General features: G+C 46.4%; 44 protein-coding genes, 5 tRNA genes and 2 pseudogenes. 31 read left to right on the top strand and 20 right to left on the bottom strand.

Going from position 1 to position 41,006, the window contains the following annotated elements; translation table 11 throughout:
* Positions 1-6: 6 nt before the first annotated feature.
* The 17 genes from DW657_RS08025 to DW657_RS08105 form a co-directional block, all read right to left on the bottom strand.
* Complete coding sequence (locus tag DW657_RS08025; RefSeq protein WP_118312104.1) at positions 7-879, bottom strand: nucleoside phosphorylase; 873 nt, start codon at positions 877-879, stop codon at positions 7-9.
* Positions 880-956: 77 nt separating this feature from the next.
* Positions 957-1,400 carry an RpiB/LacA/LacB family sugar-phosphate isomerase gene (locus DW657_RS08030; protein ID WP_118312105.1) on the bottom strand — a complete coding sequence of 148 codons (444 nt, stop codon included), beginning with the start codon at positions 1,398-1,400 and terminating at the stop codon, positions 957-959.
* A 157-nt stretch (positions 1,401-1,557) separates the two neighbouring features.
* Positions 1,558-3,579, bottom strand: a complete 2,022-nt coding sequence (locus DW657_RS08035; RefSeq protein ID WP_118312140.1) for a transketolase — start codon at positions 3,577-3,579, stop codon at positions 1,558-1,560.
* 113 nt (positions 3,580-3,692) lie between these two features.
* Positions 3,693-5,267, bottom strand: coding sequence for an alpha-N-arabinofuranosidase (locus DW657_RS08040; protein WP_118312106.1), 1,575 nt, complete (start codon positions 5,265-5,267; stop codon positions 3,693-3,695).
* A gap of 111 nt (positions 5,268-5,378) precedes the next feature.
* Positions 5,379-6,971 (bottom strand): xylulokinase, encoded by a 1,593-nt coding sequence (locus DW657_RS08045; protein WP_118312107.1) that lies wholly within the window; start codon positions 6,969-6,971, stop codon positions 5,379-5,381.
* A 22-nt stretch (positions 6,972-6,993) separates the two neighbouring features.
* Positions 6,994-8,535, bottom strand: a complete 1,542-nt coding sequence (araA, locus tag DW657_RS08050) for an L-arabinose isomerase (RefSeq protein WP_118312108.1) — start codon at positions 8,533-8,535, stop codon at positions 6,994-6,996.
* Between the two features lie 85 nt (positions 8,536-8,620).
* Complete coding sequence (locus tag DW657_RS08055) at positions 8,621-9,319, bottom strand: L-ribulose-5-phosphate 4-epimerase (RefSeq protein WP_118312109.1); 699 nt, start codon at positions 9,317-9,319, stop codon at positions 8,621-8,623.
* A 67-nt stretch (positions 9,320-9,386) separates the two neighbouring features.
* On the bottom strand, positions 9,387-10,067 hold the full coding sequence (locus tag DW657_RS08060; protein WP_117663351.1) for an NUDIX domain-containing protein: 681 nt from the start codon (positions 10,065-10,067) through the stop codon (positions 9,387-9,389).
* Between the two features lie 159 nt (positions 10,068-10,226).
* Positions 10,227-11,951 carry a sodium:solute symporter gene (locus DW657_RS08065; RefSeq protein WP_118312110.1) on the bottom strand — a complete coding sequence of 575 codons (1,725 nt, stop codon included), beginning with the start codon at positions 11,949-11,951 and terminating at the stop codon, positions 10,227-10,229.
* A gap of 151 nt (positions 11,952-12,102) precedes the next feature.
* Entirely contained in the window at positions 12,103-13,290 is a 1,188-nt protein-coding gene (locus DW657_RS08070; protein WP_118312111.1) for an aldose epimerase family protein, read from the bottom strand.
* Positions 13,291-13,700: 410 nt separating this feature from the next.
* Positions 13,701-14,861, bottom strand: a complete 1,161-nt coding sequence (galK, locus tag DW657_RS08075; RefSeq protein WP_118312112.1) for a galactokinase — start codon at positions 14,859-14,861, stop codon at positions 13,701-13,703.
* Between the two features lie 103 nt (positions 14,862-14,964).
* Positions 14,965-16,311: an MFS transporter gene (locus DW657_RS08080; RefSeq protein ID WP_118312113.1), complete on the bottom strand. Its 1,347-nt coding sequence runs from the start codon at positions 16,309-16,311 to the stop codon at positions 14,965-14,967.
* A gap of 134 nt (positions 16,312-16,445) precedes the next feature.
* Positions 16,446-17,531 carry an aldose epimerase family protein gene (locus DW657_RS08085; RefSeq protein ID WP_262924349.1) on the bottom strand — a complete coding sequence of 362 codons (1,086 nt, stop codon included), beginning with the start codon at positions 17,529-17,531 and terminating at the stop codon, positions 16,446-16,448.
* A gap of 121 nt (positions 17,532-17,652) precedes the next feature.
* Positions 17,653-18,906, bottom strand: a complete 1,254-nt coding sequence (locus DW657_RS08090; protein WP_118312115.1) for a folylpolyglutamate synthase/dihydrofolate synthase family protein — start codon at positions 18,904-18,906, stop codon at positions 17,653-17,655.
* A gap of 146 nt (positions 18,907-19,052) precedes the next feature.
* A complete protein-coding gene (dnaJ, locus tag DW657_RS08095; RefSeq protein ID WP_118312116.1) occupies positions 19,053-20,213 on the bottom strand; it encodes a molecular chaperone DnaJ in 1,161 nt (386 codons plus the stop codon).
* Positions 20,214-20,227: 14 nt separating this feature from the next.
* Complete coding sequence (locus tag DW657_RS08100) at positions 20,228-20,878, bottom strand: nucleotide exchange factor GrpE (RefSeq protein WP_118312117.1); 651 nt, start codon at positions 20,876-20,878, stop codon at positions 20,228-20,230.
* A gap of 123 nt (positions 20,879-21,001) precedes the next feature.
* Positions 21,002-22,621, bottom strand: a complete 1,620-nt coding sequence (locus DW657_RS08105; protein ID WP_089542626.1) for an ABC-F family ATP-binding cassette domain-containing protein — start codon at positions 22,619-22,621, stop codon at positions 21,002-21,004.
* Between the two features lie 248 nt (positions 22,622-22,869).
* Here DW657_RS08105 and DW657_RS08110 point away from each other — a divergent pair.
* Together DW657_RS08110 and DW657_RS08115 are read left to right on the top strand one after the other, a co-directional pair.
* A pseudogene (locus DW657_RS08110) lies at positions 22,870-23,805 on the top strand (RluA family pseudouridine synthase); the annotation flags it as partial.
* A gap of 79 nt (positions 23,806-23,884) precedes the next feature.
* A complete protein-coding gene (locus tag DW657_RS08115) occupies positions 23,885-24,040 on the top strand; it encodes a sulfate transporter (protein WP_117663342.1) in 156 nt (51 codons plus the stop codon).
* A 135-nt stretch (positions 24,041-24,175) separates the two neighbouring features.
* Here DW657_RS08115 and DW657_RS18595 read toward each other — a convergent pair whose 3' ends face one another.
* From DW657_RS18595 to DW657_RS08125, 3 genes are all read right to left on the bottom strand, one after another.
* Positions 24,176-24,307 (bottom strand): hypothetical protein, encoded by a 132-nt coding sequence (locus DW657_RS18595; protein WP_255415905.1) that lies wholly within the window; start codon positions 24,305-24,307, stop codon positions 24,176-24,178.
* 297 nt (positions 24,308-24,604) lie between these two features.
* On the bottom strand, positions 24,605-25,294 hold the full coding sequence (locus DW657_RS08120; protein WP_147381909.1) for a hypothetical protein: 690 nt from the start codon (positions 25,292-25,294) through the stop codon (positions 24,605-24,607).
* Positions 25,295-25,314: 20 nt separating this feature from the next.
* Complete coding sequence (locus tag DW657_RS08125; RefSeq protein WP_118312119.1) at positions 25,315-25,893, bottom strand: hypothetical protein; 579 nt, start codon at positions 25,891-25,893, stop codon at positions 25,315-25,317.
* A gap of 257 nt (positions 25,894-26,150) precedes the next feature.
* Here DW657_RS08125 and DW657_RS08130 point away from each other — a divergent pair, with 257 nt between their 5' ends.
* The 29 genes and pseudogenes from DW657_RS08130 to DW657_RS08255 all read left to right on the top strand — a co-directional run.
* Positions 26,151-26,372: a hypothetical protein gene (locus DW657_RS08130; protein ID WP_118078825.1), complete on the top strand. Its 222-nt coding sequence runs from the start codon at positions 26,151-26,153 to the stop codon at positions 26,370-26,372.
* A gap of 21 nt (positions 26,373-26,393) precedes the next feature.
* The gene (locus tag DW657_RS08135; RefSeq protein WP_118312120.1) at positions 26,394-27,149 is read left to right on the top strand and encodes a phage regulatory protein/antirepressor Ant; all 756 of its coding nucleotides are present in this window, start codon (positions 26,394-26,396) and stop codon (positions 27,147-27,149) included.
* Positions 27,150-27,152: 3 nt separating this feature from the next.
* Entirely contained in the window at positions 27,153-27,356 is a 204-nt protein-coding gene (locus tag DW657_RS08140) for a helix-turn-helix domain-containing protein (RefSeq protein WP_118312121.1), read from the top strand.
* A 154-nt stretch (positions 27,357-27,510) separates the two neighbouring features.
* A tRNA-Arg gene (locus DW657_RS08145) sits at positions 27,511-27,582 on the top strand.
* Positions 27,583-28,107: 525 nt separating this feature from the next.
* Positions 28,108-28,199, top strand: a tRNA-Arg gene (locus tag DW657_RS17730).
* 171 nt (positions 28,200-28,370) lie between these two features.
* A tRNA-Met gene (locus DW657_RS17735) sits at positions 28,371-28,443 on the top strand.
* A gap of 173 nt (positions 28,444-28,616) precedes the next feature.
* Positions 28,617-28,689: pseudogene (locus tag DW657_RS08150) on the top strand.
* 49 nt (positions 28,690-28,738) lie between these two features.
* Positions 28,739-28,810 (top strand) — tRNA-OTHER (locus DW657_RS08155).
* Between the two features lie 122 nt (positions 28,811-28,932).
* A tRNA-Val gene (locus DW657_RS08160) sits at positions 28,933-29,012 on the top strand.
* 102 nt (positions 29,013-29,114) lie between these two features.
* Positions 29,115-29,378: a hypothetical protein gene (locus tag DW657_RS08165; RefSeq protein WP_118312122.1), complete on the top strand. Its 264-nt coding sequence runs from the start codon at positions 29,115-29,117 to the stop codon at positions 29,376-29,378.
* Positions 29,366-29,830, top strand: coding sequence for a DUF1064 domain-containing protein (locus DW657_RS08170; protein ID WP_118312123.1), 465 nt, complete (start codon positions 29,366-29,368; stop codon positions 29,828-29,830). Before DW657_RS08165 ends, DW657_RS08170 begins: the two co-directional genes overlap by 13 nt.
* Before the next feature lie 144 nt (positions 29,831-29,974).
* On the top strand, positions 29,975-30,370 hold the full coding sequence (locus DW657_RS08175; RefSeq protein WP_118312124.1) for a hypothetical protein: 396 nt from the start codon (positions 29,975-29,977) through the stop codon (positions 30,368-30,370).
* A 220-nt stretch (positions 30,371-30,590) separates the two neighbouring features.
* On the top strand, positions 30,591-31,040 hold the full coding sequence (locus tag DW657_RS08185; RefSeq protein ID WP_118312126.1) for a hypothetical protein: 450 nt from the start codon (positions 30,591-30,593) through the stop codon (positions 31,038-31,040).
* Positions 31,041-31,095: 55 nt separating this feature from the next.
* Complete coding sequence (locus tag DW657_RS08190) at positions 31,096-31,827, top strand: hypothetical protein (protein ID WP_147381910.1); 732 nt, start codon at positions 31,096-31,098, stop codon at positions 31,825-31,827.
* Complete coding sequence (locus tag DW657_RS08195; protein ID WP_118312128.1) at positions 31,827-32,090, top strand: hypothetical protein; 264 nt, start codon at positions 31,827-31,829, stop codon at positions 32,088-32,090. The genes DW657_RS08190 and DW657_RS08195 overlap by 1 nt, the downstream gene beginning before the upstream one ends.
* Positions 32,091-32,155: 65 nt before the next feature.
* Positions 32,156-32,992 carry a recombinase RecT gene (locus tag DW657_RS08200; RefSeq protein WP_147381911.1) on the top strand — a complete coding sequence of 279 codons (837 nt, stop codon included), beginning with the start codon at positions 32,156-32,158 and terminating at the stop codon, positions 32,990-32,992.
* A gap of 11 nt (positions 32,993-33,003) precedes the next feature.
* A complete protein-coding gene (locus DW657_RS08205; RefSeq protein WP_118312130.1) occupies positions 33,004-34,473 on the top strand; it encodes a hypothetical protein in 1,470 nt (489 codons plus the stop codon).
* Position 34,474: 1 nt separating this feature from the next.
* Complete coding sequence (locus DW657_RS08210) at positions 34,475-35,155, top strand: PD-(D/E)XK nuclease-like domain-containing protein (RefSeq protein ID WP_118312131.1); 681 nt, start codon at positions 34,475-34,477, stop codon at positions 35,153-35,155.
* Between the two features lie 9 nt (positions 35,156-35,164).
* Positions 35,165-36,565, top strand: a complete 1,401-nt coding sequence (locus DW657_RS08215) for a DEAD/DEAH box helicase (protein ID WP_118312132.1) — start codon at positions 35,165-35,167, stop codon at positions 36,563-36,565.
* Positions 36,566-37,018, top strand: a complete 453-nt coding sequence (locus DW657_RS08220; protein WP_118312133.1) for a DUF3127 domain-containing protein — start codon at positions 36,566-36,568, stop codon at positions 37,016-37,018.
* A gap of 38 nt (positions 37,019-37,056) precedes the next feature.
* Positions 37,057-37,497 carry a recombination protein NinB gene (locus DW657_RS08225; RefSeq protein WP_118312134.1) on the top strand — a complete coding sequence of 147 codons (441 nt, stop codon included), beginning with the start codon at positions 37,057-37,059 and terminating at the stop codon, positions 37,495-37,497.
* 3 nt (positions 37,498-37,500) lie between these two features.
* Positions 37,501-37,926: a hypothetical protein gene (locus DW657_RS08230; protein ID WP_118312135.1), complete on the top strand. Its 426-nt coding sequence runs from the start codon at positions 37,501-37,503 to the stop codon at positions 37,924-37,926.
* Positions 37,927-37,972: 46 nt separating this feature from the next.
* Complete coding sequence (locus tag DW657_RS08235; protein ID WP_147381912.1) at positions 37,973-38,539, top strand: hypothetical protein; 567 nt, start codon at positions 37,973-37,975, stop codon at positions 38,537-38,539.
* Positions 38,523-38,645, top strand: coding sequence for a hypothetical protein (locus DW657_RS18600; RefSeq protein ID WP_255415907.1), 123 nt, complete (start codon positions 38,523-38,525; stop codon positions 38,643-38,645). Before DW657_RS08235 ends, DW657_RS18600 begins: the two co-directional genes overlap by 17 nt.
* Positions 38,646-38,655: 10 nt before the next feature.
* Positions 38,656-38,943 carry a hypothetical protein gene (locus DW657_RS08240; RefSeq protein WP_118312137.1) on the top strand — a complete coding sequence of 96 codons (288 nt, stop codon included), beginning with the start codon at positions 38,656-38,658 and terminating at the stop codon, positions 38,941-38,943.
* A gap of 2 nt (positions 38,944-38,945) precedes the next feature.
* Positions 38,946-39,104 carry a hypothetical protein gene (locus DW657_RS17740; protein WP_158577333.1) on the top strand — a complete coding sequence of 53 codons (159 nt, stop codon included), beginning with the start codon at positions 38,946-38,948 and terminating at the stop codon, positions 39,102-39,104.
* Between the two features lies 1 nt (position 39,105).
* Positions 39,106-40,083: a hypothetical protein gene (locus tag DW657_RS08245; protein ID WP_118312138.1), complete on the top strand. Its 978-nt coding sequence runs from the start codon at positions 39,106-39,108 to the stop codon at positions 40,081-40,083.
* A 2-nt stretch (positions 40,084-40,085) separates the two neighbouring features.
* Positions 40,086-40,271, top strand: a complete 186-nt coding sequence (locus DW657_RS08250; RefSeq protein WP_118312139.1) for a hypothetical protein — start codon at positions 40,086-40,088, stop codon at positions 40,269-40,271.
* A gap of 1 nt (position 40,272) precedes the next feature.
* Positions 40,273-41,006: hypothetical protein (locus tag DW657_RS08255; RefSeq protein WP_147381913.1), on the top strand; the 734-nt coding region annotated here is incomplete at its 3' end.

Raw genomic sequence — 41,006 nt, forward strand, 5'->3', positions numbered from 1 at the left:
AATGAACTAGATTCTATCTAATACAACCTTGATGAGGTTGTCGATGGTGCTCTTATAGCCTGTGTTGGCACTGAGGGCACGGCGATTGGCGATGACCATGCAGCAGGTGAGTGCCTTATGGCCTAAGAGGAGAGAAAGACCAGCTAGGGCTGAACTCTCCATCTCAAAGTTGTTGACACGCAAGCCTTTATACTCGAATGCTTCAATCTTTTGGTTAAGTTCCGGATCGGCAAGAGGGGCACGGAGCTCTCTGCCCTGCGGACCATAGAATCCGCCGCAGGCGATGGTGATTCCGCGAACCATGTCGTCTCCGGCAATCTGATCGAGCAGCTCCGGATCGTTGTTTACGCAGTATGGATTGCCAATCTGGTCGTTCCACTTCACCTGGCGCTTGAATTCTGCCTCTGTCTCGAGGTCGCAGATTTCGTTGCGGCGGGCATAGAAGTTGATGAGTCCATCGAAACCGATGCTCTTCTGTGAAGCGACGAAGGTTCCGGCAGGACAGTTGAGCTGCAGTCCGCCACAGGTTCCGATGCGCACGAGGGTGAGGGTGGTGTGCTCCGGTTTCTCGGTGCGAGTAGCGAAGTCGATGTTCTTCAGTGCATCCAGCTCGTTGACCACGATGTCAATATTATCGCATCCTATACCGGTGCTCTGCACGGTGATTCTCTTGCCTTTATATGTTCCGGTGATGGCGTGGAATTCGCGGCTTGCCACCTCGCACTCCTGGGTCTCGAAGTGAGATGCTACGAGGGCTACTCTGCCTGGGTCGCCCACAAGGATTACCTTGTCAGCCACCTGCTCCGGGCGCAGATGAAGGTGGAAGCAACTTCCATCTTCATTGATGATGAGTTCTGATTCTGCAAAATATTTGCTCATAATCTTTATGTTTTGATGGTTATAAATTATTATAGGGGAGTTAAGAGATTCCCTTAACTCCCCCTTAAACTCCTTCCTTACTTCTGGAGAGGAATCTTCTTGACGCGGCGCTCATGACGGCCACCCTCGAAGGTAGTAGCGAAGAACTCGTCGAGGATAGCCTCGGCGGTCTTGTTGTCAACGAAACGGCCAGGAAGTACCAATACATTGGCATCATTATGCTGGCGAACGAGATGAGCAATCTCCTTGCACCATGCCAAACCGGCACGTACACCCTGATGCTTGTTCAATGTCATGGCGATTCCCTCGCCACTGCCGCAAATGCCGATACCTGGATAAACCTCGCCGCTCTCAATGCCTTCGCCGAGCGCATGGCCGAAGTCAGGATAGTCAACACTCGCATCGCTGTATGTACCGTAATCCTTTACAGGATAACCCTTCTTCTCCAAATATTCCAATACGAACTGCTTCAATGGAAAACCTGCATGGTCGCATGCAATACCAACTGTCTTTACTTCCATAATACTTTAAGTTTTTAAGTGAAGAAACCGGGATAAACCCTTGTCCTTCATAAGGTTAATATTAAAAGAGTGAAAGGAGTCGGATGCCGGAAATGGAAATCTGCCATCCGGCAAAATCTCCAACTCCAGCTTCCAACTCCTGTTTAGTTTATGCTAATTAAGCCTCAGCCAAGAAAGCCTTGACCTGCTTGTAAACATTCTCACCTGTGTAGCCGAGCTTCTCATCGAGCACCTTGTAAGGAGCTGAGAAACCAAAGCTCTCCAAGCCCCAAACCTTACCGTTAGCGCCTACGAGACCCTCGAGAGTTACAGGAAGACCAGCAGTCATACCGAAGATCTTAGCGTTCTTTGGCAATACGCTCTCCTGATACTCCTTGCTCTGACCACGGAACAAGCCCTCTGATGGAGCACTTACCACGCGAACCTTGATGCCGTCGGCACGCAAAGCCTCGCAACCAGCCTCCAATGTAGAAACCTCAGAACCGCTTGCTACGAGGATAACGTCTGGATTCTCGTCGCTGCCTGCTACGATGTAAGCACCCTTGGCAGCCTGCTCGTAATCGTTACCCTCTGGCAAGTTGGCAATGCCCTGGCGAGAGAAGATGAGCGCTGTTGGAGTGTCAACGTTCTCCATAGCGAGCTTCCAGCAAACAGTAGTCTCTTCTACATCAGCTGGACGGAATACGCGAACGCTGTCCTTGCCTGCGTGATTCTTCAACTTCTCCATGAGACGGATCTGTGCCTCCTGCTCAACTGGCTCGTGAGTAGGTCCGTCCTCACCAACGCGGAATGCATCGTGAGTCCAGATGAACTTCACTGGAACCTGCATCAAGGCTGCCATACGGACAGCTGGCTTCATATAATCAGAGAATACGAAGAATGTACCCATTGCTGCAACCACACCACCGTGGAGCATCATACCGATACACATATCAGCCATAGTCAACTCAGCAACACCTGCCTGGAAGAAAGCACCTGAGAAGTCACCGCGAACGATGCTCTTGGTCTCCTTCAAGAAACCATCTGTCTTATCTGAGTTAGAAAGGTCAGCAGATGCACAGATCATGTTAGGAACCTGCTCTGCCAAAACACCGAGACAAGCAGCAGAAGCAGCACGAGTAGCTGAACCAGCCTTCTGCTCAACCTTGCTCCAATCTACCTTAGGAGCCTTGCCGCTGAACCACTCATCCATCTGAGCAGCCTTCTCTGGGTTAGCCTTGCGCCACTCAGCCTCTGCAGCCTTGCGCTCAGCAACAATCTTCTTCAACTCCTCAGCACGCTTAGCGTAGATCTCCTTTACATCGTCGAAGATAACGAATGCGTTCTCAGGATCACCACCGAGGTGCTTGATAGTGTTAACGTAAGCGTCGCCACCGAGAGGAGCACCGTGAGTATTGATGCAAGCCTCGTAGCTTGTGCCGTCTGCGCGGAGAGCACCCTTACCCATTACGGTCTTACCGATGATGAGGGTAGGGCGATCCTGCTCCTTCTGGGCAGCATCGAGAGCCTCACGAATCTGAGCTACGTCGTTACCATTGATCTTGATGACATTCCAGCCCCAAGCCTTGTACTTCATCTCTGTATCCTCGTTCATTACAACGCCGCACTCTGTAGAGAGCTGGATGTCGTTAGAATCGTAGAACATGATAAGATTGTTCAAACCGAGGTTGCCGGCGATACGACCTACACCCTGAGAGATTTCCTCCTCTACAGCACCATCAGAAATGTATGCGTAGATCTTGTGCTGCATCATGGTTGAACCCAGACGTGCCTCAAGGAACTTCTCAGCAACAGCTGCACCAGCTGCGAGTGCGTGACCCTGACCGAGAGGACCTGATGAGTTCTCGATACCACGCTGAAGATCGAGCTCTGGGTGACCTGGAGTTACTGAACCCCACTGGCGGAACTGCTTGAGGTCTTCGATAGAGAAGAAACCGCGCAAAGCCAAACCTGCATAGAGCATTGGGCTCATGTGACCTGGGTCGAGGAAGAAGCGGTCGCGACCTGTCCATGTTGGATCTGCTGGATCATAAACCAGGTACTCTGCGAAGAGCACGTTGATGAAGTCAGAACCACCCATAGCACCACCTGGGTGACCAGAGTTTGCCTTTTCTACCATTGAAGCAGCCAAGATACGGATATTATCTGCTGCATGATTCATTACTTTAATGTCGTTCATCATACAAATGTATTTAATGTTGTTGTTATTGTTTTTTCTGCTGAAACTGATTGCTCATCAGCCTCTTATCGTGAAGAGGACTGATGATATGAGCAATTTACCCTACAAAAGTACTATTTTATTTTCAAAACTACGATAGATTTTGCAGGAATTTTCACTTTCAAGGTGTTTTTCTTCAATTTTGCATCCTTGAATGTTGCTGGCTTCACTACATCCGGGTGCTCGAAATCGTTGAAATCGCTCACCTTCTTGCAGGTAAGAATCTCGCCTGCCACTGTCTTTGGAGCCTTCAGTCCATCGAGGCTGAACACTACCTCCTGAGCCTTGTCGAGGCTTACGTTGGCGAGTGAAACCACTACGGTGCCGTCTGCCTTCTTGGCTGCAGATGTAGAAACCACAGGAATCTTTCTGCCTTCCTTGGCGTGATCATCGCCACGGACATCCATAGAATCGCACTTCACGTCCATAGGGAGATAGGTTGCATCCTGGAAGTCCTTGTACATCTTGAACACGTGGTAGGTTGGAGTGAGAACCATATGACCGGTGCCCTTGGTGTCGGTGAGAATCATAGACTGGAGCACGTTCACTACCTGGGCGATGTTTGCCATCTTGATGCGGTCGGCGTGACGGTGGAACACGTTCAGAGAGAGAGCTGCGACGAAAGCATCGCGCATGCAGTTCTGCTGATAGAGGTGACCCTTGATGGTTCCTGGTTCCTCATCCCACCAGGTTCCCCATTCATCTACGAGCAGACCGATCTGCTTCTTTGGGTCAGCCTTGTCCATGATGGCTTCGTGCTTCTTGATCACGTCTTCAATGCCGAGGCATTTGCCCATGGTCCAGTAGTAGTCGTCGTTGCTGAACTTGGTAGCCGAACCCTTGCTTCCGCTCCATCCGGTTACTGTATAATAATGTAGGGAAATTCCGTTGGCACGATGACCTACACGGTCCATCAGCACCTTGGTCCAGTTGTAATCGTAGTCGCTGGCTCCTGATGCAATCTTGTAGAGTTCGTTGCCATCATAGTTGCGGCAATATACGGAGTAACGGCGGAAGAGGTCAGCGTAGTATTCTGGGCGCATGTTTCCACCGCATCCCCAGCTCTCGTTGCCCACTCCGAGGTATTTCACCTTCCATGCCTTGTCGCGTCCGTTCTGTCGGCGGAGCTTTGCCATCGGAGTATCGCCGTCGCTGGTCATGTATTCTACCCATTTAGCCAGTTCCTCTACCGTTCCCGAACCAACGTTGCCGCTGATGTAAGGCTCGCAGCCCAGCATCTCGCAGAGATTCAGGAACTCGTGGGTTCCGAAGGAGTTGTCCTCGATGGTTCCTCCCCAGTTGTTATTCTGCATCTTAGGGCGATTCTCACGCGGACCGATTCCGTCCATCCAGTGGTACTCGTCGGCGAAGCATCCTCCTGGCCATCTCAAGACTGGAACCTTGAGGTCCTTGAGGGCTTGGAGCACGTCGTTGCGGTAACCCTGGGTGTTAGGGATATTTGACTCCGGACCTACCCAGAGTCCACCATAGATGCAGCTTCCGAGATGCTCGGCAAACTGACCGTAGATTTCACGGTTGATTTTCTGAGTTCCCTGATTTGCATGGATGGTTCCTGTTACATCCTGAGCCTGAGCAGAGAATGCAACCGCTGAAGAGAGGAGGGCAGCAGCGAAAAGTTTATTCATCATGTTTGTAAGTTTTGTGTTGTTATAAGAATAGGGGTAAATTGAAGTTTAAATTTATTGATAGTACGTTTGTGAGGGTCAATTCCCCCCACAAACGTACTGAAAAAGATGGGATTATTTCTTGTTGGCTACAGCTGCCTGCTCGATGGCAAGACCAGCCTTGTAGGTTTCGATGTACTTGTCGAAACCTGCTACGTCTTCTGCTGTAGGAGCGATTTCTACACCTGTATTGCCGGCAAATACCTTCTGGTCGAGGTAATCAGCCAGGCTCAGCTTCTCAGCATTGTTGACGAGATAGCCTGCGAGCAGGGCAATGCCCCATGCACCACCTTCGCCTGCAGTCTCCATGACAGAGATAGGGGAGTTGATGGCTGCTGCGAGAATGCGCTGACCTACACCCTTGGTCTTGAACAAACCGCCATGACCGGTGATGCGGTCCACCTGTACCTTCTCGTCCTTGAACAATACATCGTTGCCAATCTTCAATACGGCTACTGAAGCGTAGAGGTTGGCGCGCATGAAATTGGCGAGGTTGAAGTGGTCGTTGGCAGAACGTACGAACATTGGGCGACCTTCTGCAAGACCTGTTACAGGCTCACCTGAGATGTAGTTGTAAGCAATCAGTCCGCCGCAGTCTGCATCGCCCTCGAGAGCGTGGTTGTAGAGCTTGCCGAATACCTCGTTCATATCTACAGGAACGCCGAGCAACTCCTGGTACTGCTTGAACAAGCCAACCCATGCATTGAGGTCGGAAGTACAGTTGTTGCAGTGAACCATGGCAACAGGACTGCCGTCTGGAGTTGTCACCATATCAATGACTTCGTAAGGTTGGCTCAAGGCTTTCTCCAACACAATCATAGAGAAAGAAGAAGTACCTGCACTTACATTACCGGTGCGCTGGCGAACGGCATTGGTAGCTACCATACCCGTACCTGCATCGCCCTCAGGAGGACAGAGAGGAGCACCAGCCTGGAGTGTGCCAGATGGGTCGAGCTTCTTGGCACCTTCCTCGGTCAGAACGCCAGCGTCTTCACCTGCGTTCAAAACCTCTGGGAGAATGTCGAGAATCTTCCAGCCCAGGTTCTTAGGCTCGATGAGCTTGTCGAACTTAGCTACCATCTCTGCATCGTAGTTGTTGGTGTTTGAATCGATAGGGAGCATACCTGATGCGTCGCCTATGCCCAGCACCTTCTTGCCTGTGAGCTGCCAGTGGATGTAACCGGCGAGCGTGGTGAGGAAGTCAATCTTATTGATGTGTTTCTCGCCGTTGAGGATAGCCTGATAAACGTGAGAGATGCTCCAACGCAATGGGATGTTGAAGTGGAAGAGCTCTGAAAGCTCGGCTGCTGCCTGTGCGGTGTTGGTGTTGCGCCAGGTGCGGAAAGGAACGAGGATGTTCTCATCCTTGCCGAAAGCCATGTAGCCGTGCATCATCGCAGAAATACCGATGGCTGCCAACTGCTTGATTTCGCAGTCGTACTCAGCCTTCACGTTCTTGCGGAGATCAGCGTAGCAATCCTGCAAACCTTTCCAGATGGTGTCGATGCTGTAAGTCCAGAGGCCATCAACCAGCTGGTTTTCCCACTCAAAGCTACCCTGTGCGATAGGGTTGTTGTCGGTGTCGATCAAGACAGCCTTGATTCGGGTAGAGCCAAACTCGATACCGAGGATGGCTTTACCTGATTCTATAATAGTTTTTGCGCTCATTTCTTATAATATTCAATAAAAATTATCTCAATGCCTTGTTGAGCATGTAGTAAATCTCATTGTTGCGGAGCTGCTGCTTGAAGCTGCTGATAGTTGTGTTCTTGTCGATGTTGACGAACTCAATACCCAGAATCTCGCAGAAGTCCTCCCAGTACTCAGCAGTGATGTCGTAAGAGAATGCACTGTGGTGAGTACCACCAGCGAGGATCCAAGCACCTGCACCAATCTCGAAGGTTGGCTGTGGAACCCAGAGTGCAGAAGCTACAGGGAGCTTAGGCATTGCCTTTGGCTCGATGCACTCTACCTCACTTGCGATGAGACGGAAACGGTTGCCGAGGTCAACTACAGTTGCCTTAACACCCTTACCTGTCTTAGATGTGAACACGAGGCGAGCTGTCTGCTGCTTACGGATACCGATGCCGAGGAAGTGAACCTCGAGCTTTGGCTTGTCTGTAGCGATCAATGGGCAAACCTCGAGCATGTGGCTCTGGAGGCTAGATGTGCGGTCCTCAGCGAAGTTGAGTGTGTAGTCCTCAAGGAATGAGCAACCCTTCTCCAAGCCCTGGTTCATTACCCAGAGTGTGCGGTAGAGGCAAGCTGTCTTCCAGTCACCCTCTGCACCGAAACCATAACCCTCTGCCATCAGGCGCTGTGAAGCCAAACCAGGAATCTGGTCGAAACCGCAGAAGTTAGGATCGTCGATGTCTGCATCGCCGAGGTCATCGAAGTTGGTTGTGAATGCTACTGCATTCTCATCCTTCAATACGCGACGGAGAGCAATCTCTGCCTTAGCTGCGTTCTTTACCTTCTCCCAGTAAACTTCCTCGCCAGACTCATCAATCTTGATAGTATATTCCTTCTTGTACTCCTCAACGAGAGCATCTGCCTCAGCATCTGTTACCTTCTTGAAGTACTCCATAAGTGAAGATACTGGGTAGTAATCTACGTGGTAACCCATGCGCTGCTCGAACTCTACGCGGTCGCCATCTGTTACGGCTACATTGTTCATGTTCATACCGAACATGAGGCAGCGTACGTTGTGAGCATCAGCAACACCTGCAGCTACGCGAGCCCATGTTGCAATCTGCTTCTGAGCCTCTTCGCTTTTCCAGTAACCTACAACTACCTTTCTAGGGATGCGCATACGGGTGCAGATGTGACCGAACTCGATGTCGCCGTGAGCAGACTGGTTGAGGTTCATGAAGTCCATGTCGATAGAATCCCAAGGGAGTTCTGCGTTATACTGAGTGTGGAAGTGGAGGAGAGGCTTCTCGAGAGCCTGCAAGCCCTTGATCCACATCTTAGCAGGAGAGAAGGTGTGCATCCATGTGATGATACCTACGCACTTAGCGTCGTTGTTGGCAGCCTTCATCACAGCCTCTACCTCTGCAGAAGAGTTAGCTGTGCCCTTGTAAACTACCTTGATTGGAATGATGCCACTGTTGTTCAGACCATCTACCATGTCCTTTGAGTGACCATCTACTATCTTAACTGTCTCGCCTCCGTAAAGAAGCTGTGCACCAGTTACAAACCATACCTCTAAATTCTCAAATGCTTTAATCATGATTGTTTGTTGTTTTATTGTTTTTAAATATTGTGTTATTGAAAATCTTTTTTATTCTTCTGTCAGCATCAATCTCATTCGGAGATTAGTGCTTCTTCTGTCCGTAGTAAGCGTTAGGACCGTGCTTGCGGTTGAAGTGCTTCTCTACGAGCAATGGGTTCATGGTGGTGTTTGGATTCACGCTGAAAGAGATGAACGCCATCTTTGCCACCTGCTCGGCTACCACTGCGTGATAGACAGCCTGGTCAGCATTCTTACCCCATGTGAAAGGACCGTGGTTCTTCACCAGTACACCTGGAGTGTGAACCGGGTTGATGTTGTCCTTCTTGAATCTGTCAACGATTACTACACCTGTATTGTGCTCATACTCGGCCATCATATCCTCTGTCATTGCATCGGTGCAAGGAATGCAGTCGTGGAAATAGTCTGCGTGAGTAGTACCGATGTTAGGGATGTCCAATCCAGCCTGAGCCCAGGCTGTAGCGTAGGTAGAGTGGGTGTGAACCACGCCGCCCAACTCTGGGAATGCACGGTAGAGAACCAGGTGGGTAGGAGTATCTGAAGAAGGATTCAGGTCGCCTTCTACTACCTTGCCGGTCTCCAGGTCAACTACCACCATGTCGCTCGCCTTCATGGTGTCATAGTCAACACCTGATGGCTTGATGACAACCAGACCCTTCTCGCGGTCGATTCCGCTTACATTTCCCCATGTAAAGAGCACGAGGTTGTGCTTCACCAGGTCAAGGTTTGCCTTGAACACTTTTTCTTTTAATTCTTCTAACATAATATATTTCGTTAAAGTTATTTATTTCTATATTGGGAGTTCCTTCAGCAAAGGAACTGTTTGTTTTCTATTTCAAGTTGAACGATGGGTCTTCCTCGTATGCTTTCTTGTTGAAGCGGTAGAGGGCAGCGCCTCGTTTCGAAGTAACCTTGTCGATGAGTTCTGTCTTCTCGATAAAGTCAATATCCTTCACGCGCTTGCGGAAGTTGCGCTTGTCAATCTCTTCTCCCATCACAGCCTCGAACACGTGCTGAAGCTGAGTCAGCGTAAAGAGGTCGGGGAGGAGCTTGAAGCTCAGTGGCTCATGATTGATGCGACGGCGAATCTGACAGATGGCGTCGTGAATCATGGTTCGGTGGTCGGAATAGAGTTCTGGAAGTTCATTCAGGCTTACCCATTCCAGGCCGTGCTCGATGCGGAGACTATCATCGTAATCTACCACATTGATGAGGGCGCAATAGGCGATGGAGATGACTCGCTCACCTGGGTCACGGTCGATTCGGCCGAACGCACCCACTTGTCTAATATAGAGGTTCTTCATTCCAGTAAGATCCAGGATGACTCTGTTTGCAGCGTCCTCTAGATTTTCGTTGGCTCCAACGAAACCACCATAGAGTGACCATTCGCCGCGTCCCGGGTCCATTTTTCGTTTGCCTATCAGAACTTGAAGGTTGTTGCCGTTAAATCCGAAGATAATGCAGTCCACGGAAACCAGAACTTTGGAGTATTCATTATAAAACTGCGTCATGGTCGTGTTGATTTTTGATGTTAAGATTCAATGAATTTGATTGATAGTTTTTTTTAGGGAAGTTGGGAGTCAGAAGGAGAAGAAAGGAACCTGCTAACTATTACACACTAAAGGAAAATTCCATCCTTTCAGCTTCTAACTCCTAACTTTTTCTATATTTTACCAGAAGTAAGCGTAGAATGCAGCGCAGAGGCCGATTACTACGAGTGTACCTATGATATCGAACGCACCCCAGCTCTCACGGATAGACTTCTTGAAGTCGGATGTGAAGGTGATTGCCTCTACCTGCTCCTTGCTTGGGGCTGGAGTGAAGCAGCTCACTACTACCATGAAGATGATGAGGAAGACGAGCAGCCAGCACTCGAACACGAGCCAGTTGGTCTGCCAGAACCATGCTGTGTAATCCCAGAACGCACCATCCATTGTTGCCTTACCTGTATCAGTAATGACGTTGGTAACGAGGCGGAGCATACCGATGAGGAAACCGGTAATCATGGTGTATTCACCTGCCTTTGGAGTAATCTTCTTGAAGAAAATACCCATCGCAAATACTGCTACCATGGCTGGAGCCAGAAGTGACTGGATTCCCTGGAGGTAGTTGTAAAGGGTGTCCATCTTCATCATGATTGGCAACCAGGCAAAACCGAGAACTACAACTACTACGGTAGCGATACGGCCAACGAGTACATAGTGAGCCTCTGACATTCCCTTCTTCAATGGCTTGTAGAAGTCCTCGGTGAAGAGGGTAGCACAGCTGTTGAAGAATGCTGCCAATGAAGCAACGAGTGCGCAGATGAAACCGATGGTTACGATTCCCTTGATACCTGCAGGAAGCACGGTCTTTACCATGATGGCGAAGGCTGCATCAGTCTCGTTCATCTGGATTGCGCCCTTCTGAGCCAGAGCTGCTGCAATCATACCTGGAATGAGGAACATGAAGCAAGGGAGAACCTTGAAGAAACCGGCAGCGATAGTACCGCGGCGAGCACGCTTCATTACCTCTACGTTGCTCTCGCCAGGAACCTGACCGAGTACACGCTGAACGATGTGCTGGTCAGTACACCAGTACCAGAAACCAATGATGGTTGCACCGATGAATACTACGAAGCCTGGATACTCCTGATACATTGAGTCACCAGCCTCCCAGTGGAACATGTGGGTTGTACCGTAGCCGTTGTTCAACTTGCCGCAGTAGTCCATCATATCTGCCCAACCTGCAGAGATGCTTCCACCGCCGAGGGTAGAGAGACCGAGGAAGAGCACGAGGAATGAACCGATGACGAGGATAGGAGTCTGGATGGTTGACAGAGTCATTACACCCTTCATACCGCCGAATACGGTGAAGATGGTGGTGAGAATGATCAAACCGATAGCACCTACCCAGAAGTTCAAGCCCCAGAGATACTCGAAGAAAATACCACCTGTAAGTGCAGTAACGCTCACCTTGGTGAGAATGTAAGCAACGAGTGTGATGATAGAGAGCCATGAACCTGTACGCTGAGTATAGCGGAACTTCAGAAAGTCAGGCATGGTGATGATCTTACCCATCTTGTTGATGAGCAACTGATAGAAAGGTACGAACAACCAACCGAGGATGAGGATCATCCAACCCTGCATCTCCCAGTGAGCCATACCTACACCGCTCTTGGCGCCAGTACCAGCAAGACCCACAAGGTGCTCTGAACCGATGTTGGCTGCGAAGATAGCCATACCGATTACATACCATGGCTCGCCCTTACCGAAGAGGTAAGCAGAAGAGTCTTCACCTTGCTGAGCCTTTCTGTCTTTCACAATCGCATGCCAGACTGCCCAGATAACGCCGATTACACCAATGGCGAGTACTGCCCAATCAAGCCATACGAATTCTGTTGAATTCCAATTCATAATTACTATAAGATCGTTTGTTTATTTATTATTGTTTATTCTTTCTTTTATTGGATGCTTAATCCTATGGAGTTCGGCGGATTTGCAATCCGCCGTTTTGCCTTCCTTACTTGGGTCTCGGCGGATTTGCAATCCGCCGCATAGCCATTCCTTACTTCTTGACGCTGAACTTGTAAGCGAGGTGAGAGTAGTACTTCTCTCCTGGCTTCAAGGTTGCATCTGTCCATCCCTTTACGCCCTGGGCTATCTTGGTAGGTGAATCTGGATACATCTGGCTCTCGAAGCAGACACTCACGTGCTTAGGATACTTGATTCCATGCTTGCAGGCAATACCTGTTCCCTGGAAGTTACCAGTATAAACTTGGATTCCTGGCTCATTGGTGAAAACCTCGAGGAGGATTCCGCTCTTTGGAGAGTAGAGGCTTGCGCAGATGGTCTTGTCGTCGCCCTTGCCATCCTTATAGGTGTTCAGACACCAGTTGTGGTCGTATCCTGTAGCGTTCTTGATCTGGTCGAAGCTGTAATCTACCTTCTTGCCAATCTCGGTAGGAGTGCGGAAGTCCATTGGAGTTCCTTCTACGTCCTTGATTTCACCTGTTGGAATATAGAGTGAATCTGCAGGTGTGAACTTATCTGCATTGATGTACATAACCTGATCGAAACCTTCCTTAGAAGGATCGCCATTCAAGTTGAAGTAACTGTGGTTGGTCATGTTAACCACGGTCTCCTTATCGGTTGTAGCACCAAACTCGATGTCGAGTGTATTGTTGCTCTTTACCGTATATTTTGCTGTTGCAGTAACATTGCCAGGGAAACCATTCTCGCCATCCTTTGCCTGGATAGTGAAGGTTACAGAAGAATCATTCTTCTCTGTAATATCGTAAACCTGGTTCAACCAACCGGTAGCACCTCCGCCGTGAAGACAGTTGCCATTGTCGTTTGGCTTCAGATTATATGTCTTGCCTGCAAGAGTCAACTTGGAGTCCTTGATACGGTTGGCGTAACGGCCTACTGATGATCCGTAATCAGAAGGAGAGTTGAGGGTGTCTGCATACTGGTGGATGTTGTCGTAGCCGAGAACTACATCTGTAGGCTTGCCATCCTTGTCAGGGACAGAGATGGAAACTACACGACCACCATAGTTGGTGAGGCAAACCTCCATGCCGTTGGCATTCTTGAGGGTAACTAACTCAGTCTTCTTGCCCAAAACAGTAGAATCGAAGTCTGCTGGATTCAAGCCAGACTGTGTTAAACTAGCATTGCTGCTTGAAGAACATGCTGAGAGGGTAGCGACTGCTGCGAAACCAACTCCCATAAAAAGGTTCTTTACGTTGTTCATTTCTAGGTTGCTTTTAATGTTGTTTACTAATTTTGGGTGTAAAATTACAATTTTATTTTGAAACCACAATACTTTTCCCTAACTTTTTTTCTTCTATAGTGTGTTTTTAACACTATTTGCATCAAAGCCCCCTCTTTTCTGTCGTTTTTCCCGTGTTTTTTGTCTTTAATCTGCTTTCTATGATAGGGGAGTGTCATTAAGGTCAGTGTCATTAAGTGTCATTAAGCTTTTCCGGTCATTAAGGTCACGGTCATTAAGGTCATTAAGCTTTTTCGGTCATTTCCGCCCGTAAGCTCCTCGCGCCCTGAAAAGGGCAAAATCTTTCAAGTCGTGACAATATCTTATAACGAAAAAACTGCAGCTGGCAAACACCAACTGCAGTTCCTTTATATTATAATAATGTGTATCTATTAGCAAACCTTGTGAGAACCCTCAGAGATAACTACTGGGTAAACCTCAGGTGCGTGACCATACTTAGCTGTGAACTTAGCTGTAACATCCTCAACGAACTTGTCGTAGATGTCGTCCTTAACCAAGTTGATGGTGCAGCCACCGAAGCCACCACCCATAATACGGCTACCAGTAACACCATTCTCCTTGGCAACCTCGTTCAAGAAGTCGAGCTCCTCGCAGCTTACCTCGTATTCCTTGCTCAAACCGTGGTGAGTCTCATACATCTTCTGACCTACAGTCTCGTAGTCACCCTTCTCAAGAGCATCGCAGACTGCCAATACGCGGTCCTTCTCGCCCAATACGAAGTGAGCGCGGCTGTAATCCTCTTCGCCTACCTCAGCGCGAACCTCTTCCAACTGCTCCCATGTGCAATCACGGAGAGTCTCGAACTTAGCCTCTGGGTGCTTGGCAGCGATGTGCTTAACCACGTTCTCGCAAGAGTTGCGGCGGTCGTTGTATGGAGAACCAGCCAACTCGTGCTTAACCTTAGAGTTAACCAGGCAGAGCTTGTAACCCTTAGGCTCGAATGGGAAGTACTCGAACTCACGGCTGTTGCAGTCGAGACGCATCAACTTGCCCTCCTTGCCGAATACAGAAGCAAACTGGTCCATAATACCGCAGTTTACACCTACGTACTTGTGCTCAGTAGCCTGACCAGCGAGAACGAGATCCCACTTAGAAACCTTGTTGTCACCGAAGAGATCGTTCAAAGCGAAAGCGAAGCAGCTCTCAAGAGCAGCAGAAGAAGACATACCTGCACCGAGAGGCACGTCGCCATAGAATGCAGCATTGAAGCCCTTTACATCAACACCCAGAGCCTTCATCTCCTGACAGATACCGTAGATGTAGCGTGCCCAAGATGCGCGAGGACCCTCAGGGTCGTTTACCTTGAACTCTACACGGTCCTTCAAGTCGATAGAGTAGAGCATCACTGTCTCTGTTCCGTTAGGACGGATCTCAGCCATAATACCCTTATCTACTGCACCTGGGAATACGAATCCACCATTATAATCTGTGTGCTCGCCAATCAGGTTAATACGACCTGGTGACATATAGATGTTACCTGTTTTGCCATCAAAGTGCTTGATGAAACGGCTTCTTACTTTTTCGATGTCCATAATAGTTGTTGTTTAAAAAGTTATTATTAAAGATTTGATTATAAGCTAGTTATTCCCGGATAAATCAAGTTTTGCTTCACCCGGGAATAGATTTTTCCGGAATTTACTCTACAGGGATGTCCTTGTTGACATTCTTGCAACCTGCGAGCGCATAGAAAAGAATGTATGCGATCATGGCGATGATAACCCAGTAAGATGCGATAGGGCCAGCAGCCTTAGCAACTGCATCCTGGATGAGAGGCATTACACCACCACCAACTACCATCATCATGAAGATACCTGATGCCTGAGCTGTGTATTTGCCAAGACCCTCAACAGCAAGGTTGAAGATTCCACCCCACATGATAGAAGTACACAAACCGCAGATGGCGATGAGCACACACTTGGTAGGGATTGTAAATGCTACAACGCCAGTACCGTGGTCGTCGAGCTTGAGAAGGCTTGCAATCTCTGAATCACCTGCCAAAGAGAAGTTCAATGTGTTTGCCTCTGGCAAGAAGATGGCTGTGAACAACAGGAGGATAGCTACTGTTGATACTACTGTCATCTGTGTCTTGGTAGAAACGGCACCGCTGATGAATGAGCTGAGGAATCGGCCGCACATCATAAGCAACCAGTAAACTGCTGCGAAAGCACCACCTACAGAAGCTGCACCTGTGAAGTCCATGCTACTGATGTAGAAGATAAGCTGAGCAGGAATACCAATCTCAACACCTACATAGAAGAAGATACCGATGACACCGAGTACGCAGTGACGGAAAGACCAAGGACTGTGGTCGTACTGTACATTCTCCTTCTTGATGTTTGGCTCAGGAATAGCTACGAACCAGATGATGAAGAAGGCTGCGATGAATACTGCCATACCGATGAAGAGGAGAGGAGCAACGTCGCTCATACTGGTGTTGGCTGTAACTGTACCTACGAGCACACCTGCCAACAATGGGGTAAGAGTACCACTCAATGAGTTCAATGTACCACCAATCTGAATGAGCTGGTTACCACGGTTACCGCCGCCACCGAGCAAGTTCAACATTGGGTTTACCACTGTGTTAAGCATACATACGCAGAAACCGCAGATGAATGCACCCAACAGATAAATGATGAGGTTGAGGCAAACTGCGCCAGAGCTGAGTGTGAATACTGGGATGTCGTCACCGAAGATGCTTGATAAGTACTGAATCATCAAACCGATTGTACCGACTGCAAGCGCGATGAGAGCTGTTTTCTTGTAACCCTTATTTTCGATCATCTTACCTGCAGGAATACCCATAAAGAGGTAAGCGGCGAAGTTCATGAAGTTACCCATCATGGCTGCCCAAGAGTACTTGAAGCCCCAGATGTTGCCAAAAGGCGCTCCCATGTTAGTTACGAACGAGATCATTGCAAAGATAAAACACATCGTGATGATTGCAATGACACGACCGTTGTTGTTTCCATTGTTTTGTTCCATTGTTTAAACTTGATAGTTGATATTGTTATTATTTAATGTTTATTCTAGTCAGAATTTTACCGCAAAAAGGAGTGGCTGCCTCGAAGTTCTCTTTCCAGAGGCAGCAACTCCTATCTGATTATTAGTGATTTATCCTATTTCTCTACACCAAACTTGTAGATGGTCTTCTGGGTGTAGGTCTCACCTGGACACAATTTGCAACTTGGGAAGTAAGGGTGGTTAGGTGTGTCTGGGAACTTCTGTGCCTCGAAGCATACTGCGCTGCGGCGTGGGAAGGTTGCACCATGCTGACCCTTGAAGTCTGCCAAGAAGTTACCTGTGTACATCTGCATACCTGGCTCTGTGGTGTAAACCTCCATGGTGCGGCAGCTTACAGGATCCTTGATGCGAGCAGCAAAGCTCAACTCGCCCTCTTCCTTCTTGTTCAATACATAGTTATGGTCGTAGCCAGAACCATTCTTAATCTGCTCATCATCTGCATCGATGTCCTGTCCGATTGGCTTTGGAGTGCGGAAATCGAATGGAGTACCCTCTACCTTCAAGATCTCACCTGTAGGGATAGATGTCTCATCTATAGGGAGATAGTAGTCTGCGTTAACCTGACAGATGATGTTGTCAACTGTTGGGGTAGGGTTAGCAATACCCTGGATTGAGAAGAACGCATGGTGAGTGAGGTTGCAGATGGTCATCTTGTTGGTGGTTGCCTGATACTTGATGACGAACTCATTGTCGTCGGTCAAGGTATAAGCCACCCAAACCGTCAATTCACCTGAGAAACCTTCCTCGCCGTATGGGCTGGTGTACTTCAGGACAACAGCATTGTCGCTCATACGAGTAGCATCCCAAACATGTGCGTGGAATCCAGTAGGACCTCCATGCAAGTGGTTCTTGCCATTGTTGCATGCTAACTGATACTCCTTGCCATGAAGAGTAAACTTACCCTCCTTAATACGGTTACCGTATCGACCGATGAGCGTGCTCAAGAAAGGCTCAGGAGAGTTAATGACGTCCTGGATGTTGTCGTGACCCTGAACGAGGTTGGCATAGTTGCCGTCCTTGTCTGGCATCATGATAGCTACAACAGCACCACCGTAGTTCGTCACAGCAACCTCGTTGCCCTGATTGTTTCTCAACACGAAGAGATCAGTCTTCTTTCCCTGTACTGTGGTCTGAAAATCTTCTCTTTTCAAACCACACTTGTTAACTGGTTCTGTATTCATAATATGTCATTTTTTAGTTACTCTACTTTATGTTCTAAAGTAATCTACTGCAAAGTAACTAAAAAAAAATGAATGTGACAAATTATTTAGCAATTATTTGATTTAAAAAAACTAAAAATTTTCAGGAGAGCAAATCTGCCACTACATAACTTGAACCGCCAACGAAGACAAAATCGCCCTTTTCTGCATTTTCTAGAGCTGCATTATATGCTTCTTTTACAGAATGATATAGACTTCCGTGTAAGCCAAGCTTTAATGCAAGTTCGCTCAGTTTCTCTACAGGGATGGCTCTTTTGGTAGAAGGCTGCGTCCAGTAGTATTTTACCCGGTTTTCCAGCATTTCCTTCAATAGTTGTAATACGTGCGCCACATCCTTGTCATCCACCATGCCGAAAACGATGTGCTTTGTCTCGGCTTTTACGGAGTTGATCTGCGGTGCAAGGTAGTTCCAGCCGGCGAGATTATGGCCCGTATCGCAGATGGTGAGGGGAGCATCATTGAGCTTTTCCCATCTTCCGCGCAGACCAGTCAGTTCGCATACGTGGGCGAATCCTTCACGGATGGCTTCATCACTGACGGCGAGTTTCTGGCGCAGTATATGAAGTGCAGTCAGGATTGTCTTCTTGTTGCGCTCCTGATAGGAACCCTTGAGTTCCATATCCACATCGCTGGGTTCGCTGTTTTCCAGACGGGTTACGTCAAAGTCCTGGGCGAAAAGAATCGGTGCATTCTCAGCCTTCGCCTTGTTCTCGAATACAGGTCGGGTCTCCGGGAGGTATTCTCCAATGACTACCGGAACGCCAGGCTTGATGATTCCTGCCTTTTCACCGGCAATCTCGGCAAGGGTGTTGCCCAGGAACTGGGTGTGGTCGAAGCTGATGTTGGTGATGATGGAAAGAATAGGGGTGATGATGTTGGTGCAGTCGAGTCTTCCGCCCAGTCCCACTTCGATGACTGCATAATCCACCTTCTGCTCTGCGAAGTATTTCAGTGCCATGGCAGTGGTGAGTTCGAAGAAGGATGGATGAAGTGGTTCGAAGAAAGCACGGTTCTCTTCAACGAAGTCAATGACATACTGCTCCGGAACGCATTCTCCGTTCACTCGGATACGTTCTCTGAAATCTACCAGATGGGGAGAGGTGTAGAGTCCTACCTTGTAACCCTGGCTCTGAAGAATGGCAGCAAGGGTATGGGAGCAGGAGCCTTTGCCGTTGGTTCCGGCTATATGGATGGTCTTGTATTTCTGATGAGGATGACCGAAGTGATCATCCAGGGCGAATGTGGTCTGCAAACCTGGCTTGTAAGCCTTCGCTCCGATTTTCTCAAAGACAGGAGTACTGTTGAAGAGATATTCTGTTGTTTCTTGATAATTCATTTCCTATATATATAATAATGTGTATAAACAAAAAGAGGCAATCCCAACACCGGCGTCAGCCAATGATTGCGATTGCCAGTAATCTTTTGTTTGTCTAGAAAGATATTGTTCTCTAGAAATCACTTTCTCCTCATGATGGGAGAGAGTTATTTATTGAAGAGATTCTTGATGCTGTCGAAGAGAGACTTCTTGGTAGCCTTGTCGGCCTGGAAGTTCTCGCACTCCTTGAACTTCTTCACCAGTTCCTTCTCCTCCTTGTTCAGCGTCTTAGGAATATAGACAGTGATGTTCACGATGATGTCTCCTCTTCCATAACCGTATCCCTGGATGGCTGGCATTCCCTTGCCACGAAGGCGAACCTGTTTGCCCGGCTGGGTGCCCGGTTCAATCTTGATGGTGGTCTTTCCCTCCAATGTAGGGATTTCTACCTCACCACCGAGAACGGCTGTAGAGAAGTCGAGTACGAGATTGTAGTAGAGATCCTTGTCCTTACGCTCAAAGTTCTCACTCTTTTCTACACGTACAATCACCTGAAGATCGCCGTTTACGCCATTGTGCTTACCAGCGCCTCCCTTTCCTGGAACTGTTACAACCATTCCATCATCAACGCCAGCTGGGATGTTGATTTCTACAACCTCCTCGCCAGTTACGATTCCGTCGCCGCCGCAAGCCTTACACTTGTTCTTGATAATGTGACCTTCGCCGCCGCAAGTAGGGCAGGCAGCCTGGGTCTGCATCGTACCGAACATAGAGCGGACAGTGCGAACGGTGTAACCTGTTCCGTGACAAGTAGGGCAGGTCTCTGGCAGAGAACCACTCTCGCATCCTGTACCATGGCAAGAAGAACATGGAACGTCCTTGCGAATCTTGAACTTCTTGGTGCAACCTGCGTAAGCCTCTTCCAAAGTAAGCTTAGCCTGTACGCGCAAGTCTCTACCCTGGTATTGCTGTGGCTGGGCATTTCCGCCAAATCCGCCGAAACCGCCACCGAATCCACCGTGACCGCCGAAGATGTCGCCAAACATCGAGAAGATGTCGTTCATGTCCATACCTGCGCCACCGCCGAAACCGCCAAATCCTCCCTGAGGACCGTTGAATCCAAACTGATCGTACTGCTGGCGCTTCTGAGGGTCGTGAAGAACCTCGTATGCTTCGGCAGCTTCCTTGAATTTTTCCTCTGCCTCCTTGTTGCCAGGGTTGCGGTCTGGATGATATTTGATGGCTATCTTGCGGTAAGCTTTCTTAATTTCGTCTTCTGATGCCTGCTTATCTACGCCCAGCACCTCGTAATAGTCTCTCTTTGCCATTTTTCTCTATATTTTTATTGACCTACTGCTACTTTAGCGTGACGAATCACCTTGTCGTTGAGGGTGTAACCAGTCTGTACGCAGTCGATTACCTTTCCCTTCTTGTCATCGCCCATTCCTGGTACCATAGCGATTGCCTCGTGGAAATCTACATCGAAATCCTTGTCTGTAGTCTCAATCTTCTTCACGCCAAGACCTTCGAGTGTCTTGATGAACTTGTTGAAAATCATCTGTACACCTTCCTTGATAGCCTTAGGATCTTCGCTCTTGTCGGCGAGTGCGCGCTCAAAGTCGTCGAGGACAGGAAGGATGGCAGAGATGGTCTTCTCGCCACCATTGAGAATCAGTTCAGTCTTCTCCTTCATGGTGCGCTTGCGGTAGTTCTCAAACTCGGCAGTCTTGTAAAGCAAAGCCTTCTTGAGCTCTTCTACTTCCTGCTGAGCCTTCTTCAGAGGGTCAACTTCTGCCTTGTCTGCCTCATTGTCAGTATTCTCTGTCTGATTGTCAGCATCTGCCGACTTTGTGTCAGCCTTTTCCGCATTCTGCTCATCAGCCTTATTCTCTACGTTATCGTTATTCTGGGTAGCGTTCTGTTCTGCATTCTCATTGAGAACCTGCTCCTTTGCGTTACCGTCCTCTATATTTATTTTCTTTTCTTTTGACATAGCCTTAAATTTTTTAAACATGATTATTCTTTTATTGGTTGTTTTGACAAAAAGTGTGCCAACTCGATTCTCATCGAATTGGCACTTGTATAAAACTAAATGAATTAATATGGTTTTCTATTATTATTGTACTCCGTACATTTTAGCCTTCTGCTCCTTGATAGCCTCATCGTAGATGTACTCATCATAAGACATCAGCTTGTCGATGGTTCCAGAAGGAGTGAGCTCAATGATACGGTTTGCCACGGTGTTGATGAACTCGTGGTCGTGGCTGGCAAAGAGTACATTACCCTTGAATGCTACCAGGTTGTTGTTGAATGCCTGGATACTCTCCAAGTCCAAGTGGTTGGTTGGAGTATCGAGAATCAGACAGTTAGCGTTCTGCAACTGCATGCGGGCAATCATACATCTCATCTTCTCACCTCCTGAGAGCACGTTCACCTTCTTCAGTACTTCCTCACCGCTGAAGAGCATTCTACCTAAGTAACCCTTCATAGCCACCTCGTTGCCTGGACCATACTGGCTCAACCAATCTACGAGGTTCATGTCGCTCTGGAAGAACTCTGTATTGTCGAGTGGGAGATAGGCTGTTGTGATGGTAATACCCCACTTATATTCACCTGCGTCAGCCTTGCGGTTGCCGTTGATAATCTCGAAGAGGGCAGTCATCGCCTTAGGGTTGTGAGAGAGAAATACTACCTTCTCACCCTTCTCGATATTGAAGTTTACGTTGTCGAAGAGTACTGTTCCGTCCTCATCGCAAGCCTTCAAGCCTTCAACCTCCAGAATCTGGTTGCCTGGTTCACGGTCCATCTGGAAGATGATGCCTGGGTACTTACGGCTAGATGGGCGGATTTCCTCAACATTCAGCTTCTCCAACATCTTCTTGCGGGATGTGGTCTGCTTACTCTTAGCCACATTGGCAGAGAATCGGCGGATGAACTCCTCCAACTGCTTCTTCTTCTCCTCGGCCTTCATCTTCTGGTTCTGAGCCTGACGGAGAGCCAACTGAGAACTCTCGTACCAGAAAGAGTAGTTGCCGGCAAACATAGTTACCTTACCGAAGTCAATATCCACGGTCTGTGTGCTGACTGCATCGAGGAAGTGACGGTCGTGAGAAACCACGAGAACAGTCTGCTCGATGTTGCTGAGGTATTCCTCCAGCCACTCTACAGTGTCGAGGTCGAGGTCGTTGGTAGGCTCATCGAGGAGGAGGTTGTCTGGGTTACCGAAGAGAGCCTTCGCCAACATCACGCGCACCTTCTCTGTGTTGGAAAGCTCACCTACGAGCTTGTCGTGGCGATCTTCTTTTACGCCAAGGTTCTGAAGCAACTGGGCAGCATTGCTCTCAGCCTCCCAACCGTTCATCTCGGCAAACTTAAGCTCCAATTCTGCTGCGAGGTTACCATCCTCTTCAGTCATCTCTGGCTTAGAGTAGAGGCGCTCGCGCTCCTTCATGTTTTCCCACAAAGGCTGATGACCCATCAGAACGGTGTCCATCACGCGGAACTCGTCATACTTGAAGTGGTCCTGCTCCAAAACGGAAAGGCGCTCGCCTGGTCCCATCTCCACAGTTCCCTTGTTTGGCTCCAGATCGCCGCTGATGGCGCGGAGAAGAGTTGACTTGCCGGCACCGTTGGCACCGATTACGCCGTAAATATTACCATGTGTGAACTTGAGGTTTACATCTTTGTAAAGCACTCGCTTACCGAATTGAATTGCAAGATTTGTTACTGTAATCATTCCTTATTTCTAAATATCTTTTTATCTGATTTTATCTTTATTTGGGTGCAAAGGTACGAAAAATTATTTGTATATCAATGTTTTATTGGCAAAAGTTACTAATTTTTAGTTAAAAACTGGTCTCCTCTTTGTTATTTTGCAGAAAAGTCTTACTTTTGTAGGCTGAATTGGCGCCAATAGGGGCTGATTCTTCGGTTTGAGTGTTAAGAACAAAAGATGAATCCAAAACACGAAATTGGTTTTAGAACATGAGACAACAAAATAGAAAAGGAAATTTTAGTAAGCACACCAACAATGCTTATGGCTACGGAAATCCCAATGAATACGACCACTACAAGGTGGAAAAGCCTGCTCAGTTGTTGGAATGGCTGATGGAAAACGTGAAAGGTCCTAGCAAGACCAAGGTGAAGCAGACTCTGCAGGGCAGGGGAATCAAGGTAGATGGAAAAACCATCACCCAGTTTGACTATACCCTGAAACCTGGCATGAAGGTGAGCGTAAGCAAGACCAAGAAGAACCAGGATGTCTTCAAGAGCCGTTATCTTAAGATTGTCTATGAGGATCGTTATCTCATCGTCATTGAAAAGAACGTAGGCATTCTCAGTATGGCTGCCGGTCATTCTACCCTGAATGTAAAGAGCGTATTGGATGATTACTTCCACAAGACCCGTCAGAACTGTCAGGCTCACGTAGTGCACCGCCTTGACAGAGATACTTCGGGCTTGATGATTTACGCCAAGGACAAGCAGACTGAACTTGCCCTGGAAGACGACTGGCACCATAATGTATATGACCGCCGATACGTGGCGCTGGTTTCTGGAGAGATGGAGGAAGATGAAGGTACGGTTGCCAACTGGTTGAAGGACAACAAGGCGTACATTACCTTTGCCAGCGATACTGACAATGGGGGCAAGTATGCTGTTACCCATTTCCATACCCTGCAACGAACCACAGCGCATTCTCTGGTAGAGTATAAGTTGGAGACAGGCCGCAAGAACCAGATTCGTGTTCATACAGCCGATATGGGTCATCCTGTATGTGGAGACATCAAGTATGGTAATGGTGATGATCCATGCGGTCGCCTTTGCCTGCACGCCTATGTTCTCTGCTTCTATCATCCGGTAACCCATCAGCCAATGGAATTCGAAACTCCGATTCCAAATGAATTCGTCAGAGCGATGAAGGAAGACAACAGACCTTTCGATGAAAGAGGCAGAAATCCTAAGGAGGCAAACCGCAAGCCATTCAGAAAGGAGGGACGAAATGGATAATAATTTCCTTTATTATGCTTTTGCCCTGGTGGCGCTGGTTGTTGGTCTCTTTACCCTGAAGAAGGTTGCAACCTGTTTGGTCAAGACGGTGGTGGGAGTTATTCTCGTAGCTGTTCTTGCAGCCATCTATTGGCTTTATTTATCTTAAGCTATTGGCTTTAATTTTTCTTAAGCATCAGACCATTTCATAAAAAAAATAGTCCGGTAAGAATCAAGCTTTCGCTTGCCTTACCGGACTTTACGTTATCTTTTTACCTTCTAATAATACCTATTTGTATTGTCTTTACAATTGGTATTGCCAGATGTAGTCGAAGCCGAGTACGCCCTCTGCTACCTTCTGGGTGTCTCCAGTAGCCCAAAGCTCTTTCATGATCTGTTTATATTGTTTGTTATTTGTTTTATTCGTTAGTTCCATAATAGAATATCATCTATTTCTTTCTCGATACCTAAATCTTTCTGAAAAGGAATTCGTACCTAATTAAAAAGGGACCCGTACCTGTTAGAAAAGAAATTCTTATCTTTCTGAAATCTGATGCAAAGGTATAAAAAATATCGGTATCTTATATCGAAGATGGAGCGAGATACGGGAGTCGAACCCGCCTCACAGGCTTGGGAAGACTCTCGCATGTATTGGTAAATCTCTAACGCTCTGATGCTTAGGTTCATCGAATAATACTGCACTCACATATTACTCACAAAAATGCTGTTTTTGCTATTTTAATGGCGTATATAACGCTGCCGTTATTCCTTCATAACCAGATATTGTGTTTGAAACGAATACCTGCTTACTTGCTGCGTCAACAGACTTGGCGTTTATGTAAACGTACCCCTGACTTGCGATGCCACCTAGATACCTTTCGCTCATGAAACGATTCATCATCTGTAATGCCTGGGAAGAGTTTCCGTGCATTGTCATCGCAACGAAGGCACTCTCCAGTTTGTCTTTCTTGAAAGAGTATACTACGACATCGATATCCTCGTTCATCGCTGGATAGTAGAAAAGCATTGTCCTGTCGCTTCTCTTTGTATCAAGGCTTCTGGTCTCGTACCTCATTACATCCTCAGGTGTTGCATTCATCTTGCATAATGGCTCTCTGAAATAATTATATAGGCCTCTCACTGTAACGTTACATTGGCTCTTGGATCCTCCGGATATTGCGTATATGGCGGTCTCACCGACGTGATTGGCTGTGACCTCTCCGTCGTTCACGGATGCGACAAAGGTGTCTTCAGAAGACCAGGAAGCCTTACCTGTATGGGTGATAGTGTACTTATCTCCCTTTTGTAAGGTGATGGCTCTCTCGTTCATTGAGAATGGTTCGTCATCGCTACTGCTACTACTGCAAGAGAAAAATGACACTCCTGCCAAAGCAAATACTGCTGCTAATAATACCTTCTTCATAATCCTTATATATAATAATGTTATACCTCGATTCCGTTATCTGCAAGAATCTTCCTGAGAAGACGAATCTCGCTGTCCTTAGACTTGATAGTCTCGTTCTGTGCGTTGATGATCTGAATGAGCTGTGCATTCTTGTCTATTAAAGACTGCTCTTCTCGCTCTTTTGCTCGTTCTGTGCCAGTTTCGATATTCTGGTTGTTATGGTGGCCAAACATACTTGCTATTACTGACGTTGATGGACTCGAGCAGTCTTTTGCATGCTGAGCTGCTCGTTCTATTTCCTCTTTTATCAAGTCTCCAGCAATGTGTAGATGAGGATAGCTGCCGGACATTCTGTTTAGCTCTTTTGTCTTCTCCTCTAGCTTCTCAGGCAAGTACATCGGACCAACGCCGGTTTCAAGCCATTGGTCATTAACCAGCAATGAATGTTTCATTTTACTTATGTCCATCTTGGTGATAGCAACCTTGCCGTCGAGCTTCCTGCCGATATTACTTATATCGGTCACATTCATGAACTGTTGCTTGTTAAGCTGTTCGCACTTCATTACTTCCTTCAGTCTTTCTTGTAGTCCTGCTACACGATTTTCTGTTACTGCCATACATTTTTAGTTTTATATACGTAACTAAAACCGTCTAAAGTGCTAATAAAGGTTAACGGTACAAGAAAAACGTGTAAATTACTTGGTGATTACACGAAATTCATGTACCTTTGCACTCGTTGACGGTCGAGTAACCAACAAAGCCGTTACAAACGGAGGCTTGTGCGACCGAAAGTACGTACTTTACATTGACACTGCAAATATACGACTTTTTTCGCACAACGCCAAATTTTTAATGGTTTATTTAAGTAACAAAGATGAAAAAGGTCGCAAGAATAACAAAACAGGACATATTGGGCATCAAGCCAGGAAAATTTGAAGTCTTCCTGCTTGAATCCGCAAGAGCAGTTCGGTCGGCAGTAACATACGCCTATCAGCTTGCTCAATACGAAGATTTGCCGAAGGGTGTACTCAAATACTCAACTTCGGCAGACTATAAGAACCATACAGCGATTATCACCGCTGTTCCGGTTGAGTAGTAAACTTTAAAAGATTAAAGTATGGAGGAAATTATAAAACTCGGAAGAACCGATACAATGACATCTCTCGAAATTGCAGAGATAACCGGGAAAAAGCATGCTCATGTGATGCGTGACATTCGTTCATTGATAGAGCAGGGAGTTAACGGATCCAACTTTGGATTGGTTAATTATAAAGATAAAAAAGGAGAGGTGAGGCCAATGTTTGAGCTAACACCAAAGGGTTGCTTGATTTTAGCGAGCGGCTATGACGCTTTGCTCCGTGAGAAAATAATAAATAAGCTTGAAGAACTTGAGAAGAAGAATCACCTGGAGCAGTATCAAGTACCTAAGTCTTTCTCCGAGGCCCTTATGCTTGCAGCAAAGCAGCAGGAGAAGATAGAGCAACAACAGCTTGCTCTAGAATCGAAGAACAAAGAGATTGTACAGCTCTCGGCTACAATCACCGAGATGCAGCCAAAGGTTAGTTATGTTGATACAATCCTTTCGAGCAAGGAGACCGTTACAACGACACAGATTGCTCAAGACTACGGTCAATCAGCAAAAGCGTTCAATATCTTGCTGAGAAACTTCGGCGTTCAACGTAAAGTTGGTGGTCAGTGGATTCTCTACGCAAAGTATCTCCCTTGTGGTTACGTTCAGTCAGAAACAGTTTCTATCACTCATCGTGATGGTAGTGCAGGTTCTGTAATGCACACAAAGTGGACTCAGAAAGGAAGACTATTCTTGTATGATGAGTTAAAGAAACATGATATCCTTCCATTAATTGAGAAATAGCCTATGCCTCGCAAGAAAGTATCAGTAGAGCCTGTCGAAAAGATATGGCTCTCCACAAAAGAGTTCGCCAAATATATTGGTATGAGCACAGGATACATACACGACTTGAGAAGGAGCGGCCAGATTCATCATTATATGATAGGTAACACCGCATTCTTCAAAAAGTCTGATGTTGATGAGCTGATTGAAGGACACAAGGTATGTTGATGTCCAAGGATAGAATACTTTAACATATTTCACATATATTTGAATTTGCCCGTGAGGGTTCTGGAAACAACTCATTGTTAGTTGGGTATTGTTAGCTTAGTTCACAGCGGTGAATGATGGAGCGGATTTTTAATTGGTTAGTCCGCTCCAAAATGGACCAGTAGCTCAGCGGAAGAGCAATCCCCTCCTAAGGGATAGGCCACGAGTCCGAATCTCGTCTGGTTCACACTATCTTACTAATTCCGTTTCGTGTGTATCTCAAACGGTGCAAAGATAAGCCCACGACCTTATAAAGTAGGTAGTTCGGGCAGCTACAATCTTGCATCGGGAGAGGTTCGGAAAGGATTGGAGAAGTAGTTCTTTGACATATTGGACATATAGCGCATTATAGCGTTAGTGTACGTGTAAGATAGTACGGGTAGAGCGGATTTAATTATCTCAGGTCGGGAACCTATAGCGAAGATGCCCAGAAGGAACGCACGTAGCACGGAAGACCAGTTAGACATGATTTACTCTTTCATAAATTTCCCATCCGCCGAACTGCCACGGAACGAAGAATTGTCGTGGTAAGCGGAGGATCAATGAGAAGAAGATGTAAATCTCTGGCCGAAGGTGCCTGGACCTATAACCCCGGCACCGGAGAGTCAAAGAACCCTATGGCCATGCAAGTCCACCATCGAGAATGGTTGGCGTTGGCAAGCCTCTTATATTATATATAAGGTGTAGAATACACAGACTTGAGGTTCTAAAGAGATGATTGGTGTAATGGAAGCACGGCGACAACTAGATGATACCGATTTCTTATCGTCGTTGGTGGGGGTTCGAGTCCCTCTTCATCTCCCATAGATTATACTTTTGGATTTAGTTGGAGGCATAATGTGCCTCTACGCTGTTTTTATTCAGTGTGTTGCTTGTCTGTGAAGACAGGCTCATATCTTGTTTCTAGATTACATTTTATTAATAATGTTTTGCATAACAAGTGCAGCCCGTCTGTGAAGATAGACTGCACAATACGGATCTGTAGCTCAACGGTAGAGCGCCGGGGACATCATCCGGAGACAGGAACGTCCGACTCGTCCCAGATCCACGAAGAATGAAAATTGTGAGTATAATTTTAGTTTAAAATGCGTTCTGGTTAACTATCCTGGCGAGGAGGTGATCGTATTTTTATTATTTAGATTTATTTTTAGTTTCGTGCGCTCTGTACGTGAGTATCGGGCGCCTTAAAATAGCCTATTGTGCGTAGTTGATATATATTCAGGTGGCGTAGCTCAGTAGCAGAGCGCCAGGGGAAGGCCCTTGGAGGTCGATGGTGCGAGTCCATCCGCCACTCCAAAAGATACTTTTCATTTTTCCTAAATTTTAATTAAAACGTTGAAACTAGCCCAGTAGCTCAACTGGATAGAGCCGTGGAATCAGCCGCGAGGTTGGGAGTTCGAGTCTCCCCTGGGTTTACTATAAGTTTGTTCATGGAAGGTTTATTTGTTTTATATTATCTTAGGGTCTGAAGGCGTTCAGCAATAAATGATTCAATTATTCCATAAATACTCCTCCCGCTTGTGAAAGTAGGAGGATTGCTTCGTTAGCTCAGCTGGTTAGAGCTGTAGTCACCATATTGGACTGCGTAAGTCGCAGGTTCGAGTCCTGCACGAGGCACGGCAATGTATATGTCATAAGTTTTTTAGTTTTTAAGTTTTTAATGGAGGGAGTGAGGTCGTCAATTCGGCCTCCTCCCGATTGTTTTGAGTTGGAAACAATATGAAGGTAAAAAAGACAATAAGAATCCGCAAGGAGAATATCAGGGAGCTCAAGAAGCTAGAATGCGTCGAGAGTATTGAACAGAATGGAAGGGACATTCTCGTCCGTTTGAAGCCCGAGCACACAGAAGGAAAGCAGGAGGCCTTCAAGGACGAGTATCTCGTGCAGTGGAATAACGGTAAGTGGCAGCGCTTCGGCGAGGCAGCGTTCAATCATCTCTACAAGAATCCCGCAAAGGAGGCGGGTGCGGCATGGGACGAGTAGGGTCAAAGAAGTATTACGCTCCCGATGGGAACGAATACGATTCCAGGGAAGAGTACCTGTACTTGCAGTACATCCTCGATGATCCTGGCATAAGCTGCATCCACAGGCAGGTAACCATCACTGCAATCAATCCGGTATGGATGCTGAAACCAAAGCAGCTTAAGACTAAGGTCAAGTACGAGAGAAGGTCACTGCTTTACGGGCATAACTATACTGCCGACTTCGTTTACCGGGAAGGCGATAAGATTGTGATATGCGATGTCAAGAGCCTCTACACATCAAAGCTAAGAGAGTTCTCTATAACTACAAAGGCTGTCGTGGCAAGACTTATCGCCCACAACAGGAAACGTCACAACGGCGAATCCGTCGTGATATTCCGCAAGGCTATCAAGGTGAAGAAGGATGAGTGGAAAATCGTTGATTACCCTCCTTCTGACTGTACTATATTATAATAAGGTGTAAAATCTAAAAGATATGGTTATCATTTTCAATAGTTTTCTGCTGACGGTACTAATGTTCGCAGCAGGTGCGTTTATCACAAAATCCCTTGGTTGGGATAAGGAAGACTAGTAGTTTAATTATAAATATTTTAAATTATGGACAAAGACAAGATTATCGTCAGTGTAGTAATTGACAAGCAGGCTCTTATTGACAGAGCATTCGACATCTCGAAGAATCCTTCTGAGTTCAATGAGCTTAAGAAGGTTATCGACGGCAAGAACCAGTTTACTCGTGATATCGACGAGATTGATGATGAAGGCAAGAAGGAGAATAACACGAACCTTTTCGCCGGCATCGCATTGGACATCATTCTCTGTGACAACCAGGAACTGGCAATCACCAAGCGCCTCAATTCGCTTGAGGACAAGAAGAACTCTTTCCTCGCTAAGATGAAGAAGCTCGATGAACTCCAGGAGAAAGTAAAAAGCGGAGAGATGCCAGGCGTTGAAGGTCTCCGTGAGTTATTGAAAGTAATAGAGGAGGGCGAGTAATGGGCGTAGTATCAAAGTACGGAAACCTGTATGATGTCAAGAAGAACATCATCTGTCACGCTCCTGTCACTTCTTCACATTTCGAAAGTATTTTGAAGAAGGGCAATGTGCTTCCGTTGATGAATGGCGTAACAACACCAGAATTGTTCGGAATTCACGCGGACAAGAAATTTAAGCGTGGACGCTGGCGTCGAGTATTAACACATTAATTCATATAACAATGGCAAAAGAAAAAGCAACTATTGCTGCAACCCTCGGTCACGAGTACGAGGACCTGGAGGAGCGTGAGGACTTCCTCGCCAACAACGCGGACTCTGTTGAGAAGATGGAGTTCGTCAAGCGATTCAACTCTGATGAGCTGATGAAGAAGAAGGATCTGTTCGCTCTTCAGTCTGCACGTGCATCTGACATCGAGGAGGAAATCAAGGATTTCCGCGAGCAGAAAAAGGCAGAGCTGAAGCCTATCAAGGAAGAGATTTCTTCTCTCCTTAAGGAAATCAAGCAGAAGGGTAGTATGGTTAACGAGAAGGTTTACAAGTTCGTTGACCGTGAAGCAAAGATGACTGCCTTCTATGACAAGGAGGGCAATCTTGTTTCTTCCCGTCCGGCAACACGTGACGAACTCCCTAAGAATATGTATTCAATTATCCGTGACAAGCAGGCTATGTAGTCTGCTTTCACTTTGTTTTAACTTTTAGACATTTTATAAAATGGACAATGAAAAAATGCAAGTAAATTTTGCTCCGGGACAGACTTCTGCGGAGCTTGTTATCCGTGAGGTTGGTAATGAGAACCCTTATAAGCTTCCTGTCAAGGAACCGCTGAATCTTAGTGTGCATGGTGTTATTACTTGTATCTATGCTTTCCTTGAAAAGCGTTGGGGTACAGAACAGATTGACAAGGAGCATACACATATCCAGGTCAATCGAGAGGAACTTACCGTTACCCTTGTAACAAACGAGAACGATATGCGCAAGATGCAGACTATCGTTGGCTCCATTCAGCTGTCTCGCCAGTTTAAGGAATTCCATATCAACGATGAAAAGTTGTGGAAGCCGGTACAGCTTGGTGACTTCTTCCGTCTCAACCGTTCTTACTTCGAGACGAAGGAGAAGAACATGGAGCTCGTCAATCTCCTCAAGAGCTTTTCAGCAAAGGTTCAGACAACAATCAAGAAGGAATTCAGCGATAATGGATCTGTAACTGACAACTATGAGAAGGCTGTAGACTCTAACCTTCCTCCATCGTTCGTTATCAACGTTCCAATCTTCAAGGGCGCCGAGCCTGAGAAGCTTTCAATCGAGACTATCGCTCACGTTGAAGGCAATATGGCATTGCTGACGCTTATCTCTACTGATGCAGAATGTATCATCGAAGAATCCCGCGACAAGATCATCAATACGGAGCTTGACAAGATTCGCAAACTCTGTCCTGAGATTCCTATTATGGAGGTATAATGAGTAGAATCAACGAAATCATCGCATCTATGCCGCCGGGTGAAGCTGCTGCCGTGATCCATCTGAGAGAGGTTCATTCCTGTCTGATGGAACTCGACACGAAGAAAGCTAGAGCTCTGGCGGCTAGAGCTGTCTTCCTAGACTATATAGAGGGTACGGGAAGAAAGCTCGGTAAGACTCCACGTTATTACGAAAGAGTTAACTCTAAAGGCGAAAAGATTAACGTGGAAACTTACTTCAGTTATATCAATAGAGTACATTAATTTTTAATTCTATACAAATGGATATAGAGCAGTTAAACAAAACGCCTCATAATCAGATTTGCGATTTGGCAAGAGACAGATTTATCGAGGTGTACAATCAGAAGTTCGGAGAGGGCGGAGACGTATTTTTTGAAGAACAGAAGGCGTTCTTCAACGAAGAACTTCTCAATGGTCCGTTCAAAGGCTATCTTGAAAAGGCTCCGTCATTGAATATTCACGATGCCTTCATGAACTTGGCAATTAACGGATTGTCTCTCGAAAAGGGAACTACGACACTCTGCTACCTCATGGGCTACAGTAACTACGACAAGAATACCAGACAAACGAATTATACGGCCAAGATTACCTATACTGGATATGGCGAGATTCTTCTTCGCCAACGAGCCGGTCAGATTGTTCGTTGTGACAATCCTGTCGTAGTTTACAATTGTGACGATTTTCGTTTCGGTGAACGAGACGGTCATAAGTACGTTGATTACGCAAAGACTTATCCTCGACCTGAAAATTCATACATCGTTGCTTGTTACGTGAAGATTATTCTTCCGAATAATGCCTACGATTACTTCGTTCTTGACCGCGAAGGTATCGACCGCTTGCGTGAGTATTCGGCTAAATTCGGCGGAAAAGACCGCAAGGCTAATGCTCTTTACGGCGGAAGCTATGTCGGCAGCGATGGAAGAACGTACTTCAAGGATATTGATACAGGCTTCCTTATCTCGAAGACATGCAAGCATGCGTTCAAGGGCTATCCTAAGCTGAAGGTTGGTCTTGGTGCTCTGTTGCAGGCCGACATCGATATGCAGACTCAGCAGAAACCGACTCAGGAAGCCTTTGGTACTGGTGATGCCGCACCGGAAGATAAAGGTGTAAAGGTAAATGTTGATAGTGATTCACCATTTTAAAATTGTTATACATGGCAGAAAATACAGAATTGCAGTTGGTACAACAACAAGCCAACAATATTACAAGACAGATTGCAACGCTAAAATCTGATACGGAAAATGCGGTGCAAGCCAACAGGAAATCTTATGAGGCATGCGTGAATGCAGGTGAGTCTCTGTTGTTTGATATTGGCGTTTCCGGAATGAACGATGCTCTTGACGAGAGAGCCGCTGAGTTTATCAAGAAAGCTAAACTGACAGAGAAAGCAATGACGGAGAAACGTAAGGGTGTTACCCAAGTGTTCGATATTGTCCGTAAGGGTTTTACTATGATGGAGAACCTTATCTCTATCAAGAACACCGATTCTGTTGTCTATAAGATTCAGGAGAAACGCAACGAGTATGCGGCATACAAGCTTGAACAGCAGCGTAAGGCTGAGCAGGAACGCCTGCGCCAGGAGCGCATCAAGGAGGCCAAGATTAAGTTGAAGACTGATACGATTGATATCTTGAACAATCTCCTTACAGAGCATTCTTCTGCTGCTATCAACTCACTTAATAATACGTTCTCTCTTCTCACCCTTGATAACAAGGATGAAGTTAAGAAACGTATTACAGAGTGTTCTGATGTTCTTGACCTCGGACATCTTTTCGTTAATAACAAGCCTTCATACTCTTCCGAAATTGATGAGAATGATGCCAAGGATATTATGAATGGAGCCTACAAGGAGGTTTCCGCTTCTCTTCTTGCATCTTATAAGCAGACCGTAAATGCTACGCGTGATGAGCTTCTTATGAAGTTTGATTCTAAGATTGCTGAACTTCTTGAAATCAAGAAGGCTGAGGAAGAGCGCAAGCGTAAGGAAGAGGAAGCTCGCAAGGCTGAAGAGGAGCGTAAGCGCAAAGAGGAGGAAGCACGTAAGGCTGCCGAGGAAGAGCGCAAGAAGCAGGAGGAGATTCAGCGTATCAAGGACGAGGAGGAGCGCAAGCGCAAGGAGTCAGAGCGGAAAGCTGCCGAGGCTGAACGCAAGGCAAAGGAAGCCGAACTGAAGGCTGCTGAGGAAGAGTGCAAACGTAAGGAAGCAGAAGCTGCCGCTGCTGAGGCTGAACGCAAGGCTAAGGAAGAGGCTATCCGTAAGGCTGATGAAGCCGCCAAGGAAGAGCAGCAGAGAAAGCTTGCGGCTGAGCAGGAGAAGCGTGATGCAGAGAATGCAGCCCAGCACGCTACTGCACAGGCTCAGTCGCTCTTTGCCCAGACTTCCGTTGGAGAAACCGGTAAGCAGAAAATCAAGGTAACAAAACGCCTTGTTGTTACCGATAAGAATGCCTGGCTCGACATCATCCAGCAGTGGTGGACGATTGAAGGCTCAAAGATGTCTCCAGACAAGCTTGCTTCCAGATTGGAGTTCATGCGCAAGGCGTGTGAGAAACACGCAAACAGCGAAGAAGAGTATATCGTTTCTCCTTATATTAGATATGAGGATGAGGTAACGGCTAAGTAATATGTCGGAACAACCGTTTGACCCTTATTATTCTCGTGGTGAGGTCTCCAATTCGGACCTCACTGCGTTGAAGTTTGCCCTGAACCCGCAGCTCAACTTCGTAAAGGAAGAGGACAAGAGAAAGGCTTTCCATCTCGGAACTCTCGTTGACGCTCTCGTTACCGAACCAGAAAAGTGCAATCATTACGCCATGACGGTTGATGACGAGAAATATACGGAGAAGGATTGGAAATGGGGTCTAGACCGGCTTGCTGTCCTGAAGGAACAGGCAACGAAGGATAGGTTCCTTGATTTCGTCCTGAAGAATGCGGTCGGTCAGAAAACATTCATCAATCCGCACATGAAGATGGAATACCAGGGCTTCGAGTTCGAGCTTCCGGTACGCTGCAAGTTCGACTGGTGGCTCGGCGAGTTCGGCGGTGATTTGAAGACCACCGCAGCTACATCACAGGAGCAATTTGAGGCTCAGATCGATTTCGTCGATTGGGATAGAAGCCGTGCATGGTACATGGACCTTACGCACAGCATAGACCCAAGATACGGAAACCAGGACTTTATCTTTGCGGTCTCCAAGACCAAGAAGAAAGTATTCTATAAGAAGATTGAACGTGGTGACGAGTTGTATATGCGTGGTAGGGAGAAGGCTCTTGAATGGGCTTTCCGCATGTGGTGTTTATTATAATTTATTATTATGTCAGATAAACCGAAATTATACGATTATCAAGAAGAAGGTGTGCGCATGGAGCTTGCCATGAAGCGCTGTATCAATGGCGATGACATGGGAACCGGCAAGACGGTTCAGTCTATCGTCGCCATTGAACGTGCAAAGGCAACCCCCTGCCTTGTTGTTTGCCCTGCCGCACTTAAGGTTAATTGGGAACGAGAGATAAAGAAGTTTACGAACCTCCGACCTCTCATTCTTACCGATTCCGTCAATGCGACATACGGATATCATCTTACTAAGATGAACCTGTATGATGTAGTGATATGCAATTACGAGTCGCTTGCAAAATACTTCGTCGTAAGCCTCGGTCCGAAACCGTTACGGCTGAAAAACTTCCTGTTTCGTGATGAACTGAAGATTATCAAGTCTGTGATTATCGACGAGTCTGCAAGAGTCAAGGATCCATCAACAAGGCAGTCTAAAATTATCATGGGATTGTGCCAGGGTAAGGAGTATATCTATGAGCTTACAGGTACGCCCGTTGTCAATCACGCAACAGACCTGGCCTGCCAGCTTGCTATCCTCGGTCGTCTGAACGACGAGTTCGGAGGGTTTGGCGAGTTTTGTAACAGGTACGGTGAGAACGAGAATCTTGAAGAGCTTAATCGGAAGATACACGAAACGTGCTATTTCCGCAGGGAAAAGAAAGATGTTCTCAAGGATTTGCCGGATCTGACCAGAACGACCATCAGCGTTGCCCTCGACCCGGAAACGCAGGAAGAGTACGATACCTGTCAGAAAGACCTGCTCACGTTCCTTCTCGAATACAAGAGCTGCTCCGAGGAAGAGGCTAGGAAAAAGCTTAGAATGAAGGCTCTTGTCAGGTTTATGAACCTTCGCTCGATATCCGGACGAGGAAAAATGAAGGCGACTATAGAGTTTCTCCATGACACCGAAGAACAGATAATCGTATTTGCCGAGCATCGTGATGTCGTTAGTGTAATCAAGAAAGAGTTCCCTGATGAGGTTTGCACCGTAACCGGCTCTGATAGTCAGCAGCAGAAACAATGGGCTATTGATTCTTTTCAGGCTAAGAAAAAGAGAATCATCATCTGCTCCATCAAGGCGGCCGGCGTAGGTCTTACGCTTACGGCTTCTTCCAACGTGGTGTTCGTCGAACTCCCGTGGACGATGGCGGACTTGTCGCAGTGCGAATGCCGCGCCTATCGTAACGGCCAGAAGAATGCGGTTACATCGTGGATTCTTATGGGCGCAAATACCATCGACGGCTATCTTTATAGCTTGATTATGCAGAAAGGCTCAATAGCATCAAAGGTTACGGGCGAACAGGACTCCGCTATCAAGGATGCAGCTTATTTTGACGAGCTGGCCGATTTGGTTTTAAAAAATTCTTTAAACAAAAAATAAATGGAAATTCAAGGAAAAGTAACAAACATCTTACCGATGCGCTCTGGCGTATCTGCAAGAGGAGAATGGAAATCGCAGGAATTCGTGATTACCACAGAGGAACAATATCCGAAAATGGTTTGCTTTCAGGTCTTTGGAGAGGATAGAATCAACAGCTTTGCTCTCCAGATCGGAGAGGCCGTAAAGGTTAGTTTCGATATCTCTGCACACGAATATCAGGGGTGCTTTTTTAATTCTATCAACGCATGGAAAGTCGAGAAGCTCATGCCGATTGCGCAGAATCCTCCTCTTAACCCTCAACAGAACGTCAATGCTCCGGCAGGCGGATATGTTCCACCACAGGCAGGCGGCAATGCAATGTTTGGCGGTGGAACACCTCCAGGTAATTCTCCGAATCCCATCCAGGCCGGACAGCAGGCGCAACAACAGGGTGGCGGGGGCCTTCCCTTTTAATAGGGGAGTCGAGCTAATCAAACAAACATTCAACGCTTATGTGGTTTAACCTGAAAAATGTGTTTGAACTTGAAACGTTTAGGACAAAAGTAGCCGAGTTGGAGAACAAAGGCGCGATGGTAGAGCTGAAAGAGAAACGTGGACGTTCTTTGAGGCAGAATGCCTATCTTCATTTGCTCCTATCTGCATTCGGCCTCCAATACGGCTACACTCTAGACGAAGTTAAGACGCATTTCTATAAGCTGGTAGTGAACAAAGATATATTCCTCAGAGAAGGGATTGATAAATTTACAGGAGAATGCTATAAGTATCTCCGCTCTTCTGCTGACCTTACGAAAGACGAAATGAGTAAATCAATTTCTGATTTCAAATCGTGGGCAAAAGAGGAAGCTGGATTTGATTTTCCTGATTCTGATGAATATATCGCACTACTGCATATTCAGCATGATATAGAAAGACAACAAAATTACATACAATAGCTTATGATGTTACCAACTAATATACGCCAGAAGTCTAGCGAGTTGTTTCCTAATGACGCAGAGAAACAGAAAGTCTTTTGTATGGGTGCTGCGTTCTCGTTAGGCAAAGATTTATCCGACTTTGAAGAAGAAGAAGGGCAACAGGAAGAAGTGCAGCATGAGGAGATTTACCCTTGCAAAGAGGCTCTTGATATGTGGCTTGCATACAAGAAAGAGAAACGTCAGAAGTATCAACCTCGTGGTCTTGCGGCTCTTAAAAAGAAGCTTTTAAAGATGTCGAACGGAAATCCAGAATACGCAAAGGTTATCGTTGAGCATTCTATGGGAAACAACTATTCCGGGTTGTACGCTCCGAAAAATAACAGCATAAATAGTTATGAACAGCAGCAACGAACTTTCAACAAGATCAACTCAATCCTTGCCGGATGAGTACAAAAAGGCAATCGGGGAATTTGGCGCGCAATACGCTTTGTTCTTGAATAAATACCCGACTCTTCAAAAGAGAATCAGCAGCGTTCCTACGGTGTATGACTCTGTAAAGAACGGCGGACTTTCGTTCGTGGAAATCGACAAGTATTTCAAGGAAGGAGCAAGCGAATGGTGGATCAAAACAATGGTTATTGACCTGTTTATGGTTATAGGTGCATTCGATGCTACTACTCCTTATCAGTTCAAGGCGATTGCACAGCGTATCAGGCAGGAATATTACCATGTATCTCCAGGAGAGCTTACACGATTCTTCTATGAATTTTCCATGGGTGAGTACGGTGAGATTTATGTAGGCAGGACTGTAAATCCACAGAAGTTATTCATCGCTCTCGAAAGGTACATGTGTAAGGTGTACGAGAAGAGAGCCGAGATTGAGAGTCAAAAGAATGTATTACTTCAGAAGAAAGCGGACGAAGAAGCTAGGAGAAACGCCGTGTCTTATGAAGAGTACTGCCGACTGAAAGGTATTGATATTAAGAAATCTCCTCTTGAGGTTTTAAACAGAAAGCTTGAAAGAGAATCAAAACGTGACAAAGATGGCGGACGTAAGTAAGCAGACAGAGGAATGGCTTAACGAGCACCCTGATGCGACAAAGAAAGAAATATGGATGGCTGGTTATTGGAAATCTACCGATAACTGGTGCAACCGAACCAAGTAAATTTAGAATTATGACACAGAAAGAACGTATTGAGAACGCAACCACAAAGCAGGCGGTCGTGTTCATCTGGATCTACTCCTGGGTTATTGTGAGAAACCTAGGAAGAGCAATCAACAAGGCAGTTCACAAGCTGCCATGGTTGTTCATCGTGATAACGGTAGTAATCTCATTCATCGTTAGCTTCGTTTTCATCTCTGAGGCAAGGGCAGAACGAGATAGCTACAACAAGAAATTGGTACACGCAACACAGCAGCTTGATAGCTTCTATGCTGCATACGGAAATATTAAATCAAAGTAAATATGAAGAGATACAAACATACAATAGTAATGATCCTGCTCGTTATCGCAGCATTCATAGTAGGTTACGGATTCATCTGCTTCATGGTTGAATATATTTTCCTTTCGCTCCTGATGGTCTTCTGTATCAGTTGCGCATTGGCAGTAGAGAGGGAGGTGTAGCATGCAGACAGGATGGAACCCGAATTTCTCTAGACCGGTGTTAGCTAGAATTCCGGTCAAAGTACCAACCGAAGAGCAGGTGAATCGCTTCTATATGCTCTTCTATTCTATGGTCGGCGGTTTCGCCTCAATCGTTCAGACACAAATCACCGACACATACAACCTCATCAAGGAGAACAAGAAAATCTTCCGCTTTGAGACTAAGAAGAGAATTACAGAGACAAAGGGGTGCTCTGATGAACTCATCGATGCCTTCATGCACTATATGAAGGAATGCGGTATGTCCCAACTCTGGATGGATATGACTGATAACATCGAGGATGACTTGAAGCTTGATGTCCAGAAATGCTTTTATGCCATCGATAACCAGTTCCTCAAGCATCACGTAAAAGAGCATAAGATGTACACAATGCTCCTGATGTCGGAACTGATGAGCAGTATGCTTGTAAGCTCAGTAGAACGCTTTGCTGAGATGATGGATAAGTACAACGGAATCCACGCTGTCAACATCGCAGAACGCTTCACGAATCCTATCCGAGGAGTTTATGCTCGTATGCGCAATGCTATGGAGATTCTCTACCCGGTCAAGGTTGACAAGGAAGTCTTCTCTGAATGCCCGGATAAGTTCAACCTCGGCTTCGAGATTATCGGACAGAAGGTACTCGACTGGAAACGAGCCGAGAACGCCCTAGCAAATGCCTGTATCCTCAACGGCTTCAACCTTAATGCTGATGGTGAGTTCCTGGAGAATGAACAGGATAATACCGGTACACCTTGGAACGAGACTCAGACGAGGGCTTTGACTGTCGCTTATTCGAACACCTCGAATAAACAGATTGCCAGGATCATCGGCAGAAGCGTTTACGAGGTTACAAAGCAAGCTAAGAAACTCGGATTGAAGAAATCTGAGGAATATATTAGAGAGACTAGAATAGCTAATTTAAAACGTAAGAAAAATAAATACAACGAGGAGGTGTAACTATGGAAGATTTACCTGTAGGCTCAGAAATCGTCTTGAAGGTGGTTGAGACCGAGAAGGAAGAATGCAATGGCTGTTTTTTCGATGAGATAAGTAGTAACATTTATGAAAATGTTTGCGGTGATTTTGTCTGTAGCGCAAGCACAAGAAAAGACGGAAAGAATGTTCAATTCAAAAGAGTAAAGTGATATGGAAGAAAAGATAAACATAGCGAAACTCCTAAAGGATAAGCCTGAGAAGACAATCTTGTATGACACAATGCGTGATATTAATGTATCTCTTTATGTTGTCGAAAAACGAAATGGGGAGACCAATATCTTCTGTGATGGTATGGAAAAGTTTAAAGGATGTAGTTTTGTGTATTCTGATACAGGAGCAGATTCTATATTCCGCAAAGGAATGCAACTTCTTAAACCATCCAAGGAAATGCAAGACTGGGAAAAGTTCTCGTGGAAGAGGGGTGATGTACTTATCAGTGATTGTGGATTTGTGTGCATCTTCAAAGAATGGGCATCTGATGACTATACTAAATTCAACGGATGTTATTTTGATGGTATGCCAAATGCAGAAACGGCTAAGTATAGCAAGTTAGATAACAATACTGCCTATGGTTATATCAGAGAGATTGAGAATAGATGTGGCGGTAAGTTAAACCTTGAAACTTTGGAGATTGAAAAACAGAATGAGTTCAAGGATGGGGATATAGTAACACAAGGTGTTCTCAAAGGTGTTAATGTTTGTATTATAAAAAATTGTATAGATAAATTTGATAATAAATATAATTATTATGCAAGATATAATACCCAAGATAAAGAGATAAACTATGATGACTGGTCTCATTTCTCTCCTTTTGCTAAATTTGCAACAGACTCAGAGAAGCAGCAACTCTTTGACGCTCTAGCAAAGGAAGGAAAACACTGGGA

It is taken from the genome of Prevotella sp. AM23-5 (assembly GCF_003473645.1).
GTDB classification, from domain to species: Bacteria; Bacteroidota; Bacteroidia; order Bacteroidales; family Bacteroidaceae; genus Prevotella; species Prevotella copri_A.

Excerpts from the sequence above, each read along its gene's own strand:
- DW657_RS08195 (WP_118312128.1), top strand. The coding sequence starts at position 31,827 with ATGAGTAGAATCAACGAAATCATCGCATCTATGCCGCCGGGTGAAGCT.
- DW657_RS18595 (WP_255415905.1), bottom strand. The coding sequence starts at position 24,307 with ATGGAACTAACGAATAAAACAAATAACAAACAATATAAACAGATCATG.
- DW657_RS08045 (WP_118312107.1), bottom strand. The coding sequence starts at position 6,971 with ATGAGCGCAAAAACTATTATAGAATCAGGTAAAGCCATCCTCGGTATC.
- DW657_RS08085 (WP_262924349.1), bottom strand. The coding sequence starts at position 17,531 with ATGAATACAGAACCAGTTAACAAGTGTGGTTTGAAAAGAGAAGATTTT.
- DW657_RS08245 (WP_118312138.1), top strand. The coding sequence starts at position 39,106 with ATGCAGACAGGATGGAACCCGAATTTCTCTAGACCGGTGTTAGCTAGA.
- DW657_RS08250 (WP_118312139.1), top strand. The coding sequence starts at position 40,086 with ATGGAAGATTTACCTGTAGGCTCAGAAATCGTCTTGAAGGTGGTTGAG.
- DW657_RS08220 (WP_118312133.1), top strand. The coding sequence starts at position 36,566 with ATGGAAATTCAAGGAAAAGTAACAAACATCTTACCGATGCGCTCTGGC.
- DW657_RS08210 (WP_118312131.1), top strand. The coding sequence starts at position 34,475 with ATGTCGGAACAACCGTTTGACCCTTATTATTCTCGTGGTGAGGTCTCC.
- DW657_RS08060 (WP_117663351.1), bottom strand. The coding sequence starts at position 10,067 with ATGACGCAGTTTTATAATGAATACTCCAAAGTTCTGGTTTCCGTGGAC.
- araA (WP_118312108.1), bottom strand. The coding sequence starts at position 8,535 with ATGATTAAAGCATTTGAGAATTTAGAGGTATGGTTTGTAACTGGTGCA.
- DW657_RS08100 (WP_118312117.1), bottom strand. The coding sequence starts at position 20,878 with ATGTCAAAAGAAAAGAAAATAAATATAGAGGACGGTAACGCAAAGGAG.
- galK (WP_118312112.1), bottom strand. The coding sequence starts at position 14,861 with ATGGACATCGAAAAAGTAAGAAGCCGTTTCATCAAGCACTTTGATGGC.
- DW657_RS18600 (WP_255415907.1), top strand. The coding sequence starts at position 38,523 with ATGGCGGACGTAAGTAAGCAGACAGAGGAATGGCTTAACGAGCACCCT.
- DW657_RS08055 (WP_118312109.1), bottom strand. The coding sequence starts at position 9,319 with ATGTTAGAAGAATTAAAAGAAAAAGTGTTCAAGGCAAACCTTGACCTG.
- DW657_RS08080 (WP_118312113.1), bottom strand. The coding sequence starts at position 16,311 with ATGGAACAAAACAATGGAAACAACAACGGTCGTGTCATTGCAATCATC.
- DW657_RS08125 (WP_118312119.1), bottom strand. The coding sequence starts at position 25,893 with ATGGCAGTAACAGAAAATCGTGTAGCAGGACTACAAGAAAGACTGAAG.
- DW657_RS08215 (WP_118312132.1), top strand. The coding sequence starts at position 35,165 with ATGTCAGATAAACCGAAATTATACGATTATCAAGAAGAAGGTGTGCGC.
- DW657_RS08035 (WP_118312140.1), bottom strand. The coding sequence starts at position 3,579 with ATGAACGACATTAAAGTAATGAATCATGCAGCAGATAATATCCGTATC.
- DW657_RS08135 (WP_118312120.1), top strand. The coding sequence starts at position 26,394 with ATGGAGGAAATTATAAAACTCGGAAGAACCGATACAATGACATCTCTC.
- DW657_RS08140 (WP_118312121.1), top strand. The coding sequence starts at position 27,153 with ATGCCTCGCAAGAAAGTATCAGTAGAGCCTGTCGAAAAGATATGGCTC.
- DW657_RS08115 (WP_117663342.1), top strand. The coding sequence starts at position 23,885 with ATGGATAATAATTTCCTTTATTATGCTTTTGCCCTGGTGGCGCTGGTT.
- dnaJ (WP_118312116.1), bottom strand. The coding sequence starts at position 20,213 with ATGGCAAAGAGAGACTATTACGAGGTGCTGGGCGTAGATAAGCAGGCA.
- DW657_RS08175 (WP_118312124.1), top strand. The coding sequence starts at position 29,975 with ATGGACAAAGACAAGATTATCGTCAGTGTAGTAATTGACAAGCAGGCT.
- DW657_RS08185 (WP_118312126.1), top strand. The coding sequence starts at position 30,591 with ATGGCAAAAGAAAAAGCAACTATTGCTGCAACCCTCGGTCACGAGTAC.
- DW657_RS08165 (WP_118312122.1), top strand. The coding sequence starts at position 29,115 with ATGAAGGTAAAAAAGACAATAAGAATCCGCAAGGAGAATATCAGGGAG.
- DW657_RS08225 (WP_118312134.1), top strand. The coding sequence starts at position 37,057 with ATGTGGTTTAACCTGAAAAATGTGTTTGAACTTGAAACGTTTAGGACA.
- DW657_RS08190 (WP_147381910.1), top strand. The coding sequence starts at position 31,096 with ATGCAAGTAAATTTTGCTCCGGGACAGACTTCTGCGGAGCTTGTTATC.
- DW657_RS08040 (WP_118312106.1), bottom strand. The coding sequence starts at position 5,267 with ATGATGAATAAACTTTTCGCTGCTGCCCTCCTCTCTTCAGCGGTTGCA.
- DW657_RS08130 (WP_118078825.1), top strand. The coding sequence starts at position 26,151 with ATGAAAAAGGTCGCAAGAATAACAAAACAGGACATATTGGGCATCAAG.
- DW657_RS08205 (WP_118312130.1), top strand. The coding sequence starts at position 33,004 with ATGGCAGAAAATACAGAATTGCAGTTGGTACAACAACAAGCCAACAAT.
- DW657_RS17740 (WP_158577333.1), top strand. The coding sequence starts at position 38,946 with ATGAAGAGATACAAACATACAATAGTAATGATCCTGCTCGTTATCGCA.
- DW657_RS08090 (WP_118312115.1), bottom strand. The coding sequence starts at position 18,906 with ATGAATTATCAAGAAACAACAGAATATCTCTTCAACAGTACTCCTGTC.
- DW657_RS08025 (WP_118312104.1), bottom strand. The coding sequence starts at position 879 with ATGAGCAAATATTTTGCAGAATCAGAACTCATCATCAATGAAGATGGA.
- DW657_RS08070 (WP_118312111.1), bottom strand. The coding sequence starts at position 13,290 with ATGAACAACGTAAAGAACCTTTTTATGGGAGTTGGTTTCGCAGCAGTC.
- DW657_RS08030 (WP_118312105.1), bottom strand. The coding sequence starts at position 1,400 with ATGGAAGTAAAGACAGTTGGTATTGCATGCGACCATGCAGGTTTTCCA.
- DW657_RS08240 (WP_118312137.1), top strand. The coding sequence starts at position 38,656 with ATGACACAGAAAGAACGTATTGAGAACGCAACCACAAAGCAGGCGGTC.
- DW657_RS08105 (WP_089542626.1), bottom strand. The coding sequence starts at position 22,621 with ATGATTACAGTAACAAATCTTGCAATTCAATTCGGTAAGCGAGTGCTT.
- DW657_RS08230 (WP_118312135.1), top strand. The coding sequence starts at position 37,501 with ATGATGTTACCAACTAATATACGCCAGAAGTCTAGCGAGTTGTTTCCT.
- DW657_RS08170 (WP_118312123.1), top strand. The coding sequence starts at position 29,366 with ATGGGACGAGTAGGGTCAAAGAAGTATTACGCTCCCGATGGGAACGAA.
- DW657_RS08065 (WP_118312110.1), bottom strand. The coding sequence starts at position 11,951 with ATGAATTGGAATTCAACAGAATTCGTATGGCTTGATTGGGCAGTACTC.
- DW657_RS08120 (WP_147381909.1), bottom strand. The coding sequence starts at position 25,294 with ATGAAGAAGGTATTATTAGCAGCAGTATTTGCTTTGGCAGGAGTGTCA.